The sequence below is a fragment of the Hydrogenophaga sp. 2FB genome, from assembly GCF_005503365.1.
Lineage (GTDB): Bacteria > Pseudomonadota > Gammaproteobacteria > Burkholderiales > Burkholderiaceae_C > Hydrogenophaga.
Map to the genome: position 1 here is coordinate 1 of NZ_SCML01000045.1, position 51,328 is coordinate 51,328.

The 51,328-nt window shown below is 65.7% G+C and carries 48 protein-coding genes; 29 read left to right on the plus strand and 19 right to left on the minus strand.

The window, feature by feature from the left end; genetic code table 11:
* The 26 genes from FFS09_RS22245 to FFS09_RS22370 all read left to right on the plus strand — a co-directional run.
* Positions 1-3,560, plus strand: a 3,560-nt coding sequence (locus FFS09_RS22245; protein WP_137921106.1) for an ATP-binding protein, incomplete at its 5' end; no start/stop codon positions are given.
* Entirely contained in the window at positions 3,544-4,563 is a 1,020-nt protein-coding gene (locus FFS09_RS22250; protein WP_137921107.1) for a response regulator transcription factor, read from the plus strand. The genes FFS09_RS22245 and FFS09_RS22250, both read left to right, overlap by 17 nt.
* Before the next feature lie 46 nt (positions 4,564-4,609).
* Positions 4,610-5,941, plus strand: a complete 1,332-nt coding sequence (locus FFS09_RS22255; RefSeq protein WP_137921109.1) for a cache domain-containing protein — start codon at positions 4,610-4,612, stop codon at positions 5,939-5,941.
* 94 nt (positions 5,942-6,035) lie between these two features.
* The gene (locus tag FFS09_RS22260) at positions 6,036-6,671 is read left to right on the plus strand and encodes a response regulator (protein WP_137921110.1); all 636 of its coding nucleotides are present in this window, start codon (positions 6,036-6,038) and stop codon (positions 6,669-6,671) included.
* A gap of 239 nt (positions 6,672-6,910) precedes the next feature.
* Positions 6,911-7,417, plus strand: a complete 507-nt coding sequence (locus FFS09_RS22265; protein WP_137921111.1) for a TRAP transporter small permease — start codon at positions 6,911-6,913, stop codon at positions 7,415-7,417.
* Positions 7,407-8,708 (plus strand): TRAP transporter large permease, encoded by a 1,302-nt coding sequence (locus tag FFS09_RS22270; protein ID WP_137921112.1) that lies wholly within the window; start codon positions 7,407-7,409, stop codon positions 8,706-8,708. The genes FFS09_RS22265 and FFS09_RS22270 overlap by 11 nt, the downstream gene beginning before the upstream one ends.
* A 31-nt stretch (positions 8,709-8,739) precedes the next feature.
* A complete protein-coding gene (locus FFS09_RS22275; protein WP_252374475.1) occupies positions 8,740-9,786 on the plus strand; it encodes a TRAP transporter substrate-binding protein in 1,047 nt (348 codons plus the stop codon).
* Between the two features lie 146 nt (positions 9,787-9,932).
* Complete coding sequence (locus tag FFS09_RS22280; RefSeq protein ID WP_137921113.1) at positions 9,933-12,005, plus strand: carbon starvation CstA family protein; 2,073 nt, start codon at positions 9,933-9,935, stop codon at positions 12,003-12,005.
* A gap of 22 nt (positions 12,006-12,027) precedes the next feature.
* Positions 12,028-12,222: a YbdD/YjiX family protein gene (locus FFS09_RS22285; RefSeq protein ID WP_137921163.1), complete on the plus strand. Its 195-nt coding sequence runs from the start codon at positions 12,028-12,030 to the stop codon at positions 12,220-12,222.
* A 580-nt stretch (positions 12,223-12,802) separates the two neighbouring features.
* Positions 12,803-13,516, plus strand: a complete 714-nt coding sequence (locus tag FFS09_RS22290; protein WP_137921114.1) for a hypothetical protein — start codon at positions 12,803-12,805, stop codon at positions 13,514-13,516.
* Between the two features lie 70 nt (positions 13,517-13,586).
* The gene (locus FFS09_RS31235) at positions 13,587-14,141 is read left to right on the plus strand and encodes a hypothetical protein (RefSeq protein ID WP_252374476.1); all 555 of its coding nucleotides are present in this window, start codon (positions 13,587-13,589) and stop codon (positions 14,139-14,141) included.
* Between the two features lie 14 nt (positions 14,142-14,155).
* Complete coding sequence (locus FFS09_RS22300) at positions 14,156-14,920, plus strand: hypothetical protein (protein ID WP_137921115.1); 765 nt, start codon at positions 14,156-14,158, stop codon at positions 14,918-14,920.
* Between the two features lie 4 nt (positions 14,921-14,924).
* A complete protein-coding gene (locus FFS09_RS22305) occupies positions 14,925-15,455 on the plus strand; it encodes a GTP-binding protein (protein ID WP_137921117.1) in 531 nt (176 codons plus the stop codon).
* A gap of 20 nt (positions 15,456-15,475) precedes the next feature.
* Positions 15,476-15,871: a roadblock/LC7 domain-containing protein gene (locus tag FFS09_RS22310; RefSeq protein WP_137921119.1), complete on the plus strand. Its 396-nt coding sequence runs from the start codon at positions 15,476-15,478 to the stop codon at positions 15,869-15,871.
* Positions 15,868-16,236: a hypothetical protein gene (locus FFS09_RS22315; protein WP_137921120.1), complete on the plus strand. Its 369-nt coding sequence runs from the start codon at positions 15,868-15,870 to the stop codon at positions 16,234-16,236. The genes FFS09_RS22310 and FFS09_RS22315 overlap by 4 nt, the downstream gene beginning before the upstream one ends.
* A gap of 84 nt (positions 16,237-16,320) precedes the next feature.
* Positions 16,321-16,680, plus strand: a complete 360-nt coding sequence (locus FFS09_RS22320; protein ID WP_137921121.1) for a hypothetical protein — start codon at positions 16,321-16,323, stop codon at positions 16,678-16,680.
* Between the two features lie 103 nt (positions 16,681-16,783).
* Entirely contained in the window at positions 16,784-17,767 is a 984-nt protein-coding gene (locus FFS09_RS22325) for a helix-turn-helix domain-containing protein (protein ID WP_137921123.1), read from the plus strand.
* Positions 17,768-17,873: 106 nt separating this feature from the next.
* Positions 17,874-18,485: a CesT family type III secretion system chaperone gene (locus FFS09_RS22330; RefSeq protein WP_171020138.1), complete on the plus strand. Its 612-nt coding sequence runs from the start codon at positions 17,874-17,876 to the stop codon at positions 18,483-18,485.
* A gap of 154 nt (positions 18,486-18,639) precedes the next feature.
* A complete protein-coding gene (locus tag FFS09_RS22335) occupies positions 18,640-19,092 on the plus strand; it encodes a hypothetical protein (protein WP_137921127.1) in 453 nt (150 codons plus the stop codon).
* A 23-nt stretch (positions 19,093-19,115) separates the two neighbouring features.
* The gene (locus FFS09_RS22340; protein ID WP_137921128.1) at positions 19,116-19,496 is read left to right on the plus strand and encodes a hypothetical protein; all 381 of its coding nucleotides are present in this window, start codon (positions 19,116-19,118) and stop codon (positions 19,494-19,496) included.
* Positions 19,497-19,663: 167 nt separating this feature from the next.
* The gene (gene urtA, locus FFS09_RS22345; protein WP_137921130.1) at positions 19,664-20,962 is read left to right on the plus strand and encodes an urea ABC transporter substrate-binding protein; all 1,299 of its coding nucleotides are present in this window, start codon (positions 19,664-19,666) and stop codon (positions 20,960-20,962) included.
* 113 nt (positions 20,963-21,075) lie between these two features.
* Positions 21,076-22,677: an urea ABC transporter permease subunit UrtB gene (gene urtB, locus FFS09_RS22350; RefSeq protein ID WP_502703752.1), complete on the plus strand. Its 1,602-nt coding sequence runs from the start codon at positions 21,076-21,078 to the stop codon at positions 22,675-22,677.
* On the plus strand, positions 22,674-23,807 hold the full coding sequence (gene urtC / locus FFS09_RS22355; RefSeq protein ID WP_137921132.1) for an urea ABC transporter permease subunit UrtC: 1,134 nt from the start codon (positions 22,674-22,676) through the stop codon (positions 23,805-23,807). Before urtB ends, urtC begins: the two co-directional genes overlap by 4 nt.
* The gene (gene urtD / locus FFS09_RS22360) at positions 23,804-24,679 is read left to right on the plus strand and encodes an urea ABC transporter ATP-binding protein UrtD (protein WP_137921134.1); all 876 of its coding nucleotides are present in this window, start codon (positions 23,804-23,806) and stop codon (positions 24,677-24,679) included. Before urtC ends, urtD begins: the two co-directional genes overlap by 4 nt.
* Before the next feature lie 531 nt (positions 24,680-25,210).
* On the plus strand, positions 25,211-25,903 hold the full coding sequence (urtE, locus tag FFS09_RS22365; RefSeq protein WP_137921165.1) for an urea ABC transporter ATP-binding subunit UrtE: 693 nt from the start codon (positions 25,211-25,213) through the stop codon (positions 25,901-25,903).
* A 144-nt stretch (positions 25,904-26,047) separates the two neighbouring features.
* Positions 26,048-26,248, plus strand: a complete 201-nt coding sequence (locus tag FFS09_RS22370) for a hypothetical protein (RefSeq protein ID WP_137921136.1) — start codon at positions 26,048-26,050, stop codon at positions 26,246-26,248.
* A gap of 30 nt (positions 26,249-26,278) precedes the next feature.
* Here the strand turns inward: FFS09_RS22370 and FFS09_RS22375 are convergent, their stop codons facing one another.
* The 3 genes from FFS09_RS22375 to FFS09_RS22385 are packed head-to-tail and all read right to left on the minus strand — an operon-like array spanning position 26,279 to position 31,097.
* Positions 26,279-27,280 carry a Bug family tripartite tricarboxylate transporter substrate binding protein gene (locus FFS09_RS22375; protein WP_137921138.1) on the minus strand — a complete coding sequence of 334 codons (1,002 nt, stop codon included), beginning with the start codon at positions 27,278-27,280 and terminating at the stop codon, positions 26,279-26,281.
* Between the two features lie 29 nt (positions 27,281-27,309).
* On the minus strand, positions 27,310-28,935 hold the full coding sequence (locus tag FFS09_RS22380; RefSeq protein WP_137921140.1) for an indolepyruvate oxidoreductase subunit beta family protein: 1,626 nt from the start codon (positions 28,933-28,935) through the stop codon (positions 27,310-27,312).
* Positions 28,932-31,097 carry a thiamine pyrophosphate-dependent enzyme gene (locus FFS09_RS22385; protein WP_137921142.1) on the minus strand — a complete coding sequence of 722 codons (2,166 nt, stop codon included), beginning with the start codon at positions 31,095-31,097 and terminating at the stop codon, positions 28,932-28,934. Before FFS09_RS22385 ends, FFS09_RS22380 begins: the two co-directional genes overlap by 4 nt.
* 117 nt (positions 31,098-31,214) lie before the next feature.
* Here FFS09_RS22385 and FFS09_RS22390 point away from each other — a divergent pair, with 117 nt between their 5' ends.
* The gene (locus tag FFS09_RS22390) at positions 31,215-32,123 is read left to right on the plus strand and encodes a LysR family transcriptional regulator (protein ID WP_171020139.1); all 909 of its coding nucleotides are present in this window, start codon (positions 31,215-31,217) and stop codon (positions 32,121-32,123) included.
* Position 32,124: 1 nt separating this feature from the next.
* Here the strand turns inward: FFS09_RS22390 and FFS09_RS22395 are convergent, their stop codons facing one another.
* From FFS09_RS22395 to FFS09_RS22410, 4 genes are all read right to left on the minus strand, one after another.
* Positions 32,125-33,840, minus strand: a complete 1,716-nt coding sequence (locus tag FFS09_RS22395; RefSeq protein WP_252374477.1) for a response regulator — start codon at positions 33,838-33,840, stop codon at positions 32,125-32,127.
* 73 nt (positions 33,841-33,913) lie between these two features.
* A complete protein-coding gene (locus FFS09_RS22400) occupies positions 33,914-34,747 on the minus strand; it encodes an urease accessory protein UreD (protein WP_137921143.1) in 834 nt (277 codons plus the stop codon).
* Between the two features lie 25 nt (positions 34,748-34,772).
* Positions 34,773-35,261, minus strand: a complete 489-nt coding sequence (locus FFS09_RS22405; protein ID WP_137921145.1) for a nucleoside deaminase — start codon at positions 35,259-35,261, stop codon at positions 34,773-34,775.
* Positions 35,258-36,289 carry an ABC transporter substrate-binding protein gene (locus FFS09_RS22410; protein ID WP_137921147.1) on the minus strand — a complete coding sequence of 344 codons (1,032 nt, stop codon included), beginning with the start codon at positions 36,287-36,289 and terminating at the stop codon, positions 35,258-35,260. Before FFS09_RS22410 ends, FFS09_RS22405 begins: the two co-directional genes overlap by 4 nt.
* A 292-nt stretch (positions 36,290-36,581) precedes the next feature.
* Here FFS09_RS22410 and FFS09_RS22415 point away from each other — a divergent pair, with 292 nt between their 5' ends.
* Positions 36,582-37,601 (plus strand): aromatic ring-hydroxylating dioxygenase subunit alpha, encoded by a 1,020-nt coding sequence (locus tag FFS09_RS22415; protein WP_137921149.1) that lies wholly within the window; start codon positions 36,582-36,584, stop codon positions 37,599-37,601.
* Positions 37,602-37,687: 86 nt separating this feature from the next.
* On the opposite strand, the gene FFS09_RS30925 is transcribed toward FFS09_RS22415, so the two are convergent.
* From FFS09_RS30925 to FFS09_RS22465, 11 genes are all read right to left on the minus strand, one after another.
* The gene (locus FFS09_RS30925) at positions 37,688-37,828 is read right to left on the minus strand and encodes a hypothetical protein (RefSeq protein WP_212745143.1); all 141 of its coding nucleotides are present in this window, start codon (positions 37,826-37,828) and stop codon (positions 37,688-37,690) included.
* 107 nt (positions 37,829-37,935) lie between these two features.
* A complete protein-coding gene (locus tag FFS09_RS22420) occupies positions 37,936-38,412 on the minus strand; it encodes a nucleoside deaminase (RefSeq protein WP_137921151.1) in 477 nt (158 codons plus the stop codon).
* On the minus strand, positions 38,409-39,176 hold the full coding sequence (locus FFS09_RS22425; protein WP_137921152.1) for an ABC transporter permease: 768 nt from the start codon (positions 39,174-39,176) through the stop codon (positions 38,409-38,411). The genes FFS09_RS22420 and FFS09_RS22425 overlap by 4 nt, the downstream gene beginning before the upstream one ends.
* 17 nt (positions 39,177-39,193) lie before the next feature.
* Complete coding sequence (locus FFS09_RS22430; protein WP_137921153.1) at positions 39,194-40,033, minus strand: ABC transporter ATP-binding protein; 840 nt, start codon at positions 40,031-40,033, stop codon at positions 39,194-39,196.
* Between the two features lie 77 nt (positions 40,034-40,110).
* Positions 40,111-41,145, minus strand: a complete 1,035-nt coding sequence (locus FFS09_RS22435; RefSeq protein ID WP_137921154.1) for an ABC transporter substrate-binding protein — start codon at positions 41,143-41,145, stop codon at positions 40,111-40,113.
* A 237-nt stretch (positions 41,146-41,382) separates the two neighbouring features.
* Entirely contained in the window at positions 41,383-42,867 is a 1,485-nt protein-coding gene (locus tag FFS09_RS22440; RefSeq protein WP_137921155.1) for a nucleobase:cation symporter-2 family protein, read from the minus strand.
* Positions 42,868-43,359: 492 nt separating this feature from the next.
* Positions 43,360-45,657: an NADP-dependent malic enzyme gene (locus tag FFS09_RS22445; RefSeq protein WP_137921156.1), complete on the minus strand. Its 2,298-nt coding sequence runs from the start codon at positions 45,655-45,657 to the stop codon at positions 43,360-43,362.
* 88 nt (positions 45,658-45,745) lie between these two features.
* Positions 45,746-46,993, minus strand: a complete 1,248-nt coding sequence (locus FFS09_RS22450) for an ArgE/DapE family deacylase (RefSeq protein WP_137921157.1) — start codon at positions 46,991-46,993, stop codon at positions 45,746-45,748.
* A gap of 5 nt (positions 46,994-46,998) precedes the next feature.
* Positions 46,999-48,795: a 2-oxo-4-hydroxy-4-carboxy-5-ureidoimidazoline decarboxylase gene (uraD, locus tag FFS09_RS22455; RefSeq protein WP_137921158.1), complete on the minus strand. Its 1,797-nt coding sequence runs from the start codon at positions 48,793-48,795 to the stop codon at positions 46,999-47,001.
* Between the two features lie 23 nt (positions 48,796-48,818).
* Positions 48,819-49,769, minus strand: a complete 951-nt coding sequence (gene puuE / locus FFS09_RS22460; RefSeq protein ID WP_137921159.1) for an allantoinase PuuE — start codon at positions 49,767-49,769, stop codon at positions 48,819-48,821.
* On the minus strand, positions 49,766-50,440 hold the full coding sequence (locus FFS09_RS22465) for a GntR family transcriptional regulator (protein ID WP_137921160.1): 675 nt from the start codon (positions 50,438-50,440) through the stop codon (positions 49,766-49,768). Before FFS09_RS22465 ends, puuE begins: the two co-directional genes overlap by 4 nt.
* Positions 50,441-50,507: 67 nt before the next feature.
* On the opposite strand from FFS09_RS22465, the gene uraH reads away from it, so the two are divergent.
* Positions 50,508-50,861, plus strand: a complete 354-nt coding sequence (gene uraH, locus FFS09_RS22470; RefSeq protein WP_137921161.1) for a hydroxyisourate hydrolase — start codon at positions 50,508-50,510, stop codon at positions 50,859-50,861.
* Between the two features lie 56 nt (positions 50,862-50,917).
* On the opposite strand, the gene FFS09_RS22475 is transcribed toward uraH, so the two are convergent.
* Positions 50,918-51,328: hypothetical protein (locus FFS09_RS22475; RefSeq protein ID WP_354595890.1), on the minus strand; the 411-nt coding region annotated here is incomplete at its 5' end.

The following is a 51,328-nucleotide window of genomic DNA, read 5'->3' on the forward strand; positions in this document are numbered from 1 at the left end:
ATCCGCCACCCCCGCCCGCGGAAGCCCCGCAGCGCATCATCAAGGTGCGCCGCGACTACAACAGCTGGGTCGGCAGCGAGACCATGGAGGACTATGCGCTGCGCTACACGCCCCAGCGCTTTCGCAAGTGGAGCGAATGGCGCGTGGCCAACACGGCCTTCGGCGCGGCCTCGTTCCTCATCCTCGAAGCCGTGGGCGCGACGCTGCTGGTGCAGTACGGCTTCGTCAACGCCGCGCTGGCGATCCTCTGCACCGGCCTCATCATCTTTCTGGCCGGCCTGCCCATCAGCGTCTATGCCGCGCGCCATGGGGTGGACATGGACCTGCTCACGCGCGGCGCGGGCTTTGGCTACATCGGCTCCACGATCACGTCGCTGATCTACGCCTCCTTCACCTTCATCTTCTTCGCGCTCGAAGCCGCCGTGATGGCGTACGCGCTCGAACTCGCGCTCGACATCCCGCCCGCCTGGGGCTACCTGATCTGCGCGCTGGTGGTCATTCCGCTGGTGACGCACGGCGTCTCGGTCATCAGCCGCTTCCAGGTCTGGACCCAGCCACTGTGGATCGTGATGATGGTGGTGCCCTTTGGTGCGGTGGCGTGGATGGCCCCCGAAACATTCACCAACGTGGTGCGGTATGGGGGCGAATCGGGTGCGGGCGCGGTGTTCGATTGGCACTTGTTTGGTGCGGCGCTCACGGTGGGCATCGCCCTCATCACGCAGATGGGCGAGCAGGCCGACTACCTTCGTTTTATGCCGGCGAAAGAACCCGGCAAAGCCTTGCGTTGGTGGGCGGGTGTGCTGGCCGGTGGTCCGGGCTGGGTGGTGTTGGGGGTCGTCAAGATGCTGGGCGGCGCGTTGCTGGCGTACCTGGCCATCAGCCACATGGTGCCGCCCGATCGCGCGGTGGACCCGAACCAGATGTACCTCGCGGCCTACGAGTACGTGTTCTCCGACTACGGCTGGGCGGTGGCGGCCACGGCGCTGTTCGTGGTGGTCTCGCAGCTCAAGATCAATGTCACCAACGCGTATGCCGGTTCGCTGGCCTGGAGCAATTTCTTCTCGCGCATCACGCACAGCCACCCTGGGCGTGTGGTGTGGGTGGTGTTCAACACGCTCATTGCGTTCATGCTGATGGAGATGAACGTGTTCCAGGCGCTGGGCGAGGTGCTGGGGCTGTACTCCAACATCGCCATCGCCTGGATCATGGCGGTGGTGGCGGACCTGGTGATCAACAAGCCGCTGGGCTGGTCGCCCAAGGGCATCGAGTTCAAGCGGGCGTATCTGTACGACATCAACCCGGTGGGCGTGGGGGCCATGGGTCTGGCGTCGGTGTTGTCGATCGTGGCGCACATGGGTTTGCTGGGGTCCCTGGCGCAGGCGTTTTCCGCGGTGATCGCGATGGTGACGGCCTTGGTGGCGGCGCCGGGGATTGCCTGGGTGACGAAGGGGCGTTACTACATTGCGCGGTCGGCGGAGGGGCGTTGTGATCCTGCTCCTTCCCCCTCTGGGGGAAGGTTGGGATGGGGGCCGCGCGCCGACCAAGCCACTGCATGCGAGCCCCCACCCCCGCCCTCCCCCAGAGGGGTAGGGGGTAAGGCACTTCTCTCGTTGCAACGGTGCGTCATCTGTGAACGCGATTACGAAGGTCCGGACATGGCCCACTGCCCGGCCTACCAGGGAAGCATCTGCTCGCTCTGCTGCACGCTGGACGCGCGTTGCGGTGACCTCTGCAAACCGCACGCCCGCCTCTCCGAACAATGGATGGCGGCGCTGCGCCGCGTGATGCCGCGCCGCGTGTGGCCGTACCTGGAAGCGGGCCTGGCGCACTACCTCCTGCTCATGCTGGTGGTGGCGCCCGTGCTGGCCGCGGTGCTCGGCCTGCTCTACCGGCAAGAGGTGGAAGGGCTGCAGGAAGGACTGGGCGTCGCGGCCAACACCTCGTTGCTGGACGCCGCGCTGCGCTCGGGCTTCGTGCGGGTGTATGCCGTGTTGCTGCTGATCGCGGCGACCGTGGCCTGGTGGTTGGTGCTGGCACACAAGAGCCGCGAGGTGGCGCAGGAAGAGTCCAACCGGCAGACGCGTTTGCTGATGCAGGAAATCGAATCGCACCAGCGCACCGACGAAGCCCTGCAGCAGGCGCGCCACGCGGCCGAGCAGGCCAACCAGGCCAAGACGCGGTACATCAGCACCATCAGCCACGAGCTGCGCACACCCCTCAACAGCATCCTCGGCTACGCGCAATTGCTGCAGGAAGACACCGGCGTGGCGCCGCACCGCGCGCAGGCCGTGCGCGTCATCAACCGGGGCGGCGAGCACCTGCTCTCCTTGATCGAGGGCACGCTGGACATCGCGCGCATCGAGTCCGGCAAGCTCGCGCTCGAGGTGCGTCCCATGGCCTTTGCCGATGCCATGCGGGAGATGGCCAGCATGTTCGAATTGCAGGCGGCGGCCAAGGGCTTGCGCTTCGTGTTCGACAGCGGAACGCGTCTGCCCGACACCGTGCGCGCCGACGAGAAGCGCTTGCGCCAGATCCTCATCAACCTGCTGGGCAACGCGGTGAAGTTCACCCGCAGCGGCGAGGTGCGCCTGCGCGTGTCGCATGCGCGCGAGATGGCGCAGTTCGACGTGCACGACACGGGGCCGGGCATGGGTGCTGAAGACCTGGAGCGCGTGTTCGAGCCGTTCGCGCGCGGGCAGGGCGAAGCCAGCGCGGCCGGACCTTCCACCGGCACCGGCCTGGGCCTGACGATTGCGAAGATGCTCACCGACCTCATGGGCGGCGAGATGACGGTGCGCAGCACACCGGGCGAGGGCTCGGTGTTCACCGTGCGCCTGTTCCTGCCCGAGCTGCGTGGCACCGTGTTGCCCCGCCCGACGCCATTGCCGCAGCACGCGGGCTACACCGGCCCGCGCCGGCGTGTGCTGGTGGTCGACAACGAAGAGGCCGACCGCGAACTGCTCGCGCGCTGGCTCGCGCCGCTGGGCTTCGAAGTCTTGCTCGCCAACAGCGGGCTCGACGCACTGGCCTTGCTCGACGATCTGCAACCCGACGAGCCGGGCGCGCCGCACGCCATCTTCATGGACCTGGCCATGCCCGGCATCGACGGTTGGGAAACCCTGCGCCGCCTGCGCGCGCGCGGCTGGGGCGCGGTGCCACTGGCCATCGTGTCGGCCAATGCGTTCGACAAGGGCCTGGACAACGACCTGGGCCACCAGCCGCAGGACTTCTTCGTCAAACCCGTGCGGCGCGACGACCTGCTGACCTGGCTCGGCCAGCGGCTTTCGTTGGCGTGGATCGCCGACGGCGCGCCCACAAACGCCGGCGAGCCCCCACCGATTGCGCGCAGCGAGCCCGCCAGCCGCGAAGAACTCGAACCCCTGCTCGAACTCGTGCGCCTCGGTTACTACAAGGGCATCGTGCAATGGCTCGACGACTGGGTGCAGCGCCGCCCCGAGCAGGCCGCGTTCGCGCAGGGCTTGCGCGCACTGGCGCGCGAGTTCCGCTTTGACACCATCGAACAACACCTGCTGCAGCCACACCATGCCGCCACCCGTTGAACCACCGATGACCACCGCGCCGACCGCGCTGCCCGTGTCCGACGCGCTGGTGATCCTCATCGTCGACGACGTGCCCGACAACGTCGCGCCGCTGCACGACGCGCTCGATGAAGCCGGCTACACCGTGCTGGTGGCGCTCGATGGCGAGAGCGCGATCCGCCGTGCCACGCAGGCCTTGCCCGACGTGGTGCTGCTCGACGCGGTGATGCCCGGCATCGACGGCTTCGAGGTCGCGCGCCGCCTCAAGGCACAGCCGGCCACCGCGCACATCCCGATCATCTTCATGACGGGCCTTACCGACACCGAGCACCTGGTCGCCGCGCTCGACGCCGGCGGCGCCGACTACGTGACCAAGCCGATCAAGCCGCGCGAAGTCATGGCGCGCATGGGTGTGCACCTGCGCACCGCGCGCCACGTGCGCCAGGGCGCGGTGGAGCGCAGCCAGGCGCGCAACGCGCTCGATGCGTTCGGCTACGCCACCATCACCGTGCGCGAGCGCGACGGCCGCCTGATGTGGCAGACCCCGCTGGCGCGCGACCTGCTGCGCCACCACTGCGGCACCGAAGCGCCCGCCACGCCGCCGGCCGTGCTGCAGTGGCTGCGCCGCCACCTGGGCGACGCGCGCGAACAGCGCGAACCGCCGCGCCTCACGCTGGAGAACGGTCCGCGCCGCCTCACCTTCCGCCTGCACCAGTGCGTGGGCGACGAGCCCAATGGCGAAGGCGGCGACTGGCTCATCGTGATGCAGGAAACCTCGGACGCGAGCGTGCTCTCCGGCCTGGCCGGCGCGTTCGGTCTCACCGCGCGCGAGGCCGAGGTGCTGTACTGGGTGGTCAAGGGCAAGATCAACCGCGACATCGGCGACATCCTGGGCGCCAGTCCGGCCACGGTGAAGAAACACCTGGAGCGCATCTTCGCCAAACTGGGCGTGGAAACGCGCACCGCCGCAGCCGGCATGGCGATGAACCGCATTCGGCTGCTGCAGCCGCAGCACGGCGACTGAGCGCACCGGTTCGGGGGAGAATGGCGCACGCCGCCCTTACTCTTCCATGCGACTGCGAACCAAGATCCTCCTGCTGGCCATCCTGCCCCTGCTGGCCTCTCTGGTGCTCATCGCGCTGGCCGTGCAGCACCAGGAGCGCGATCTCGCGAGGCGCGAGTACGCCATGGTCGAGCGCACCTACCTGGAAGCGCGGCGCGCCGAGCTGCACAACTACGTCGCCCTGGCCGCCAGCACCGTGCAACCGCTGTACGACCGGGGAGGCAACGATCCGGCCGACCGCGAACAGGCGCTGCGCCTGCTGGCCTCGCTGGACTATGGCCCCGACGGCTACTTCTTCGTCTACGACCTGGAGGGCCGTGTGCTGATGCACTCGCGCCAGCCCGAGCTGGTGGGGCAGAACCTGTGGGAGCTGCGCGACCCGCAAGGCCGCCCGACGATCCAGCGGCTGATCGCGCAGGCGCGCGCCGGCGGTGGCTTCGTGGATTACTTCTGGCGCCAGCCGTCCAGCGGCCAGGACACGCCCAAGCTGGGCTACGTGATCGCCCTGGAGCGCTGGGGCTGGATGATGGGCACGGGGCTGTACCTCGATGGCATCCAGGCCACGCTGGCGCGCATCGAGGGCGAGGCCAACCGCAATGTCGCGACCACCTTGCTGTGGATCGCGGGCATCGCGGTGTTTGGCATCGCGCTCATCAGCGCCAGTGGCCTGGCGCTGAACCTGAGCGAACACCGCGTGGCCGAGAACAAGCTGCGGCTGCTGGCGCGGCAGGTGCAGCAGTCGCAGGAAGACGAACGCGCCCGCCTGGCGCGCGAGCTGCACGACGGCGTCAGCCAGACGCTGGTGTCGACCAAGTTGCTGATCGAAACCGCCACCGATGTCGATGCCGACGCGGGTGGCCCGCTGGCGAAGGCGCTCGAGCGCCTCAACCAGAGCCTGGTGGAGATCCGCCGCATCTCGCACCGCCTGCGCCCGGCGCTGCTGGACAACCTCGGCCTGCCGGCCGCGCTGCAGCACCTGGGTCGGGAGTTCGAGGACGCCAGTGGCTTGCCGGTGGTGGTCCGCATCGAAGGCGCCGAGCGCGAATTGCCCGACGAGGTGAAGACCGCGCTGTTCCGCGTGGCGCAGGAGAGCCTGACCAATGTGGCCAAACACGCGCGGGCACAGCATGTCGAACTGGGGCTCGCTTTCGAGCCGCGCGGCGGTGTGCGCATGAGCATCACCGACGACGGCCAGGGTTTCGACAGCCCGGCGGTGCATGTGCACCCCGAGCGCGGCATCGGCCTGCGCAACATGCGCGAGCGCCTGGCCGCCATCGGCGGGCGCTTGCAGATCCACGCCGAGCCGGGACACGGCACCCAGATTGAAGCCAGGGTATGAAGAGACACCCCCGCCGCGCTTCGCGCGACCCCCTCAAGGGGGCGGCGCCAGCGGCCCGGCAAAACCGGTTCCGCGGCACCTTTGGAGAAATGCAATGCCTCACGCGCCGGATCTGATCCGCATCTTTCTGGTCGACGACCACCCCATGGTGCGCGAAGGCTTGCGCGCGCGCCTCTCCAGCGTGGCGCATCTGCAGGTGGTCGGCGAGGCCGGTGATGCTGCCGAGGCCATGCGCCTGCTGGACGAGAACGCGCCCGACGTGGTGCTGCAGGACGTGGGCCTGAAAGAGGGCAACGGCATCGACCTGGTGCAGGCAATGCTGGCGCGTTGGCCCGCGTTGTGCATCCTCATGTTCAGCATGTACGACAACCCCGAGTACGTGCAGCGCGCCCTGCAGGCCGGGGCGCGCGGCTATGTGCTGAAGGACGCGCCGGCCAGCGAGATCGTGGCCGCCATCGAGGCCGTGGTGGCCGGCGGCGCCTTCCTCAGCCCCGGCGTGTCGCGCAGGCTGTTTCGCCAGCAGCCGCCACGCCCGCTGCTGTCGCCGCGCGAGAGCCAGATTCTGAGTGCACTGGGCCGTGGTGAATCCAGCAAACAGATCGCCAAGGCGCTGGCCCTCAGCGTGCGCACGGTCGAGACCCACCGCCAGAGCATCAAGCGCAAGCTCGGCCTGGAGGGGCAGGCCGAGCTCATCAAGTACGCCGTGGAGCACACCCGCGAAGCACCTTGATCGGGTGCACGGCGGTCGTTGTCGCCAGAGCGTGCCGCCCATTCATGCCATCGATATCAAACATCGCCACCTTCGATAGGTGGATGGGGTGCGCGGACCTACATTGATGCGCCGCACCACGCTGTCTGGCTGCGGACGCCCGGATTCGAACCGAATCCCCCTGGGCGGGCCCGACTACAACACCGGAGACATGGAATGAAAAACGCCCCCCACGAGCCTGGGTCCAGCGAGGCTTTCGCATGAAGCGACTGCTCTCCATCATCGAGACCCTTGCCGCGCTGATGCTCTTGTTCATTGCGCTATTGACGGCCGCGAACGTCCTGGTTCGCTACTGTTTCGATGGGCAGATCCCGGACTGGTTTGACGGCACGCAGATGTTGCTCGGCATTGCCATCTTCTGGGGCATCGCGCTGGCCACCTACTACGGCAACCACATCGGCGTGGATCTTCTCTGGGAGGCTTTGGGTCCACGTGGCAAGCGCGTGGTCGATCTGATCTCCACCGCCGTGGTCGTGGCCTTTCTTTTTCCCTTGGCCTGGATGGTCTGGGTCAAAGTCGGTGGGACGGGCAGCCAGGGCACGATGGACTTGCGGCTGCCGTTGGCCTGGTTCTACAGCGTGGCGGCCGTTGGCGCGTCCGTCGCGGCGGTTCTCGGCCTTGTGCGTCTTGTGCAGTTGGCGCTGGGCACCGAAGCCAGGCTCGACGCGGACGACGGCATGACGGGCGAGGTGCACCATGGATCGTGATCTGGTGGCACTGCTGGGCTTTGTGGGCATGTTCGCCCTCATGGCGATCCGAGTGCCCATTGGCATCGCCATGGGCATCGCAGGCGTCGCCGGGTTTGCCGCCCTCACGGGCAGCACCCCCGGCCTCAATCTCCTGGCCAATGTGCCGCTGTCGGTTCTGACCGACTACAACCTGATCGTGATTCCGATGTTCATCCTCATGGGGGCGTTCGCCTCGCATTCGGGCATGAGCGGGGAGCTCTTTGCGGCAGGGCGCGCGTGGCTGCACCACAAGCGCGGGGGTCTCGCCCTGGCTTCGCTCGCCGCGTGTGGGGGCTTCTCCGCCATCAACGGGTCTTCTGTCGCGACCGCCGCCACCATGACACAGGTCGCACTGCCCGAGATGAGGCGCGCCGGGTACGAGCCCGGGATTTCAGCGGGCCTCATCGCGGCCGGGGGAACGCTCGGGATCATGATTCCGCCGTCCGTCATCATGGTGCTGTACGGCATCATGACCGAGACCGACATCACGCAGCTCTTCGCCGCCGGCGTGATCCCGGGCCTGATGGCCATCGTTTTCTACGCCATCGTCATTGCGGTGCTGGCCCGCTGGCGGCCTGAGTGGATGCCCAGGGGCGAGCTGCACAGCTGGACCGAACGGATGTCGGCGCTTCGCCCCCTCTGGGCGGTGGTCCTCCTGTTCGTGGGGGTGCTTGGCGGGATCTATGGTGGCCTCTTCACCGTGCAGGAAGCTGCAGGTGTTGGCGCAACCGGCACCTTGTTGATCGGCATTCTGCGTGGGCGCTTGCGCTGGCCGGAAATCAAGGCCGCGCTCATCAGCGCACTGCGCGTGTCCTCCGCCATCATGACCATCGTGGTCGGCGCGTACCTATTCGGCTATTTCCTGACCATCACGCAATTCACGCAGAACGCCGTCGAGTTTCTGGTGGGCTTGCCGGTGGGGCCCTACGGCGTGCTCGCACTGGTGATGGTCGGCTACCTGATTCTGGGTGCGGTGATGGACGAGCTGGCCATGATCCTGCTGACGGTGCCGATCGTCTTCCCGGCCATGATCCACCTGGGATTCGATCCCGTCTGGTTCGGGGTGATCGTGGTGATGGCCGTCACCTTCGGAATGATTTGCCCTCCCGTGGGGATGAACGTCTTCGTGATCAATTCCATCGCGCGCGACATCTCCCTGGGACGCATCTATCGGGGGACCATGCCCTTCATCGCCGTGGACGTCGTTCGGCTGATCGTCCTTTGCGCGTTCCCTTCGCTGTCGCTCTGGTTGCCAAGCCTTCTTGCGTAGTCCGTTTTTTTCACCACAAAAAGGAGACATCATGCCCCGTACGAATATCCAGAAACGCTTCAAGCTGCGTGGCTGCGCCATTGCACTGGGCGCCGCCTGCATGGCCCTTGCCACTCAGGTGCAAGCGCAAGACAAGCCCGTCGAGCTGCGCTTCGGTCACTGGCTTCCGGCCAGCCATTCGCTTTCAAAAACGGGGTTCGAGCCCTGGGCCAAGTCCGTTGAAGCGGCGTCGCAGGGCACCATCAAGGTGACGCTGTACCCCGCGCAACAACTCGGGAAGGCGCCGGACCACTACGACATGGCCCGTGACGGCATTGCCGACATGGCATGGGTGAGCCCGGGGTACCAGGCCGGTCGTTTCCCCGCCTTCGCCGCCGCCGAACTTCCCTTCATCAGCGGCAAGCCCGGTCCCGGTTCCGCAGCGCTGGACGCCTGGTATCGAAAGTACGCCGAGAACGAGATGAAGGGTGTGAAGCTGTGCTTCGCCCACCAGCACATCGGCACCTTGCACTCCAAGAAGCCCATCACCGATCCTTCGCAGATCCGCGGCATGAAAATCCGTCCCGCCAACGGGACGGTGGCCTCCTTCGTGACCCATCTGGGCGGCACCAATGTGAACGTGTCGGCGCCCGAGTCGCGCGATGCCCTCGAAAAAGGCATTGCCGATGCCATCACCTTCCCATGGGACTCGACGATCAGCTTTGGCGTCGACAAGGCCGTGAAGTTCCACAACGACATGCGCCTGTACCCCGCGACGTTCGTCTGGATCATGAACCCGGCCTGGTATGCCAAGTTGGGCCCGACACAGAAGAAGGTCATCGACAGCCATTGCAACACCGAGTGGGCTGGCAAGGTCGGCGCCGCGTGGGGCGACTTCGAAGACTCGGGCCAGGCCAAGCTGGAGAAGTCGCCTGGTCACACCATCGTGAAGCTGACGCCCGAGCAGATGGGCGCCTGGCACAAGGCGGCGCAACCCCTGTACACCCGTTGGGCTCAGGACGTCGCGCGCGCGGGTGGCAATGCGGATCAGATCCTCGGCGAACTCAAGCGCGAGATCGAAACCCGCAAAGCGAACTAGGGCCAACCACCCCCAGGCTTTTTCTCCTACGTGTTACCACGCGGTTCAACGCGCGGTGACACGGATGCGCGAGCGCCTCCCGCTGCAGATACTCCCCGCTGCCCAGCGGCCCGATCGGCGAGGCCGCGGCACAAGAGGAGACAAACATGTCTGGACTGGGTCGCCACCTGGGGTGGTTTTTCGTGGCCGTGCTGGGCGCCTTCGCGCTCGCGGCCGTGGCGCTGGGGCGCGGTGAAGCCGTCAGCGCGTTGTGGGTGGTGGTCGCCGCCGTCTGCGTCTACCTGATCGCCTACCGCTACTACAGCCTGTTCCTGGCCACCAAGGTGTTCGGCCTGGACGGCACGCGCATGACGCCGGCCTGGCGGCACAACGACGGCCTGGACTACGTGCCCACGCACAAGTACGTGCTGTACGGCCACCACTTCGCCGCCATTGCCGGCGCCGGCCCGCTTGTGGGCCCGGTGCTCGCGGCGCAAATGGGTTACCTGCCCGGCCTGCTGTGGATCCTGGCCGGCGTGGTGTTCGCCGGTGCGGTGCAGGACTTCATCGTGCTGTTCATCTCCACGCGCCGCGACGGCCGCTCGCTGGGCGACCTGATCAAGCAGGAACTCGGCATGGTGCCGGGTGTGATCGCGCTGTTCGGCGCCTTCATGATCATGATCATCATCCTCGCCGTGCTGGCGCTGATCGTGGTCAAGGCCCTGGCCGAATCGCCCTGGGGCACCTTCACCGTGGCGGCCACCATTCCGGTGGCGCTGTTCATGGGCGTGTACCTGCGCTACATCCGTCCGGGCCGCATCGGCGAGGTCTCCATCATCGGCTTCGTGCTGTTGATGCTGGCCATCGTGGGTGGCCAGTGGGTGCATGAGAGCCCGACCTGGGCGCCGCTGTTCACCTACGACGGCAAGGCGCTGACCTGGATGCTGATCGGCTACGGCTTCGTCGCCGCCTCCATCCCCGTGTGGCTGCTGCTCGCGCCGCGCGACTACCTCTCCACCTTCCTCAAGATCGGCACCATCGTCGCGCTGGCGCTGGGCATCGTGATCGTCGCGCCCCCGCTGCAGATGCCGGCCATCACGCAGTTCGCGGCCGGCAACGGCCCGGTGTGGTCGGGTGACCTGTTCCCCTTCCTGTTCATCACCATCGCCTGCGGCGCGGTGTCGGGCTTCCACGCGCTGATCTCCTCGGGCACCACGCCCAAGATGCTGGACAACGAAGTCAACGCGCGCTTCATCGGCTACGGCGGCATGCTGGCCGAGTCCTTCGTCGCCGTGATGGCGCTGGTGGCGGCTTCGTGCATCGAGCCCGGCATCTACTTCGCGATGAACAGCCCGGCCGCGCTGGTGGGCAGCACGCCCGAAGCCGTGGCGCAGACGCTGTCCACCTGGGGCTTCGTGATCACGCCCGAGATGCTGGTGCAGACCGCGAAGGATGTGGGCGAGAACACGATCCTGGCGCGCGCCGGTGGCGCACCCACGCTGGCCGTGGGCATGGCGCACATCCTGCACCAGGTGGTGGGTGGCCAGACCATGATGGCCTTCTGGTACCACTTCGCCATCCTGTTCGAAGCGCTGTTCATCCTGACGGCGGTGGACGCCGGCACGCGCGCCGGCCGCTTCATGCTGCAAGACCTGATGGGCACCTTCGTGCCCGCGCTCAAGCGCACCGACTCGCTGCCCGCCAACCTGATCGCCACCGGCCTGTGCGTGGCGGCCTGGGGCTACTTCCTGTACCAGGGTGTGGTCGATCCGCTGGGCGGCATCAACACGCTATGGCCGCTGTTCGGCATCGCCAACCAGATGCTCGCCGCCGTGGCGCTGATGCTGGGCACCGTGGTGCTGTTCAAGATGAAGAAGGACCGCTACGCCTGGGTGACGATCGTGCCCGCGGTGGTGCTGCTGGTTTGCACGCTGGCGGCGGGCTGGCTCAAGATCTTCTCCAGCGATGTGAAGGTCGGCTTCCTGTCCAACGCCAACCGCTATGCCGACGCGATCCAGCAAGGCGTGTTGATCGCGCCCGCGAAGACGACCGAGGCCATGTCGCGCATCGTGTTCAACAACCGCCTGGACGCCGCGTTGTGCGCGCTGTTCATGTTCGTGGTGCTCAGCGTGCTGTTCTACAGCGTGAAGAGCATCCTCAAGGCGCGCGCCGAGCGCAAGCCGACGGTGAGCGAAACCCCGTACGAAGCGCTGCCCGCCGGCGCGAGCGTCGGTGGCTGATGGCGCCGCCACCAGCGGCGGCCTGCTCGAAGACCTCGGGCGCGCCGGCCGCTACATGGCGCAGAGCTTCCGCCTCATGGTCGGCGTGCCCGACTACGGCGGCTACGTGGCCCACATGCGGGCCACGCATCCGGACCAGGAACCGATGAACTACGAAGCGTTCTTCCGCGAGCGGCAAGCGGCGCGGTATGGCTCGAGCATGGGGAAGTGCTGCTGAGCTGAGGTTCTTCTCGCGGTCGGGGCATCTGTGCCCGACCGCTGCCATGGTCTGGTGGCATTGACACCAGGTACGGCCACGCCGGGCAAAGCCGGGCCGCCACCGATATCCAGACCACATGCCGCGCGCACAGTGCGCAAACACCGAATGACGCCCAGCCCGAGTCCATGCGGCCCGGCGCCGGGCTGTGCCTCATTCCAATCTCTCCCAAGCCAGTTTCAAGGGTGAGCACGCAGCAGCGGCCGCTCAATGGAGGCAGCGTGCCTGCCAATTGATCGTGGCGCAAACGGCGTTTGTGCAAAGCAACACGAAATCAAAAGGGACATCTATCTCTTTTCTTCATTGGCTATATCCATCCTTCACAACGCCCTCTTTTAGTGTCCGTTTGGTCTACATCTGAGGAACAATTCGGCCTGTCGACGGCGAGCGAGATGGCCTAATTGATTTGCCAGATCTGTCTATCAAAGTCGTTAATGAATTCTTAGCAAATTTTTTAATGAATTTTTAACAATTGCACAACGTTGTCTTTTCTTCATTTGAAGAGATAGATGGCGGTTGCGCATATTCAGAAGGATCTGGCATGAAAAAAATCTTGAATTTCTCGGTGATCTCCTCGGTGCTGGCCGGTGTTTTGACGGCGGTCACCACGGCGCATGCGCAAGTGCCCGTAAACGCCGCGGACATCAACACCAGCAGCGTGGTGCAAAGCGCTGTGCGCGCCGTCACGAACGCATCGGGCCCCGGCTCCAGCGTGTCGCGAACCGGTATGTCTCAAATCGCGGTCGGTACCACCAGCTCGTATGCCTATCAAGCCGACGCGCTCGACTGGGGCTACGCCAGTGCATACGGCACGGTGAACACCATCGTCAACGCCGCCGATGCCCGAAACGTGTCGGTGGGCAATGCCGCGGGGCGCGCGGATGCCAGCGGCGATATGACCTCCGGTGCCACCGCGGCTTCGGCGTATGGCAAGCCTTCCGTGGACGTGGCATCCGGCACGGTGGCCGGCATCAGCAACTCGACCGTGGTCACCCAGATTCATTCGTTGAGCAATGGCAATGCCCTGTCGAGTGGGCCGTCGCTGGCCACCTTCGTGGGTGTCAGCGATGCCAACGCGGGGCCCTGGGGTTGCACAGTGCTCCAGGACGGGTCGAACGCTGCCTATGCCGGATCGGGTGGGGTGGTGGGGCCGCAAGTCAACGGCGTGTCATCCGTGGTCGCGACGGCCAACGCCATGCCCTTCACCAGCACCACCTGCAGCAGCGGTGGCGGCGGCGGTGGCGGCAACAACTGATCGCATATCGAAAACACGCTGGCCCGTCCAACGCACACGGGCCGCACCTCAACGCCTTTCAAGATTTCCCATGAAAAAGATACTTGTGACCTCGGTCATTCTTCTGACTTCGCTGTCCGTGTTTGCGCAATCCTCCAGCACCGGCACTGGCACCAGCACGGTCACCGCTGAGACCAACGCGGATGCGCAGTCCAACAACGCGGGCAACCAGCAGAACATCACCTTCAACTCGGGCGCGGCCGCGATTCCCGAGAAGAGCATTGTCGAGTACAGCGGCACCTACACGCTCAAGAACACGCCCAGCGTGAGTGGCCCCAACCTGACCACCAGCAACGACACGTGCATGGGGTCCAGCAGCGGCTCGGTCAACGCGGCGGGCATCGGCTTCGGTTTCGGATCCACCTGGTCGGATGAGAACTGCAAACGCCTGAAGATGAGCCGAGAGCTCTGGAACAAGGGCTTCCGTGCGGCTTCGCTCGCGATCGACTGCATGACGCCCGAAGCGCGCGAGGCATTGGAGATGACCGGCACCAAGTGCCCGCAGTCGATGACGGAAGAGGAGCGCCGGGTGGCGTTCGCCGAGACGGCCAAGCCCGACGCCGCCGCACAGAAATCCGGTCGGTAAGACGGCCCACTGCCATGAACTTCCTGAAACTGGGTTTGGTCGGACTGTCTTCGGCCGAGGAAGCGCTCGTCGCAACGCTTTTTCGTCTGCACGGGGTGGATCCGTCCTTCATCTGGACCTTGGCCTCGGAGGCGCCTTTTGATGCGCTGCTGGTGGACACCCGCAGCTATGAGGCGGCCCTTGCCGGATGGAAGGGGCGGAAAACGCATCTCATGCGCCTGGGGCCATTGGTGGGCGACGTCGATGGCGTTTTGATGAGACCCATCCGCTCCGACCTTCTGATGCGTTGGCTCAATTCGATCGAGGTCGAGATATTGCACGGCGGGCAAGACCCGTTCGCGTCCACCGTGTCTGCATCGGCATTCCACGGTGTGCACTGGAAGGTGTCGTCGTTTTTCGGGATGGGAAAAGAGGATGCCTTGCATGCGTTCAAGGTCGGTGGCTGCGCGTTCAAGCTTCGCCGCTGGCCCACGCCGGACTTGCTCAAGGGGGACGTGCACCGCATCCGCATGGCGACCATGCTCTCCCGACGCCATCTCAAACTCGCTGAACTCTCCTCTCTCTGCCGGATGCCAGAGGTGAAGTGTGAGGAGTTCGTCGAGGAGCTGTACAAGTCCCAGCTCCTGGATGAGGCCACGAGCAAGGCTGTCGACGTGGAAGCGGCACCGCTGGTGAAGCAGCCACTGGTCGACGTGCCGACCCTGCGGGATGAACCCAAAGCCAGAGGGCTGGGACGTTCATTGATCGCGAGCATTCGCAAACGTTTTGGAATCCTGTGATCCCATGAAAGAACACAAGATCATTCTCACCGGGACCATGGGCGCGGGCAAGACCACAGCCATCGCGGCCGTGAGCGAGATTCCGCCCATCATGACCGATGTGACCAACAACGATCACACCGTCGACAAGGCATTGACCACCGTGGGCTTTGACTACGGCTTGCTCACCCTCGACAACGGCGACCGGATTCGACTGTTCGGCACGCCGGGCCAGGCGCGCTTCCGGTTTGTCTGGTCGGTGATCGCCAAAAACGCGTTGGGTCTGATCATCCTCATCGACAACTCGCGGCCCGATCCTCTGGCCGATCTGGCGGTCTATCTGGACGGATTTTCTACCGAGCTGGCGACGATGCCTTGCGTGGTGGGGGTGGGGCGAACAGAGACCCATTTTTATCCCGGCGTCGAGCAAATCGCCGCGGCGCTGGAGCGCGCGGGCCGCGTGTTCCCGGTACTGCCGGTGGATGTGCGTCGCAGCGAAGACGTCGTGCTTCTGATTGACGTGCTGCTGTCCCAACTGGAAGCAGACCTGCTGTGACCCGAACCCCATTGCCCCACATGAAACCGAACGAACTTCTTTCATCACTCGCCACCCATCAGGCCAACCGAAAAGCACAGGACGCGCTCGATGCGGGCTTGGGTGTGCAGGCCGTCGTGCTCGCCACGGTGGATGGTTTTGCCGTCGCCTCGGCGATGTCCGGCGCCGCCGATTCGGCTCGCATCGCGGCGTTGGCCAGTTCAATTGCCAGCATTGGCTCGGTGGCCACCCAGGAGGCGGGCCTGGGTCGGTGCACCAACCTGGTCTTGAACACCGAGCAGGGATTTGCGGTGGTGCGCCAGTTCATTCTGGAGAGCAAGGAGCTCGTGCTGATCCTGGTGGCCGACGGGTCCAGCCTGTTGGCCCAGGTGATGTACCAGGCCAATCAGTTTGAAAGAGAACTGGTCATGGAATGAAAACGCTGCAACTTCAAGAGGCTCTGCGAGCCATGGCCGGCCAGCATGGCTTCCTGGCCGCGGCGCTGGTGGAGCTGGATGGCGGCATGGTCTGGCACGCGGAAGGCGCGCCCGACCTGTGCGATGCGGTGGTCTCCGCCGCCTCCGACTACTGGCGCTTGTACCGCCGCTCCCAACCGGTGTTTGAAAAGCTCGGCAACCTGCACGTCGCGATGCTCTTTCACCGCGATGGACGCATCACCGTGAGTGCGTGTGGTCCCGGCATGTTGCTGGTGATCGTGACCGATCCGCGGCAACAGGACATTGACTGGGAACAGTGGAAAACGGCGCATGCCCGGCTCGAGAAGCTGGTAAGCGCCTTCTGATCAAACGTGTGACCGCCTGAAATTCCGTGCAGCAAATCGGTCGCACACACACTTCAAACTGCACGGCTACCAAGGAAAATTCAAATGGCTACGATCAAACAAACCCTAGACGAAATCATGACGGTCGACGGCGCCCTGTGCACCGCGGTGGTCGACAGCACCAGCGGCATGATGCTGGGCAGCGCCGGCACAGGCGTGGACCTGGAAGTGGCCGCCGCTGGCAACACCGAAGTGGTGCGCGCCAAGAACAAGACCATGCGCGCCCTCGGCCTGAACGACGTGATCGAAGACATTCTGATCACGCTGGGCAAGCAGTACCACATTCTTCGCCCCTCATCGCGCAAGGAAGGCGTGTATCTCTACGTGGTGCTCGACAAAGCCCGCTCCAACCTGGCCATGGCGCGCCGCAAGGTGCAGGACGTCGACAAGGAAATGACCTTCTGACCGGACGGACTGGTTGCCACACGTCACCCAGCGGGGAAATTCGCTGGCTGGCGGCGGCGTATTGCTCTAGTCTTTCAAGCCGAAGCCACGACATCGAACCGCCATGGAACCGAAGTCATTTTCGATCGACCTCAGTGCGGTTCACCGCAGCATGTCGGCAGGCAAGGCGCTGACGGGGCGCGAGGTTCTGGATCCTCACGTGGACGCGTATCTGACGGGCGATCACTTCTATCGGCGTGTCGACGAGTTCACGCTCTTGCACGTCATGGACTATGAGGCACTGCAACCCTATCAGCTGACCATCCGGCGGGCCGATCTGGTGTGCATTCAAATCACCATTGCGGGTACGTACGTCCGGTGGACGCCGGACAGACCGCACACCGTGCAGTCGGCCACGACGCACATCACGAACGCGCCCGTGTCAGTGTCCTCCATGAAGCCGGGCCAGAAGCTTCGCGGCATCTGGATCGCCTGCGACCGCAAGAGCTTCCTGCAGCGCTATGCCTTGCAGACGGACCAGGTGCCCGAGCCTTACCGGCCGATCTTTGCATCCGCGGCGGGCATGTCCAATGCGCTGACGCTTCCGACCATGGCGTCCAACATCATGGCCGTCGAACAAATACTGGCTTGCCGATGGGGCGAGCCTCTCAACAGCCTCTATGTCAATGCGAAGGCGGTCGAGATCATCTGCAACCTTGTCGCGCAGATCCAGACCAGTACCTCCGCGGCGTCGAACCGGTTCCCCGAGGCCGATCTGAAAAGGTCGGAAGCGGTGGCGGCGGCCGCCGAGATTTACCGACGCGATTTCCGAAACCCACCCACCGTCGACAAACTTGCCTTCCGCGTCGGGCTCAACCGCAACGAACTCACCGAGGGATTTCGTGGCCAGTTCGGCGTGACACCCCGTGTGTACAGCCTGTCACTGCGGATGAAAGAGGCGCAGAACCTGCTGCAGGGTGGGGCGCTTTCCATCAGTGAGGTAGCCCGAAGGGTTGGCTACGCCAGCTACGGCAGCTTTGCCCGCGCCTACGCGGCATTCCATGGCGCACCGCCGTCTGCCACGCCGCCGCTGGAAGACGAACCTTGAGCGCCAGACGCGCGACCCTCGCACCACGTGGTGCGCATGGGCGCAGAACCCGAACAGGCGACATGTCGCTGCGCGCTTCCCGATATCAACTGCAAGAAGGATGAAGATGAACGATCCGTTCGACACGCTGATGGCCGAATTGAAGGACTTGGTAGAGGTGGTGGAAATCGTGGAGGACGGCGCCAGCGACGGCTCTCCACCTGGCGCGAGTTTCTGGTTTGATGGATCGGAATTTGCCCTCGTGTATGTGTGCGAACCAGCGGAACGGCTGACCGTCTACAGCAAGTTCGGGGAGTTGCCGCCCGATGCGCCCGCGGGCGACTACACGCGACTGCTGGAGACCAATCTGCTGCTCGCCCGTTCGAGCGGCGGAGCGTTCGGCGCGTTCGGCGTGTTCGGCGCGATCGGCACGACGCGTGAGGTGGTCTACGCCTTTCATGTGCCCATGCGAGGTATGTCGGCCATGCTGTTGCTTGATGCGCTGCGACACACGGCAGACGAGGCCAAGGCATGGCGGCTCGCCAACCGTCCGATGCGTGGCGAAACGCCCCGCACGCCACCGGCGCCACTGCGTCATGTGCCCGAAGACCCGAGCCGTGAGCGGGGATTGCTTCCCAGCCGGGCGACGTGCGCGCGTGCGCTTCCCCGCGACGGTGTTCCGCACGGATCGGACGGGATGGGCTGGATGAGCACCATGCTCGATCGCTACGCCTTGTAGCGCCAGGAAAGCCTTCTGCCGAGACCTGCGAAACGAATCCGCAGCTAGGTGGAGTCTGCTGAAGGCGGATTCCAAACCGGAACAGGAACCCGTGATCGGTTACTGAAGATGTGTCCCGGTTGCTTCGGACGCCCAGACGCGAACACCGCAGCTGATGGCCAGCGTGCACGCCCAGGACGCGGTAGCGGCGAATCAATCGTCTTGGGACAGTGGGCTGTGGGTCACGGCCGGTGACGCCTTTATGGCGGCCTGGGACAGTTTGGAAGGCGTCATCAAGCGGCGCGACGCTTCGGTTGATCCGGCAGATGTCGGTGCCCCGCGTGTCGAGAGCAAGCCGCAACTGCCCGCAGTGGCACCACGGGCCACGCTCTGGGAGCTCGAGAATCGCCTCAGTCGAGATTTCATCATCACCAAGAGCAAGGCCTTGATCGACTACCAGCGCAAGGGCGGCAACGATGGCACGGGGCTGGTGGTCATTTTTGGAGACACTGCTCACGCCGATGAAGCCGTCCAGGCGCTTCTGGACAAGGCCGTCAAGGACAACGCGCGTCCGGACCTCGACGATCGAGGCTTGTTCGAGTCGGTGGGCGGAACCGACAGACAGTAGGGGCCACGGACGTCTCCAGGGAGATGCGCAAGCTCGCGACGGATCCCGCGGTGGTGAGTCATTCCGACGGCATGTACCGAATGTCTGAGCTGCTGGACCGCCACATCGCCTTGTACCAGGAAAAGCTTCGATCGAAACCCCAAGAGTACGCCGAGCTTGTGCGACGCCACCAACAGCGGGTCGAGTACAGCGGAAAATTCCACGCCGCGATCCATGCGGCGAATCCGGCGCGCGATGAAAGCTACTGGACGCAGCTCCGTCAAGCTGTGGTCGAGGGCTGCAATTGTTTCAGCACCATCGGAAGCGGGCACACGGATGTGTTGAAGCCGCGTGTGCAAGCCGAGGCGGTGGTGAAAATGATGCATTGCGATGTCAAGGTGCGGACCGCCAAGACGGCGCAATGAGGGCTTGATCGGCCGAGGCTCTGCCGATCGCATACGCCACCCGGCGTACATACGCCACCCAGCGTCTTCCCTAGCATCCAGTTGTCCGCTGTGCCACGCCCGAAGAGGGCAGCCGGCGGCGCCAAACACCCCATCACGGGACCACTGGAACACTGGAGAGAAGCGCCATGTCGACGAAACCCCAAAACGCCCGCCGATTCACCCTCAAGACCCTCTCCGCCGCGGCGATGGTCGCCACGCTCGGCGGCCTCTCGGCCCTGCCGGCCCACGCGCAGTCGACCATCAAGGTCGGCGTGTTGCACAGCCTCTCCGGCACCATGGCCATTTCGGAAACCGTGCTCAAGGACACGGTGCTCATGGCCATCGACGAGATCAACGCCAAGGGCGGCGTGCTCGGCAAGAAACTGGAGCCTGTGGTGGTCGACCCCGCTTCCAACTGGCCGCTGTTCGCCGAGAAGACCAAGCAGTTGCTGACGCAGGACAAGGTCGCCGTGATCTTCGGTTGCTGGACCTCGGTGTCGCGCAAGTCGGTGCTGCCGGTGGTGGAAGAGGCCAACGGCCTGTTGTTCTACCCGGTGCAGTACGAAGGCGAAGAGCTGAGCAAGAACGTGTTCTACACCGGCGCCGCGCCCAACCAGCAGGCCATCCCTGCCGTGGAATACCTGATGAGCAAGGACGGCGGCTCGGCCAAGCGCTGGGTGCTGCTGGGCACCGACTATGTGTACCCGCGCACCACCAACAAGATCCTGCGCGCGTTCCTCAAGGCCAAGGGCGTGAAGGACGAGGACATCATGGAGGAGTACACCCCCTTCGGCCATGCCGACTACCAGACCATCATCGCCAACATCAAGAAGTTCTCCTCGGCCGGCAAGAAGACGGCCGTGGTCTCCACCATCAACGGCGACTCCAACGTGCCGTTCTACAAGGAACTGGGCAACGCCGGTCTGTCCGCCAAGGACGTGCCGGTGGTGGCCTTCTCGGTGGGTGAGGAAGAACTGCGCGGCGTGGACACCAAGCCGCTCGTGGGCCACCTCGCGGCATGGAACTACTTCATGAGCATCAAGAGCCCGGCCAACACCGAGTTCACCAAGAAGTGGGCCGCCTACGCCAAGGCCAAGAACATCCCCGGCCACAAGGACAAGCCGCTGACCAACGACCCGATGGAAGCGACCTACATCGGCATCAACATGTGGGCGCAGGCGGTGGCCAAGGCCAAGTCGACCGATACCGACAAGGTCATCGCCGCCATGGCCGGCCAGACCTTCAAGGCGCCGGGTGGCTTCACCAGCACCATGGACAAGGAAAACCACCACCTGCACAAGCCGGTGTTCATCGGCGAAGTGAAGGCCGATGGCCAGTTCAACGTGGTGTGGAAGACGCCGGGCCCGGTGGTCGCCGATCCGTGGAGCGACTACATCGCCGAGAACAAGGGCAAGAAGAATGTGCCCGACTTGAAGGTCAAGTGACCCATGGGCACCCGCGGGCATCCATGGGGATGCCCGCGGCGTGCGGCCTTGCTGCCCCGGCGCGCGCGTGCCGGCCGGGGCGCCTTGAATCTTCGACCTGAAAGACGGACCCCATGCGTCCCTTCCCCTTTGAATGGCTGATGCGGCTGTTGTTGGCCATGTGCCTCGCGGCAAGTGCCCCCGTCCACGCGCTCACCCCGACCGACGCGCTCGCGCTGGTGGATGGCGACACCGACACCCGCATCGATACCTTGAACCGGCTTGCCGCCGAGCCCGACGACAAGGCCGCTGCGCTCATCCAGGCAATGGCCGATGAGGCTGTGCGCTTACAGGCTGCGCGCGTGCTCATCGTCGAGGGCGATGGCGCTATCGATGCCGTGACGGGCGAGAAGCTCGCGGCGCTGCCCGACGACGCCAGCGACATCATGGTCAACAACCGCCTGCGCAGCGCGATGGAGAACGCGCTGGCGGGCATGGAACTGCTCGGCGCTGCGCCCGAGCGCCAGCGCGAAGCGGCGGGAACGCTGCAGCGCACGGCGTTCGAAGAGCCCGACATCAGCCAGCTCGCGCTGATCGACAAGGCGCTTGCCGGTGAGCTCGACGCGCGCGCGCGCCAGAGCCTGGAGTTGGCCCAAGCGGCGGTGCTGCTGGCCAGTGAAGACCCGGCGCAACGCCTCTCGGCCGCCGAGAAGCTCGGCGAGGCCAAGCAACCCGTCGTGCGCCCGCTGCTGTTGGCACAGATGGAGAAGGAAGAAGATCCGAGGGTGAAGGCCGTGTTGAAGGCCTCGCTCTCCGATCTGGACACCCGCCTGGCCATCGGCAGTGCACTCGGTGAGGCCTTCACCGGCATCAGCCTGGGCAGCATCCTGCTGCTGGCCGCACTCGGCCTGGCGATCACCTATGGCCTCATGGGTGTGATCAACATGGCGCACGGCGAGCTGATCATGATCGGCGCTTACGCCACCTGGCTGGTGCAGAGTTTCTTCCGCACGTCGTTGCCCGACTATTTCGACTGGTACCTGCTGGTCGCCATGCCGGTGGCGTTCCTCGCCTCGGGCCTTGTCGGCGCGGCGATGGAGCGCACCGTGATCCGTTTCCTCTACGGCCGCCCGCTGGAAACACTGCTGGCCACCTGGGGCATCAGCCTGGTGCTGATGCAGGCGGTGCGCAGCCTGTTCGGCGCGCAGAACGTGGGCGTGGAAAACCCGTCGTGGATGAGCGGTGGCATCACGCTGTTGGGCAATCTGAACCTGCCCTGGAACCGCATCATCATCATTGGCTTTGCGCTGGCGGTGCTGCTGGGCGTGACGCTGCTGATCGGCAAGACGCGCCTGGGCCTGTTCGTGCGCGGCGTCACGCAGAACCGGCCGATCGCGTCCTGCATGGGCGTGAACACCGCGCGCATCGACACCTATGCATTCGCGCTCGGCTCCGGCATCGCCGGCCTGGCGGGCTGTGCGTTGAGCCAGATCGGCAACGTCGGCCCCGACCTCGGGCAGAACTACATCGTGGACTCGTTCATGGTGGTTGTGCTCGGTGGCGTGGGCCAGCTCGCCGGCACGGTGTACGCCGCGCTGGGGCTGGGCATGTTGAACAAGTTCATCGAAGGCTGGGCCGGTGCGGTGCTGGCCAAGATCGCGGTGCTGGTGTTCATCATCGTGTTCATTCAAAAGAGGCCCCAAGGCATCTTCGCCATGAAAGGACGCGAGGCATGAGCCAGACGCCCATCCCCATGCCCGTGGTGTTGCCCAGCCACGGCCCGCTGCTCACACGCGCCGGCTGGAGCGCTTTCGTGGTCGCGCTGCTGGTCGTCTGCGCCGTGGCGCCGCTGCTCAACCTGTTCGTGCCCGAAGGCAGCGCCTTCCACCTGAGCGACTACATGGTCGGCCTGCTCGGCAAGATCATGTGCTACGCCATCTGCGCGCTGGCGATGGACCTGATCTGGGGCTATACCGGCATCCTGAGCCTGGGCCACGGGCTGTTCTTCGCGCTCGGTGGTTACGTGATGGGCATGTACCTCATGCGCCAGATCGGCACCGACGGCAACTACAAGAGCGAGCTGCCCGACTTCATGGTGTTCCTGGACTGGAAGGAACTGCCATGGCACTGGGCGCTGAGCGACAGCTTCATCGCCACGCTGTTGCTGGTGGTGCTGGTGCCGGGCCTGGTGGCCTTCGTGTTCGGCTACTTCGCGTTCCGCTCGCGCATCAAGGGCGTGTACTTCTCCATCATCACGCAGGCGCTCACCTTCGCCGCGTTGCTGCTGTTCTTCCGCAATGAGACCGGTTTTGGCGGCAACAACGGCTTCACCGATTTCAAGCGCATCCTCGGCATGCCGCTCGCCACGCAGAACATGCGCATGACCTTGTTCGTGATCACGGGCCTCACGCTGCTGGGTTGTTACCTGTTCGCGCGCTGGCTGGTGAAGAGCAAGTTCGGCCGCGTGCTGCAGGCGGTGCGCGATGCCGAGAGCCGCGTGATGTTCTGCGGCTACAACCCGCTGCCCTACAAGCTCACCATCTGGACCATCTCGGCCGTGATGTGCGGCGTGGCCGGTGCCTTGTACGTGCCGCAGGTCGGCATCATCAACCCGGGTGAGATGAGCACGGCCAACAGCATCGAGATCGCGATCTGGGCGGCGGTGGGCGGGCGCGCGACCTTGATCGGGCCGATCATCGGCGCCTTCATCGTCAACGGTGCGAAGAGTTGGCTCACCGTGACGTTCCCCGAATACTGGTTGTATGTGTTGGGCGCGCTGTTCATCGTCGTCACGCTCTACATGCCGCAGGGCGTGGTGGGGCTGGTGAAGAAGCTGCGGCCCGCCAAGGAAGGGGAGAAGGCATGACGCCCGACCTGATGGAAGAGGGTGCAAAACGCGCCGAGCGTGTGGCCGCGTTGGCTGCGGGTGCGGCGACCGAATCCGGTGGCCGCCAGGCGGGCTTCTCGCGCCCGGTGGTGCACGGGGAGGTGGACACCACGCACGGCCGCATCCTGTACCTCGAAGACGTCCACGTGAGCTTCGATGGCTTCAAGGCCATCAACGGTCTCAGCCTGGACATCGCACCCGGCGAGCTGCGCTGCATCATCGGCCCGAACGGCGCGGGCAAGACCACGATGATGGACATCATCACCGGCAAGACGCGGCCGGATTCGGGCCAGGTGTTCTTTGGCAGCACGATCGACTTGCTGCGCTACCGCGAGGCGGAGATTGCGGCCATGGGCATCGGGCGCAAGTTCCAGAAGCCCACCGTGTTCGAGCATTTGAGCGTGTTCGAGAACCTGGAGCTGGCGTTGGCGACGGACAAACGGGTACGCCGGTCCATGGTGTTCACGCTCACCGGGGAAGAGAAGGATCGCTTGGGTGAGGTGCTGGAGACGATCCATCTTTCCGACAGTGCGGGACGTTTGTCCGGGAACCTGAGCCATGGGCAGAAGCAGTGGCTGGAGATCGGGATGTTGCTGATGCAGGACCCGAAGCTGTTGCTGCTGGACGAGCCTGTGGCGGGGATGACCGATGAGGAAACGGAACGGACGGCGCAGTTGTTTCTGTCTTTGAAAGGCAAGCACTCGTTGGTGGTGGTGGAGCACGACATGAGCTTCATCCGCGCGATTTCCGAGAAGGTGACGGTGTTGTGCGATGGGTCTGTGCTGGCGGAGGGGACGCTCGATCAGGTGCAGGCCGATGAGCGGGTGATCGAGGTTTATCTTGGGCGCTGAGCTTTCTTCTTTGTCGTTGTGTTTTCTCATTCGTGGCTGGCCGGGTCTCGGCCCGGCGGCCGACTCACTTTCTTTTGCTTCGCCAAAAGAAAGTAAGCAAAGAAAAGGCGAGCCGAAGTCCGGGCCCCTGCGGGGTTCCTTGCGCTGCTCGGTGCGCGGGGAGAAGTTCGCAAACTCGCTTCGCTCAAACACGCGAACTTCTTTTTCCCCGCACCCCTGCGCTGCTCAGCCCGACCTGACGGCGGAAAGCGGGAGCGGACTTCCCTTCGTGCCGGCGGCCGTGCTTTGCACCCTGGTTCTCTGCGCTAGGGAAGCACAGCACCCATGCCTGAGGGGGAGTCCGATCCCGATCCCGCTTGTGCCGTGTGGCCGGGCTGAGCAGCGCAGGGGTGCGGGGAAAAGAAGTTCGCCGTGTTTGAGTCCGCGCAGCGGGCGAGTTTGGCGAAGCAAAGAAAAGTGCCTCGGCCGCCGGGCCGAGACCCGGCTCGCCACGAAAGAAAAAGCCCAACGACAGGGAGAAAAGAGATGAGCCTGCTAGAAGTCAAACAAGTCAACCAGTACTACGGCGGCAGCCACATCCTGCGCAATGTCAACCTGCAAGCCGAACTCGGCAAGGTCACCGTGGTGCTGGGCAGAAACGGCGTTGGCAAGACCACGCTGCTCAAATCCCTTATGGGCCTGGTGCCCATCAAGAGCGGCAGCATCGAACTCGAAGGCAAGCCCATCCACAAGGCCACCCCCTACGAGCGTGCCCGAATGGGCATCGGCTTCGTCCCTCAAGGACGAGAAATCTTCGCCCGCCTCACCGTGCAGGAAAACCTGCACATGGGCCTCGCCACCCAGAAGGGCGGCACCCCAGTTCCGGAAGAGCTGTTCGAACTCTTCCCGGTCCTCCAGCAGATGCTCCACCGAAGAGGCGGCGACCTCTCCGGCGGCCAGCAACAGCAACTCGCCATCGCCCGTGCCCTGGCCGCGGGCCCCAAGCTGCTCATCCTCGACGAACCCACCGAAGGCATCCAGCCCAACATCATCAAAGACATCGGAAAAGTCATCCGCATGCTGGCCGACAGGGGTACGATGGCCATCGTGCTGGTGGAGCAGTACTACGATTTCGCCGAAGCCCTGGCGGACCACTATGTGGTCATGGAACGCGGTGAGGTGATCGCCAGTGGCCCCGGCAGCGAGATGCAGAGCAAAGGCGTGCGCCAACTCGTCGCGATCTGAGTCCGAGGGCGCTCGCCGCTAACGGTAAGAATTGCCGAAAAAGCGGCCAGCCAGGCCCGCCAATACCTTTCAGCGCGGACCGGGCAGCGGGAGCGCCTTTTGCCGCTTGGGCGCATCACTGCTCACTTCAAGAGGAGATTCGCCATGTCCCACACCCAGCCCGCGCCCGATGATGCGCTTGCGGAGCATCCCACCACCTACTCAGACCCGGAGCTGCGCGTCTACACCGACGAAGAAGTCGAAGACATCTTCGAGTCCGTCGTGCACTACATGCCCCTCATGCTGCCCGCGATGGGTGCGTTGCAGATCTTCATGCTCGCCTTGATCGCCGTCTGGATGGCGTGACACCCGCAGGCGATCAAGGCGACCGTGCCGTCAGTCGGCGGTGATCTTCCGGTCGCGGATGATCGCGCCGAAGCGCGTTGAGTCGTCCATGCCGCGTTTGCCGAATTCGGCCGGTGTGAGCGGCAGCGCCTCGCCACCGAGTGCGGTGATGCGCTCCTTCACGCTCGCGGTGCCCAGGATCTTGTTGATTTCCGCGTTGAGCCTGGCGATCACCGCCGGCGGCGTGGCGGCCGGCGCGTAGAAGCCGAACACCGTGTCCGCGTCGAAGCCCTTGAGGCCGGCTTCGTCCAGCGTGGGCACGTCGGGGAACAGCGGCGAGCGCTTGAGGCTGCCCACGGCGAGCAGCTTGGTGCGCCCGGCCTTGGCATGCGCCAGGCCGATGCCGGGATCGAAGTAGTAGTCGATCTGTCCGCCCATCAAGTCGTTGAGCGCCGGGGCCGCGCCGCGGTAGGGCACGTGCACGGTGAACATGCCGGTCTGGGCCTTGAGCATTTCCCCCGCGAGGTGCGGCGAACTGCCGCTGCCGGCCGAGCCGTAGGTCAGCTTGCCCGGGTTGGCCTTGGCATGGGCCACCAGTTCCTGCACGTTCTTCGCTTCCAGCGTGGGCCGCGCCATCAGGTACACCAGCACGCGCGCGGCGGAGGCCACGGGGGTGAGGTCCTTCACCGGGTCGAAGCTCATGCGGGAGAGGTGCGGGTTGACCGAGACCATGCCGCCCGAACTCAACAACAAGGTGTAGCCATCGGCCGGCGACTTGGCCACCGCATCGCCGGCGATGTTGCCGTTGGCGCCGGCACGGTTCTCCACCACGATCGGTTGGCCCAAGGCGGTGGCCAGTGGCGTGGAGACCAGGCGCGCGATCTGGTCGGCCGCACCACCGGGCGGGAAGCCGACGATGACTTTGAGCGGCTTGTCGGGCCATGCCTGCGCGAGCGCAGCGCCCGCTGAGCCCAGCGTGAGCAGCGCGGCCACGGCGGCACCACCGGCCAGTCGCCAGCGGCGGGAAGACGGTTGTTGGGGATGGTGGTTCATGGTGTCTCCTTTGTTGTCAACGAAAAAAATCAGAGCGGCGTGGCGGCGGACTTCACCTTGAGCCGCGGGTTGTGTTGCCAGCGGATCGGCTGCGCCTTCACCGGGCGCGCGGGCGCGCCGTGTTGCTGCAAGGCCTGGTCGAGCGCCTTGCCGGCTTCGTCGCTCAGGGCCGCCGTGCGCGCGGCCGCCACGGCCTGGCAGCGTTGCGCGGCGCTGGCGGGCTCGGCCAAAGCGGGCAGGGCGAGGTGGTCGATGATGTGCAGCAGGTTGTCCTTGCCGCGTTCGTTGGTGCTGCCGTAGCCCTTGATGAGGCGGCCGCACAGCGCCACCTCATGCCCGAGGGGCCCGTGCACGGCGCTCAGGCGCGCCACCGCATCGACCCAGCGGTCGATCAGCGCCTGCTCGGTGTGGAAGCGGCTGCCCAGCGGGCGCAGGCGCCTGGTGGCGGCCAGGCCGCGCAGCGCGAGCATGCCCAGCACCGAATACGTGCCGATCTTCAGCGGCAAGGCCCACGGCGCTTTGCCCGCGGTCACGCGCTTGCGGTCCCAAGCCAGGACGCGCTTCGCGAGCGACTCGGGCAGCATGGCGGCGAACTCGGGTGCACCGGGTTTGAAGTGGTCGTAGACGCGCAACAGGTCGTCGTTGCCGGCCTTCACCTCGCCGCGCACGCGCGCCTGGCGGCTGGCGCGGCTCTTGAGGTCGGCGACCAGCACGATGTCGTCGAACGCCATCCACAGCGCGATCCAGCGCGCCATTTCAACGGTGGTGCGGTAGCCGTGCAGGTGCTGCGGATCGCCCGCTTTCTCGGCGGCCAGCACACGGCGCAGGCGCTCGGCGTACCGCTCGCCGTACGCGGCGTTCTGGTACTCGCAGACGCGCGCATGGCCGAGCGCCATGAGTTCGTGCGTCTCCAGCGGGAATTCGCGCCGCAGCGCCTCGGGCAGAACGGCTTTCTGCGGCGTGGGCGCCGGTTCGTCCGCCAGCACCCGATCGATGTAGGTGGACTGCGTGCGCTGTGCGTTCACCGCATCAAAAGCGAGCGCGAAGCCGCGCAGGCTGGCTTTGGCGCTGCCGCCGCTCTCGCCGATGAGGGCTTCATAGTCGCGGCGCGAGAAGGGCAGCAGGCCGCTGCCCGCGATCGCACCGAGCATCACCGCGCTCACCACGGTGCCGGCCTGTTTCGTGAGTGTGGCCATGTCGAGCACGTGGCGCGCGCGGCTGTGCGTGTTCACGAGGTTCAGCAGTTCCGCGTTGTCGCGCCGGCCATCGCCCATCACCATCTTCTCGCCGGTCGTGAGCGCGCGCGCGGACGAGGTGATGACCAGCGTGTGCTCGCTCGACGCCAGGCCGTTGGTGATCTGGCGCCCCGTCTCCAGCAGCTCCGACGACACCAGCGCGTCGAGCCGGCCGGGCAGGGGGTTCAGGCCGAACACCGGCCGGCGACCGCCGAGGTCGGCCAGGGGCACCGGAAAGACTTCGAGGTAATACGTGGTGGCGCCCGTGCGCTGCGCCACGCCGGGGATGGACGTGGCCTGTGCCGCGTAGCCGGCGTGGCGCGCGGTTTCCACCAGCCAGTCGGTGAGGATGCCGCCGCCCTCGCCGCCAAGGGCGCAGAGCAGCAGGGAGATGGGTTGTTGAGCGTGGGAAACAGTCATGCCGGTTGCAGCATGCGAACGATGCTGCCTCGAAGGGAATGGATCAGGCGTTCGTGCCAGCGTGGGTTCTGGACCACCTCGGCGCGGTAGAACGAAGGGCACAGCGTGGCCGCGTGCGCGTTCGCGCCGCACAGGCCGCAGCCCACGCAGCCGTCGATCACGGTGGCCACGGGGTCGACCTTGAGCGGGTCGGGGTTGTCCTTCAGCGTGAGCGTGGGGCAACCCGAGAGGCGGATGCAGGCGTGGTCGCCGTTGCACACGTCTTCGTCCACGCCGTACTTCACGCGCACCACGCGCTCGCCCTTCTTCAGCAGGCTGGCGATCCAGGGCTTGATGCGGCGCTGGCGTTCCAGCTGGCATTCGCCCTCGGCGATGATCACCTTCAGACCCTGAAACTCGGTGGTGAAAGCCTCGGTGAGCGTGGTGCGCACGTTGTCCACTTCGTAGGTGTGCACGGTGCGCAGCCATTGAACGCCCAGGCCCTTGAGTGTGGTTTCGATGGTCTGGTTGGTGTGCACCAGGCTCTGGTGTTTGTCGCGGGCCAGATCCTTGGCCTCGTCACCGGGGGTGGAGATGATGTCCTGCGTGCCGGTGGCCGAGGTGTAGCCGTTCTTGAAGATCAGCAGCACCGCATCGTCGCCGTTGAAGAGGGCCGACTGCACGCCGGTGAGCAGGCCGTTGTGCCAGAAGCCGCCGTCGCCCATCACCGACAGCACGCGCCGCTTCATCACCGGCGACACGCCGGCGCGGCTGGCCAGGCTCATGCCGTAGCCCAGGATGGAATGGCCGAACGAGAACGGCTCGAAGGTGGCCAGCGCGTGGCAGCCGATGTCGCCCGCGATGTGCACCGGGCCCACGTCCTGCTGCGCGAGCTTGAGCGCGGAAAACACCGGCCGCTCCGGGCAGCCCACACACATGCCGGGCGGGCGCGCGGGCAATGGCGCCTCCAGCTGCTGTGCGGCTTCCGTGCGGCGCGTCTGGTTGCCTTGCAGCCAGGCGCGCGCCGCATCGGTCACGGCCTGTGTGGCCGGGTCCCGCAGGTAGCGCTCGATGAACTTCGCCAGGCCGTTGGCCATCACCTCGGCGGTGTACTCGCCCGCGTTGGGCAGCATGTCCTTGCCGTGCAGCGGGGTCTGGATGTCGCGGCGGCGCAGCAGCGTGGCCAGCTCCTGCTCGATGTACTCGGGCTGGCCTTCTTCGAGCATGAGCACCGCGCGTTTGCCCACGCAGAAATCGGTGAGCTGTTGCGGCACCAGCGGGCTGGTGACGTTGAGCACCAGCATGGGAATGGCGGTCTGGCCGAAGGCGTCGGCCAGACCGAACTGCTGCAGCGCGCGGATCAGCGTGTTGTACAGGCCGCCTTGCACGATCAGGCCCAGGTCGCTGTGCTTGCCGTCGAAGTGTTCGTTGAGGTCGTTCTCCACGATGTAGCGCCGTGCCGCGGGAATGCGCTCGTCGCCTTTGAGCTTCTCATGGCGGAAGGTCACCGGGGGATGCGCCAGGCGGTTGTAGTCGAAGCTGGCGGGCTCCTCGATCAGGTTGTGCCGGGACAGCGCGGGCTTGACGTTGTCCTTGGCCGTGAAGCTGCCGCGCACGTGGCAGGCGCGGATGCGCAGCTCCATCAGCGCGGGCATGTTCGACGCTTCCGAGAGCCGGAAACCCTGTTCGACCATGTGCACCATGCGTTCGAGGTCGGGCCGCGGGTCGAGCAGCACCATGCTCGACTTGAGCGCGTAGGCGTGGGTGCGTTCCTGGATCACGCTGGCGCCTTCGCCGTAGTCCTCGCCCACGACCACCAGCACACCGCCCGTGACGCCGGGTGAGGCCAGGTTGGAGAGTGCATCGGCGGCGACGTTGGTGCCGACGATGGACTTCCAGGTGACCGCGCCGCGCAGCGGGTAATGGATGGACGCGCCCAGCATGGCCGCGGCCGAGGCTTCGTTGGAACAGGCCTCGACGTGCACGCCGAGTTCGTCCATGTAGGGCTTGGCCTGCACCATCACGTCCAGCAGGTGCGAGACCGGCGCGCCCTGGTAGCCGCCGACGTAGGCCACGCCCGATTGCAGCAGCGCCTTGGTGATGGCGAGGATGCCTTCGCCATGAAAGGTCTGCCCGTTGCCGAGCCGCAAAGACTCGATCTCTTTGCCAAATGAAACTTCCAAGGCTTGTGTCTCCTGCTCGCCGTGTTCGTGGGGAAGGGTGGTCGGCGAATCACAGGGAGTATGGGCACATGACGCCGGTTCATCAATAAAATGAAATCACTAAGCCATATTAGATTCATGCATATCAAAGACATCGACCTGAACCTGCTGCGCCTCTTCAACGAGGTTTACGCGGCCGGCAGCGTGAGCCGCGCCGCCGAGCGCCTGGGCCTCACGCAGCCGGCGGTGAGCCATGGCCTGACGCGCCTGCGTCTGCTCATCAAGGACCCCCTGTTCGTGCGCGCGCCGGGTGGCGTGAAGCCCACGCCCAAGGCCGTGGTGCTGGCCGAGGCGGTGCAGAAGGCGCTGGACACGCTGTCGCAGGCGATCAACGCGTCCAGCGACTTCGACCCCGCGAGCTCGCGCCGCCTGTTCCGCCTGCACATGAGCGACATCGGCGAGAGCCGCTTCCTGCCGGAGCTGATGGCCAGCCTGCACAAGCTGGCGCCCGGTGTGCGCGTGGCGAGCCGGCCGGTGGCGCACAGCGCGCTGGGCGATGCGCTGGACAGCGGCGTGATCGATTTCGCTTTCGGTTTCCTGCCGCAGGTGAAGGACACGCAGCGCACCGAGTTGCTGCGCGACCGTTACGTGGTGCTGATGCGCGCTGGGCACCCCATGCACGAAGGGCTGCAGCGCCTGCGCGGCAACGCGCAGTTGCGCGCCTTGCAGCAGCTCGATTTCGTGGCGGTGCGCTCGCACAGCGACACGCTGCGCATCCTCGCCCAGACCGGCCTGCAGGACCGCCTGCGCCTGACCACCGAGCACTTCATGGTGCTGCCCTCGATCGTGAGCGCGACCGACCTGTGCGTGGTGATGCCGGGCAACATCGCACGCGGCTTCGTGACGGCCGGTGGGTGCGTGACGGTGCAGCCGCCGTTCATGGACCGCGACTTCACCGTCTCGCTGCACTGGAGCCACCGCTTCGAGAGCGACCCGGACAACCGCTGGTTTCGCGAGCAGGTGTTGAACCTGTTCGCGGAGCGTTGAATCAGGAGGTCTGCAGCGTGTCGAGCAAGCCTTCGGACTTCGGCGGCTTGTAGCCGGCCGACAGCGACACGCCGCCCGGTGGCGTGAGCCCGCCGCCGCTGGTGTGTTCACCCAGGCGCGTGGCGGTCGCCGTGCTGCGGTAGAGCGCGCGCAGCGCTTGCGCGCGCTCCTGCAGCGCGGGGTAGCTGCTCATGCGCTCGCTGTAGCGTTGCAGCACTTGGTGGGCCGATTCGATCAATTTGGCGTTGCCGGTGCGCGCCCCTTCATCGAGCAACTGCGTCGCGGTGCCTTGCGGGTCGCCCTTGAGGCTGTGCGCCATGGCCTCCTGCGAGATCCGCAACACCTCGGCGTGGCCCGCGCGCACGCGTTCGGCGTGGGCGGTGCCGGCGGCGCAAGCCAGCAACTCGGTCATGGCGCGGCTGGTGCAGAAGCGCTGTGCCAGCCTGTCCACCATGCCTTCGGCGTCGTTCACCGGCAGCGAACGGGCGGCCAGCCGTTGCATGAGCGCGAGCAGGTTGCAGGCGGATTCGATATCGAAGTCAGGCGTGAGGGCGCTGTCGGCCAGGCGGCGCACGTCGTCGATCGCGCGAGCGGTGTTTTTCTGCTGCAGCGCGAGCAGGCTTTCGGCCATGCCCAGCAGGCGGTGCGCCCGAGCGGGTGAGGAACTGCGGTCGCGCAGGCGGGTGAGCTGGTCCACCGTGCGCTGCAGGCCGCGCGCGTCGTTGTTGTCGAGTCGGGCGAAGGCCAGCAGCAACAGGGCTTGCGCGTCGTACATCTTGGAGTCCAGGCCCAGGCGCGTGGCGCGGTCGAGCAGCTCCACGCCTTCGCTGCGTTCGCCGGTGTAGTAGGCCAGCATGCCGTGCTTGAGAAGGCGGCTGATGGAGGTGGGCGTGAGCTGCGTGGCCATCTGGTAAGTGGTCAACGCGTTCTGGAAGTTGCCGAGCTCGAACTGCGCGCGGCCCATCACGTCATACGCATCGGCGTACGCGTCGTCGTCGCGGATCAGGCTCTCCAGTGTCGTCACGGCCTTGGCGGGTTGGCCACTTTCGAGCTGCGCGCGCGCCACGCCCAGGCGGGCCCACGGCAAGGTCTTGGCCTCGATCACGGCCTGGTACAGCGTTTGTGCTTCCTCCACGCGGCCGCCGCGCAGCATCAGTTCGGCGCCGATGCGCGCCGCATAGAGCCAGTAGGTCTGGCGCGATTCGAAGCGCGCCTGGCAGAGCGCGGCGGCGTGTTCGAAGTCCTGCGCGTCGATGGCGGTGAAGATGTCCTGCAGCGACTGCTTGCGCGCGCGCGCCTGCACGATGCGGTCGGCCAGGCGGGCGGCGGTGTGCGGTTTGAGCAGGTAGGCGTCCAGCGCCGACTCGGCGGCCTCGGCCACGCGCGCGTAGGTCGCTTCGGCCGTGAGCATCACGAAGACGGTGTGAAACGGCAGCAGCTGGTTGCGGCGCAGGTCGTCGAGCAGGTCCTGGCCCGAGCCGGACTCGCGTTCGAAGTTCTGCTCGCAGATGACCACGTCGAAGTTGTTCATCTCCAGCTTGAGGCGCGCTTCGGACAGGCGCGAGCACTGCACGACCGTGCCCACACCGAGCTCGCGCAATTGCGAGACGAGGATGGAGCGCGATTGCAGGTTGCCTTCGATCACGAGCGCGTGGGCGTCGTGGAAGTGGTGGGGGGCAGAAGGCATGAGCAGACGGAGCAAGGGCAATGTCTGCATTCTGTGAATTCCACCGAATGCCGATGCCCGAATGAGCCAGGCATTTCCACGCCTTTTCCGGCGCGGGAGAGGCCTAAACTTTCCAGATGCGCGGCGGCACGCTCGGCAGGCCCCACGCTTCGGTGCGCAACGCGGCCCAGACGCGCTGGAACAATGCCATCAGCGGCTCCACCAGGGGGGCGACGGCGCGCAGCACCAGCATCTGCGGGTTGGGGCAGGTGGCGCCGGCCTGCACGCCCTCGTGGCCGGCGTCGAGCACATCGCGCACCGTTTGCAGCAAGGCTTCGCGGCGTTCGCGCGTAAGGGGGGTGCCGCACGCCAGCCACAGCGTGCCCAACGCGCGCTGGCCGTTCAAGCCCAACGGCGATTCGAGCAGGCGGGTGTCGGCGGCATCGATGCGGGAGCGCTCCAGCCACAGGCCCGGCATCTCCAGATGTTGCGTGAGGCTGCCGCGGTCGAACGGTTGCCCGGCGGTGGGCAGGCCCAGCGCGCACACGTCCCAGGCGATCAGCTCGGCGTCTTCGGCCACGTGGGTGCGCAGGATGTTGTGGGCCTGGCAGCCGGGGTAGGCGATGGCTTCGAGTGGCAACCACTCCAGCCGCGCGCCGGGTGCGAGCGTGAGCGTGACCTGCTGCGTGGCGGTCGGACCGTCCGAGCGGTAGAAGCGCGTGGCGCCGGGCGTGGAGATCAGGGCATGCGTATCCGCACCGGCGTGCACGGTCACGTCCAGCACGTCGCCACCGACCAGTCCACCGGGCGGGTGGACGATGACGTTGTGGCAGATGCCCTCACCCTCGGGGTACAGGCTCTTGAGGATGCGCAGCGGGCCGGTATGGGCGTGCTGCAGCACGGTGCGCTGGCTTGCATCGCGGCGGTAGTGGAGGTCGAGGTGGGCGTGCCAGGGCATGCGGGGAGTTTACGGGCCGGATGGGTCAGACCTTCCAGAAACCGCGGTGTGGCTCGCTCGCTTCGTCCACCATCGCCGGTCCGATGCACTCGATGGCATGCGGCGAGGCATTGAACACGTCGCGGCACGACAGTTCGGCATCGCGTTGCTCGGCGTGTTCGCCGCGGAACACGCGCAGGCGCACCGCGTCGATGCCGTACACCACGCGCCCGATGTTGCTCCAGAAGATCGCGCCCGCGCACATCACGCAGGGCTCGGCCGACGAATAGAGCGTGGCGCGCGAGAGCGTCTCTCGGTCCACCACGGGGCTGAGTTGGCGCACCGCGTTGGTCTCGGCGTGGCCCGTGCAGTCGCCGGTTTCGCTGGTGTTGCACCAGGCTTCGGCGAGCACGCGACCGTCGTCGGACACCACCACCGCGCCGAATGGGCGGTTGCCGCGCTCGCGCGCCACCTGCGCCCAACCGATGGCCTGGCGGAGGTAGGTGCCGTCGCGCTCGCTCAACAGCGTTGTCATGCCTTCACCGTGCGGTCGGTCCGGGTGGGCAGCATGGCGCGGTTGAACAGGCCTTCCACGCCCGGACGCACCTTGAGGCCGTACACGTCGACGACTTCATCCACCTGTTGCTCCAGCGTGCGCTTGAACACGTCACCCAGGCCGTGGCTGCGCGTGTCGGCCGCGGCAATGTAGCGCTGCGTGATGCGCCAGCGCTCCAGCTCCACCGCTTCGTTCAGGATGGGTTCGCGCAGCTTGGTGGCGGCGATGGCCGCGGCGGGATCGGCCATGCTCTCTTGGATGGCGCGGTTGGTGGCGCGCAGGAAGCCGGCCACGGCGGCGGGGTTCTGTGTGGTCATGGCGTTGCTAGCGAGGATGGCGTTGCCATACAGGTTCACGCCGGCGCTGGTGTATTCCAGGATGGCGAGTTCGTCGAGCTTCATGCGCGCGAACAGCGAGACGGCCGAGTCGTGGAAGTAGGTCGCGCCGTCCACGTCGCCGCGCACGACGACGTTGTCGCGCGAGGCGAAGTCGGTGGTGGACCACTGGAAGAAGTTGTCTTTCACGCCCAACTTGCGCGCCACCAGGGGCCAGGCTCGGCGCGTGGATTCGACGGCGGCCGCCGCGATCTTCTTGCCTTCGAGGCTGCGGAAGTCGGTGGTGATGCCGCGGTCCTTGCGGCCGATGATGGCGAATGGTGCGCGGTTGTAGTACTGGTACACCGCCTGCACCAAAGGCGTGCCGGATTGCGTGGCCTGGAATTCGATCAAGGAGCTGATGTCGCCCAGGCCCATCTGGTAAACGCCGCTGGCGATGCGCGTGATGGAGGCGACGGAACCCGCCCCGACGTCGATGCTCACGTCCAGGCCTTCGTCCTTGTAGTAGCCGCGGCTTTGCGCGAGAAAAAAGGGCGCGGTCTGGCCGGTGATGCGGAAGTCCAGCGTGAACTTGATGGGCGTGGGTTTGGGCGCGCCCTGGCCCCAGACGGAGGGGGCGGCGAGTGCCGACGCGGCGGCAGCTGAAGAGGCGAGGAAATGACGGCGTTGCATGGCAAGGCTCCGGTGGAATGGACCTGTTTCAACCCCCAGCAGCCGCGTGGCCATGGGAGACGTACAAGAGCAATTTCCGGGCGGGTGGCGTGGCACTCGCTGAACGCTTCTACTCTGCGCAGGGCCCGTACGCACGAGCCGTGCCAGCGCACAGTCTTCAAAACGGTGCGTGGCCGTGGCCTGCCTTTTGCTAGCATTCAGGCTCAGAGTAGAAGCGTTCAACTCCGCGCCATGCGGGGCGGGAAATTGCTCTTGAGATCCCTCAAGCCATTTCTTTCAGGAGCGCCTTCCCATGCTGGTCACCCAACAGCCCGTCTTCCGCCGTTACTGGCACGCCGTCATGCCGCTGACGATGCTGGCAGACGGCCCCAAGCCTTTCACCCTGCTCGGTGAAAACATCGTTCTCTTTCTCGACGAGCACGGCGAACCCGCCGCGTTGAAGGACCGTTGTTGCCACCGCACCGCGAAGCTCAGCAAGGGTTGGTGCAAGGGCGGCAACATCCAGTGTGGTTACCACGGCTGGGTCTACAACCGCAGCGGTCGCGTGGTGATGATTCCGCAGTACCCGCCGGATCGCGAGATTCCGAAGGACTACGGTACCAAGGCCTACCACTGCACGGCGCGCTACGGTTACGCCTGGGTGGCACTGGAAGACCCGGTGGCGGACATTCCGTTGATCCCCGAGTTCGCGGCCGAAGGCTGGCGCACGATCTTCCAGTTCTACGAGACCTGGAACACAAGCCCGGTGCGCGCGCTGGAAAACTCCTTCGACAACTCGCACTTCAGCTTCGTGCACCGCGCCACCTTCGGGGTGGCGGCATCACCGGCACCGAGCAAGTACGAACTGGTGGAGAACGACACTGGCTTTTACGCCGAGACGGTGATCGACGCCGCGAACCCGGAGCGCTTCCAGCGCATCAGCGGCGTGAAGGACGCGATCACGCAGCGGCACATGCGCAACGCCTACTACCAGCCGTTTTCACGGCGGCTGGACATCGAGTACCCCAGTGGCATTCGCCACATCATCATCAACGCGTTCACGCCCATTGACGACGGCCGCATGCAGTTGTGCCAATGGCTGTTTCGCAACGACACGGAAGCGGATTGCCCGGCGCAGATGTTGATCGACTTCGACGACGAGATCACGCGGGAAGACAAGGACATTCTGGAGTCGACCGACCCGGATGCGGTGGTGGATCTGCGTCGGCGGGGGGTGGAGTATTCGATGGACTCTGACCGGCCGGGGATTCTGATTCGTCGGAAGTTGATGGGTTTGTTGACGGGTGCTGATGAGGTGGAGGTGCATCGCTGAGTTCCTGGCCTGTACCTCGCTGGCGCATGGGCGTGCGGCGCTCTGCTCCGCGACTGTCCCCCGGCGGCGGGAGGCCGCCTCCTCCTTTACGTCGCTGCGCAGAACGCCACCCACCCATGCGCAGAGGAAACGGTGGCGCCGCAACGGTTGAAAACAACTAGGTTGTCGGTGGCCATGAGGCGAAACTCATCCACTGCTTGAGCACCAACGAGGTCATTGGTGATCATGGGGTACGGCGCAGCGGGGTAAAGGAGGAGACGGCTCCAGCCGTCGGGGGACACCCGCGGAGCCGTACCCCGTGGTCGCCGATGACCGGAGCCCCTCGGAGAAGACCTCAGCGAGCAGCCCAGAACCCTTGATGCGGCTCCAGCATCTCGGCTTCGAGCTCAGGCACCGGGCCCATCACCTCAATCGACTTCTGCCCCCGCGAAAGCACCTCACGGCAGGGCAATGACAAGGTGGGGTTCTCTTCGTGGCTGCCGGTCAGCGCGAGCAAGGCCTCTTCGCTGGCCCCGTAGACCACGCGCCCGATGTTGGCCCAGTAAATCGTGCCGGTGCACATGGCACACGGCTCGAAGGTGGTGACCAACGTGCAGCGCGCGAGGTATTCACCGGGATAGTTGTCGGCCGCCATGCGAGCCAGCGTCGACTCCGCGTGGTTTACCGTATTGATGTTGCCTTGCTCGGCCAACACGGTCTCGCCATCGGGTGCGACCAGCAGCGCGCCAAACGGGTGGCGTCCCATGCTGGCAGCACGCCGCGCGACGTCGTTGGCGCGGCGCAGGTGCTTCGTGACCAGTTCGGGGCTCATGTGCCCTGCGAACCGCGGTGTGCCCAACCCGTGGTGTGCTTCTCGACGTAGCTGAAGAGTTCGTACATCGCCATCGCCATCACGCCCACCACCAGCAGACCGCTGAAGGCCAGGCCCATCTGCATCGACGAACCGGCCGAGATCAGCAGGTAGCCGATGCCTTCGTTCGATGCCGTCATCTCGGACACGGTGGTGCCCACGAAGGCCAGCGTGATCGCGACCTTGAGCGAGCCGAAGAAGTAGGGCAGGGAGCGCGGCAGGCCGACCTTCATCAACACGTCCCATCGCTTGGCGCCCAGCACGCGCAACACGTCTTCCAGCTCGGGCTCCAGCGTGGCCAGGCCGGTGGCGATGTTCACCATGATGGGGAAGAACGAGATCAGGAAGGCCGTGAGGATGGCCGGACCCGCGCCGATGCCGAACCACACCACCAGGATCGGCACGAAGGCCGCCTTGGGCAGCGCGTTGAAGGCCGTCATGAGCGGGTAGACCGCGGCGTACGCCAGGCGCGAGCTGCCGATCAGAAAACCCAGCAGCACGCCGACCACAATGGCGATGCCGAAGCCGGCCATGGTGACCCAGTAGGTGCGCCAGGCATGGCCCAGGATGGTGACCTTGTGCTCCAGCGTCTGTTCCCAGATGCGCGAGGGGCTGGGGAAGATGAATTCGGACACGCCGAAGCCGCGCGTGATGAGTTCCCAGAGGACGACGATGCCGACCAGCAGGATGAACGGCGACCAGCGTTCCAGTTGTTTGTTGTGCATGGTGTGTTGATGCTCGCTTATTGGTGGATCACGGTACCGGCCTTGCGCATCGCTCCGATGTGGCCGCGCAGTTCCAGGACGGTGTCGGAGAACTCCTTGGTGTAGGTCACCTCGAGTTCGCGCGTGCGCGGGATCGCGATCTCGCGTTGCACCACGAAGCGGCCCGGGCTCTTGCTCATGCAATACACCGTGTCGGCGAGAAAGACCGATTCGCGCAGATCGTGCGTGACCAGGATGACGTTGAAGCGCTGCGCCTCCCACAGGTCGCGCAGCGTGCACCAGAGCTCTTCGCGCGTGAACGCATCGAGCGCGCCGAAGGGCTCGTCGAGCAGCAGCATCTTGGGCTCATGGATCAGCGCGCGGCAGATGCTGGCGCGTTGCTGCATGCCGCCCGAGAGTTCCCAGGGAAACTTTTTCTCCATGCCACCCAGGCCCACGCTGGCCAGCAGCTTCTTCGCGCGCTCCTCAAATTCCTTGCGCCGGTCCTTGAACTGGCTGCGGTAGGGCTCGACGATTTCCAGCGGTAGCAGCACGTTGTCCAGCGTCGTGCGCCAGGGCAGCAGCGAGGGTGCCTGAAACGCCATGCCCGAAATCTTCAGCGGTCCGGTGACGGGCTGGCCATCGATGCGGATCTTGCCCCGGCTGGGCATCTTCAGCCCGGTGGCGAGTTTCATGAAAGTGGACTTGCCACAACCCGAGGGGCCGACGATGGCGATGAATTCACCGCGCTGGACCTTGAGGTTGATGTCTTCCACCGCGAAGACGTTCTGGGCGAGCAACTCGTCGTTGTAGGCCAGCCAGACCTGGTCGAAGTCGACGAAGGGCTGGCCGCTGGTGTCTCTGGGGGCTTCTTGCATGGGGTCGATGGTCCTGAAAAAAAGCCAGCCGCCCTGGGGTGGCTGGCTTGGGGCCAGTGGCCGGTCTGGGCGCGTTCTTACTTCTTCGCCGGCGGCAGCACGTTGAGGTCGGCGGCCGAGGGCAGCATGGTGCCGTTCCAGATCGCGGCGGGGTCGACACGGGTCTTGGTGCCGTAGGCGTCCGACACCTGGGATGCCATCAGCGAGAGTCGGGCCGGATTGATCTGACCGAAGCCTTCCTTGCGTGCGTCGGGGCTCGCGACCACGGAGTCGATGGCCAGCGCCAGGCGGCGGGTCTCCAGCGGCACGTTGATGATGCCGTCGCGCGCCTTCACCGTCTCGATGGTGGCGGCCGGGTTGGCCATGACTTCCTTGGCGCCCTTGGCGAAGGCGGTCAGGAAGGCTTTCACGGCGGCGGGGTTTTCCTTGATGAGCTTGGGCGACGCGATGATGGCGTTGCCGTACAGCTTCACGCCATAGTCCGCGAAGGGCAGGATCACCACGTCTTCGGTTTTCACACCGCGCGCTTCCAGGTTGAGCAGCGAGGTGAAGGAGAAGCCGGTGATGGCGTCGATGTCGCCGCGCACCAGCATGGTTTCGCGCAGCGGCGGGTCCATCGAGGTCCAGGCCACGTTGCCGATGTTGTTGGCCTTCTGGAACACCGGGAAACCTTTGCGGCCGGCGTCAAACACGGGCGCGCCCAGCTTTTTGCCCGAGAGGTCGGCCGGTTTGGTGATGCCGCTTTTCTTCAGTGCGAGCACGGCGGCCGGCGTGTTGTTGTAGCCCATCATCACGGCCACCGGCTTGTTGGGTGCGTCCGGGTTGTTGGCGTGGAATTCCATAAGCGCGGCCACGTCGGCAAAGCCCATGTCGTACGTGCCCGAGGCCACGCGGGTCACGGTGCCACCCGAGCCGTTGCCGGCGTCGATGGTCACGTCCAGGCCAGCGGCCTTGTAGTAGCCCTTGGCAGCGGATTGCAGGAACAACGCGGCAGGACCTTCGAAACGCCAGTCGAGTTGGAACTTGATGGGCGTCTGCGCATGGGCGCTGCTGCCGAAGGCGGCGGCCGCGAGGATGGCAGCGGTGGTCTTGATGAAGTGGCGCTTGCTCATAGGTTCTCCTGTGATGGCTGGGTTTGCAGGGTGCGAGGCCCCCGACGTGCCAGGATGGTCAGCAATAAAGGTGCCAACAGGCACCCCACGTCAAAAAAGGCGCCGAGGCGCCTTTTGAGCACAGAATGTGTATACAGATTCTTGTGCGTTCGGGTTTTCACGTCATCAAGACTAACCCTGAAACGGTGCGCCCCACATCGGGGCTTGCACCATGTTGGGCCTGGTGGCCCCTGGCGCTCAGTGCGCCTCGGCGTGCCTGGCGGCTTCGACGGATGCGGCGGTGTCGCCCCGGCCGCCATTGAAGTACAGGTTGAGCGCGACGGCGCTGAGGGAGGCCAGCAGGATGCCCGACTCGATCAGCGGGTGGATGGCGTGCGGCATCCACTGTTTGAAGTTGGGTGCCACCAGCGGGATCATGCCGAAGCCGATGGAGACGGCGACGATGAAGAGGTTGTTGCGGTTGCCCTTGTAGTCCACGCCAGCCAGGATGCGGATGCCGGTGGCCGCGACCATGCCGAACATCACCAGGCCCGCGCCGCCGAGCACGAAGGTGGGCAGCGACTCGACCAGCGCGGCCATCTTGGGCAGCAGGCCGAGCACGATGAGGATGATGCCGCCGGCCACGCAGACGAAGCGGCTCTTGACGCCGGTGACGCCGACCAGGCCCACGTTCTGCGAGAAGCTGGTGTAGGGGAAGGTGTTGAAGATGCCGCCGAGAAGCGTGCCCAGGCCGTCGGTGCGCAGGCCGGCGGTGAGGGCCTTCTGGTCGATCTTGCGCTCGGTCATGTCAGCCAGCGCGAGGAACATGCCGGTGGATTCGATCATGACGACGATCATCACCAGGCTCATGGTGAGGATGAGGATGGGGTCGAAGACCGGGGTGGCGATCTCGAACGGCAGCACGAGGTCGAACCAGTTGGCCTTGCCGACCTTGTCGAAGTTCATGAGGCCGGTGGCGGTGGCGATCACGCCGCCGATGACGATGCCCAGCAGCACCGAGATGTTGGCGATGAAGCCCTTGGCGTACTTCGCGATCAGCAGGATGGCGGCGAGCACGATGGCGGCGATGACGATGTGCGCGCCCTGCGCGTAGGCCGGGTTGGGCACGCTGCCCACGATGGCCATGCCCTTGGGCACGTCGGGCAATGCGCCGCTGGCGGCGGCCTGTCTGGCGGCGTCGAGCCATTGCAGGTGTTCGGGGTTGGGGATGCTGGGCGCGGTCGGGCCGAAGGGGTTGCCGAAGATCCAGTTGATGCCGATGCGCATGAGGCTGATGCCGATCACCGCGATGATGGTGCCGGTGACCACGGGCGGGAAGAAGCGCAGCATGCGGCTCACGATGGGCGCGATCAGGATGGAGACCACGCCCGCGCCGATGATGGAGCCGAAGATCAGGCCCGCGCCCTGCACACCGGGGTTGCTGTTGGCCATGGCCACCATGGGCGCGACGGAGGCGAAGGTCACGCCCATCATCACCGGCAGCTTGATGCCGAACCATTGTGTGGCGCCCAGCGCCTGGATCAGCGTGACCAGGCCGCAGCAGAACAGGTCGGCCGAGATCAGCATGGCCACCTGCTCGGGGCTGAGCTTGAGCGCGCGCCCGACGATCAGTGGCACCGCAACCGCGCCGGCGTACATCACCAGCACGTGTTGCAGGCCGAGCGCGGTGAGCTTGCCGGCGGGCAGGACTTCATCGCATGGATGGGTGGTGGACGTGGCCATCGGAACTCCTTCAGGGGGCGTGAACGGGGTTAATGCATGCAGAAACTGTATACAAATTATGTTTACGATCGTATGGGGCGAGGCCTAGGGGAAACCCGATTTCTGACCAGTGGTTTTGTCTTGTGTCTTTGCCCTTTCCCTCAGGCTCCGGTCATCGGTGGCCACGGGGCACGGCTCCGCGGGTGTCCTCCGACGGCTGGAGCCGTCTCCCCCTTTACCCCGCTACGCCGTACCCCATGGCCACCGATGACCTCCTTGCGCACAGAAAGTGTTCGTGCCACCGTTCCTTCTGGCGCGGGGGCGGGTGGCGTTCTGCGCAGCGGGGTAAAGGAGGAGCCGGCTCCAGCCGGCGGGGGACACCCGCGGAGCAGAACGCCACCCGTCCACGTGCCCGCGAGGTGCAGACGAGAAGTGCAGGCCAGAAGCACAAACGAAAAATGCAGGCCAAAAAAAAGGACGCCGAAGCGTCCCTTTGTGGTGATGCGAGAGCGGTCAGCTCTTGGCCACCGCACCGTGCGAACTGGCAGCGGCCAGCGCGGTCATGTTCAGCACACGCCGCACGGTGGCGGCCGGCGTGAGGATGTGCACCGTGCCGGCCGCGCCCATCAGGATCGGGCCCACGGTGACGCCGCCGCTGGCGGTGGTCTTCATCACGTTGTAAAGGATGTTGGCCGCGTCCAGGTTGGGGCAGATCAACAGATTGGCCGAGCCGGTGAGGGTGGTGTCGGCGAGGTAGGCGGCGCGGATCTCGGGTTGCAGCGCGGCGTCGCCGTGCAGTTCACCGTCGCATTCGATCTCGGGGTGCGCGGCCACGAACAGGTCGCGCGCCTGCGCCATCTTGCGCGCGGAAGGCCGTTTGCTCGAACCGTAGCTCGAATGGGAGAGGAAGGCCACCTTGGCCGGCAGGCCGAAGCGCTGCACCTCCTGCGCGGCCATCCAGGCGATCTCGGCCAGCTCTTCGGCGCTGGGCTCTTCGTTGACGTAGGTGTCGGCGATGAACACCGGCCCGCGGTTGGTCATGAGCGCGTTGACCGAGGCGTACAGGCTGGCACCTTTGCGGCGGCCCAGCACGTTGTCGATGCGGTCGAGGTGCGTCATGTAGCCACCGACCAGACCACAGATCAACGCATCCGCATCGCCCAGCGAGAGCATGAGCGAGCCGATGATGGTGTTGGAGCGGCGCACGGCGGCCTTGGCCACTTCGGGCGTGGCGCCATGGCGGCCCATGACGTGGTGGTAGTGCTCCCAGTACTGGCGGAAGCGTGGGTCGTCTTCGGGGTTGACGTTCTCCACGTCCACGCCGAGCTTCATGCGCAGGCCCGCCTTGGCGATGCGCGCTTCGATCACCGCCGGGCGGCCGATCAGGATGGGCGTGGCGAGCTGGTCGTCGATCGCCATCTGCGCCGCGCGCAGCGCGCGCTCGTCTTCACCGTCCGAGTAGGCCACGCGCGCCTTCTTGGGCTGGGCCTTGGCCGCGTTGAAGATCGGCTGCATCAGGATGCCGGTCTGGTAGACGAAGCGGCCGAGCTGCTGGCGGTACGCGTCCATGTCGGTGATGGGGCGCGTGGCCACGCCGGAATCGGCCGCCGCTTGCGCCACGGCCGGCGCGATGCGAAGAATGAGGCGCGAGTCGAAGGGCTTGGGGATCAGGTAGTCCGGGCCGAAGCTCAGGTCCTGGCCGGCATAGGCGCTGGCCACTTCCTCGCTGGTCTCGCTCTTCACCAGGTCGGCGATCTGGCGCACGCAAGCCAGCTTCATTTCTTCGGTGATGCGCGTTGCGCCGCAGTCGAGCGCGCCGCGGAAGATGTACGGGAAGCACAGGACGTTGTTGACCTGGTTCGGGTAATCGCTGCGACCGGTGGCGATGATGCAGTCGGGCCGCACCGCCTTGGCCAGTTCGGGCCGGATTTCCGGCTCGGGGTTGGCCAGCGCCAGCACGATGGGCTTGGCCGCCATGGTCTTCATCATCTCGGCGGTGAGCACGCCGGGTGCCGAGCAGCCGAGGAACACGTCGGCGCCGTCGACCGCGTCGGCCAGCGTGCGCTTGTTGGTCTGGTGCGCATAGCGCGCCTTCGATTCGTCATAGCCGCCGGGCCGGCCTTCGTACACCACGCCCTTAGAGTCGCAGACGTAGATGTTCTCGCGCTTCACGCCCAGGCCGACCATCACGTCCAGGCAGGCGATGGCGGCAGCACCCGCGCCGCTCACCGCGAGCTTGACCGCGCCGATGTCCTTGCCCACCAGCTCCAGGCCGTTGAGCAGGGCGGCGGCCGAGATGATGGCGGTGCCGTGCTGGTCGTCGTGGAACACCGGAATGCCCATGCGCTCGCGCAGCTTCTTCTCGATGTAGAAGCACTCGGGCGCCTTGATGTCTTCGAGGTTGATGCCGCCCAGCGTGGGCTCGAGCGCGGCGATGATCTCGACCAGCTTGTCCGGGTCCTTCTCGTCCAGTTCGATGTCGAACACGTCGATGCCGGCGAACTTCTTGAACAGGCAGCCCTTGCCTTCCATCACCGGCTTGGCGGCCAGCGGGCCGATGTCGCCCAGGCCGAGCACGGCGGTGCCGTTGGTGATCACGCCGACCAGGTTGCCGCGCGAGGTGTACTCGGCCGCCAGGGCCGGGTCGGCCTCGATGGCCAGGCACGGGTAGGCCACGCCAGGGGAGTAGGCCAGCGACAGATCGCGCTGGTTGGACAAAGGCTTGGTGGGGGTGACGGCAATCTTGCCGCGGGAGGGCGTGCGGTGGTATTCGAACGCGGCGTCGCGCAGGGCTTGTTCAGCAGGGGTCATGTTGTCTCCAGGAGGCGTGAATGCGCAGCCATTGTGTCACGCGCCGCACGCCGCCACGCCGTCCTGGGCGTGGTGTTTCAGGGATGATTCAGGTCGGCTGCAGCAGGTCGAACAGCGTGCGCGCAACCACCTTGGTGGCGCGCTTGAGGTCGTCGAGCTGCAGGTGCTCGTCGGCGCGCTTGGCGTTCGATTCGCGCACCGTGCGGGGGCCCGCGCCGTAGATCACGCCGGGGATGCCGCGCTCGACGTACAGGCGCACGTCGGTGTAGAGCGGCGTGCCCACGGCCGGAATCGCTTCGCCGAACACGGCCTGGCCGTGCTTCTGGATCGCCTTCACCAGCGGCTGGTTGCCGGGCAGCGGCTTCATGGCGCGCGCGAGCAGGATGCGGCGCACGTCGACCTTGAGGTCCTTGCCGCCGCGCGGTGGCTTGAAGCTGGCCGCGGCCTGCTCGATGGTGCTGCGCAATGCGGCTTCCACCTCGGCGGGGTCCTCTTCGGGGATCATGCGCCGGTCGACCTTGAGCACCACCTTGCCGGGGATCACGTTGGTGTTGGTGCCACCGCTGATCTGGCCGACGTTGAGGTAGGGGTGGGTGATGCCTTCGACGCTGGACGTGACCTGGAGGTAGTCCGCGTTGAGCTGGTACAGCGCGTTGAGGATGTGCGTGGCGCCTTGCAGCGCGTCGGTGCCGCTGTCGGGAATGGCGGCGTGCGCCATGTCGCCGTGCACCGTCACTTCGAGTTGCAGGCAGCCGTTGTGCGCCACCACCACCTGGTAGCTGAAGCCGGCGGCGATCATCAGGTCGGGCTTGGTGAGGCCTTTGTTCAGCAGCCAGTCGGGGCCGACTTCGCCGCCGTACTCCTCGTCGTAGGTCACGTGCAGCTCCACGCCGCCCGCGAGCTTTGCGTTCAAGGATTCGAGCGCGCGGATGGCGAAGGTGAAGCTGGCGATGTCGCACTTGCTCACCGCCGTGGCGCGGCCGTAGATCTTGCCCTCCACGATCTCGCCGCCGTAGGGGTCGTGCGTCCAGCCTTCGCCGGGCGGCACCACGTCACCGTGGGCGTTGAGGGCGATGGTGCGGCCCGCGCCGTAGGGGCGGCGCACGATCAGGTTGGTGATGGTCTCCAGGCCGGCGGCTTGCACCTCGTCGGCTGGCACGGCGTGCTTTTCGGCGTTGAGGCCCATGGCCGCGAGCAATTCGGCCGTGCGCTCGGCGTGCGGTGCGTTGTTGCCGGGCGGCGTGTCGGTGGGCACGCGCACGAGTTCTTGCAGGAAGCGCACTTCCTCGTCGAAGTGGGCGTCGATCCAGGCGTCGAGTTGTTGGTCGGTGGTCATGTGCTTCAGTTCTTGTGTTCAGTGGCGAGTTGGTCGAGCAGGTGCGAGAAGGCGTTCACACAGAGTTCCATGTCGTCGTTGGTGGTGGACTCCAGCGGGTTGTGGCTGATGCCGCTGTTGAGGCCGCGCACGAACAGCATGGCCTGTGGCATCACCTCGTGCAGCTTCATCGCGTCGTGGCCCGCGCCGCTGGGCATGCGGTGCAGCGGCACGCCCAGGGCATTCACCGCGTTCTCCCAGCGGGCCTGCCATTCGGGTGCGCTGGGCGCGGCGGCCGCGCGCATGGTCTCTTCGGTTTTCAGGCCAATGCCGCGGCGCTCGCAGATGGCGCGCAAGCGCGCGAGGATGTCTTGCTCCAGCGCATCGCGCTGCGCATTGCTGGGCGCGCGCAGGTCGAGCGAAAACAGGCAGCGCCCGGGCACCACGTTGATCGAACCACCGGGCACTTGCAGCATGCCGATGGTGGCCACCGAATCCCCGTCGGCCATGGCGCGTTGCTCGGCGTAGAGCGCGAGTTCGGCCACGGCGCTGGCGGCGTCGCGCCGTCGGTCCATGGGCGTGGTGCCGGCGTGGCTCGCCATGCCGATGGCTTCGCACAGGTAACGGACGCTGGCGTTGATGGAGGTGACCACGCCGAGCGGCAGGTCCATCTCGTTGAGCACCGGCCCTTGTTCGATGTGCACTTCGACAAAGCCGAGGTACTTCGATGGGTCCCGTTTCAAGGTGTCGATCGCGTCCAGCGAGGCAGGCAGGCCGGCGTGCTGCATGGCCTGGCGCATGGAGACGCCGTCGGCATCCTGCTGGTCGAGCCACCCGGGGTTGAAGTGGCCGGTGAGCGCGCCCGAGCCGAGGAAGGTCGCTTTGTAGCGCTGGCCTTCTTCTTCGGCAAAGCCCACGACCTCGAAGTCGAAGGGCAGGCGCTCGCCCGCCGCATGCAACTGCTGCACGCAGGCCATGGGCACGAAAATGCCCAGGCGCCCGTCGTACTTCCCGCCGTTTCTCACCGTGTCGTAGTGGCTTCCGGTGAGCAGTGTCTTTGCTCCCTGTCCCTCTGGCAGGGGGCCAGCGCGGTATCGGCCCACGACGTTCCCCACCGCATCCACGCCCACCTCATCAAACCCGCATTCGCGCATGCGCGCCACCAGATCGGCCGCGCAAGCCCGGTGCGCATCGGTCAGATACGTCACCGTCAACTGCCCCTGCTCGGCAAACCCCGGATCGCTGTGGCGTGACAAATCTTCGTGCCAGTCCCAGACAGCGTTGCCCACCGTGGGCTCAAAGCCGAACTTGTCGTTGAGCCGGATCTCCGCGATGCGGTGGATGTTGCGCAGGCACTCCGCGCGTTCGAAGTCCACCGGGTTGCCCAGACGGCGTTCGAAGGTGGCGATGATCTCGCGCTTGGCCAGGCCCAGGCCGCGCGGGCCTCGCACCGCGAGGATGAAGGGAAAACCGAACTTCGCGTTGTATTGCGCGTTGAGTTGCTGGATGTGCGCGAACTCGTCCGGCGTGCAATTCGTCAGGCCCGCCTTGGTCTGCTCGTGGGTCGATTCGGCCGTGAGCGAGTTGCTCACCATGGCCTTGCCCGCGAGTTCCGGGTGAGCGCGGATGAGGGCGAGTTGCGCGTCCACGCCGGCCTTTTCGAGCACCGTCACCATCGCATGCTTGAGCGCGGCCAGCGAGGCGAACGGGCGTTGCGCCAAGGCCTGCTCTGCGATCCACAGCGAATGCTCGTAGAGACCATCGAGCATCTGCGTGGCCTCGGGCAGCGACGCACGGTTGAGTTGTTCCAGGGTGATGGGCATGGCGGCGGCCTCGGGCGGCGTGTTCAGGTGGAGGACAGGGGGTGCGCGGTTTTCCAGTGGCGCGCGATGTCGATGCGCCGCGCCACCCACACCTGCTCGTGCTGCTGGATGTGGTCCAGGAAACGCTGCAGCGCGGTGATGCGCCCGGGCCGCCCGAGCAGGCGGCAGTGCATGCCGATGCTCATCATCTTGGGGCGGTCCAGGCCGTTGGGATCGCCTTCGGCGTAGAGCGCGTCGAAGGTGTCCTTCAGGTACTGGAAGAACGGATCGGCGTGCGAATAGCCCTGCGGCAGCGCGAAGCGCATGTCGTTGCAGTCCAGCGTGTAGGGCACGATGAGCTGGTGCGCGTCACTGCCGTCGGTCTTGCGCACTTTCATCCAGAAGGGCAGGTCGTCGCCGTAGTAGTCGCTGTCGTATTCGAAGCCGCCGAAGTCGGCCACCAGTCGGCGCGTGTTGGGGCTGTCGCGCCCGGTGTACCAGCCCAGTGGGCGGCTGCCGGTGAGTTCCTCGATGAGCTGCATGGCCTGCGCCATGTGCGAGCGTTCGGTCGCTTCGTCCACGTTCTGGTAGTGGATCCACTTGAAGCCATGGCAGGCGATGTCGTGGCCCAGTTCCACGAACGCGGCGGTCACGTCGGGGCTGCGCTGCAGCGCGGTGGCGATGCCGAACACCGTGAGCGGCAGGCCGCGTTTTTCGAACTCGCGCAGGATTCGCCACACGCCGGCGCGCGAGCCGTACTCGTAGATGCCTTCCATGCTGATGTGGCGCGCGGGGTAGGCCGCGGGGTTGAACATTTCCGAGAGGAATTGTTCGGACGCGTCGTCGCCATGCAGCACGCTGTTTTCGCCACCTTCTTCGTAGTTCAGAACGAACTGCACGGCGATGCGCGCGCCGTTGGGCCAGCGGGCATGGGGAACGTCGCGGCCGTAGCCGGCCAGGTCGCGCGGGTAGTCGCGCGTGGAGTCGTAGGTCATGACAAGGCGAGGGAGATGTCGTTCAAGGGCAACTTGCGGTCGAACGTGAGGTTTTCCTCCACGTGCAGCAAGTGTTCGTTCATCAGGCGCACGGCCAGCTCTTCGTCGCGCGCGGTCAGCGCTCTGACGATCTCGGCGTGTTCTTCGCTGGAGTGTTCGGCGGCCTGGTTGCTCTGGTACATGAGCGTGATCAATGCGCAGCGCGAAATGAGTTCGCGCAAGAGCTCGGCCAGCACCTGGTTGCCCATGAGTTCGGCCATGCGCACGTGGAAGTCGCCCAGCAACTCTGTGCGGCCGGCCACGTCTTCGTTGGTGACGGCGAGCTTTTCCTGTGCCACGTGTTCGCGCAGGGCCTTGAGCTTGGCGTTGGTCACCGTTTTCGCGAAGGCGCGCGTCATCTCCACCTCGAGCATGCGGCGCACGGCAAACACCTGTTGTGCTTCCTGCACCGAGGGCGTGGCCACGAAGGCGCCGCGCGCAGGCTCCAGCCGGATCAACCGGTTCTGGGAGAGCTGGAACAAGGCCTGGCGAACCAGCGTGCGCGACACCCCGAAGTGATCGGCCAGTTTCTGCTCGGCCAGCTTGGTGCCCGGGTGCAGGCGGTGCTCCACGATGGCGCGTGTGAGCGACTCGACAATGTGCAGGGTGCTGGAGGTTTCCATGCGGGTCATCATATCCAGAAAAACAAAAAGTGTATACACTTTCGGTCGACCATCAATCACTGGAAGGAAGCGACCCATGGGCTTGAGCACACATGTTCTGGACACGATGCACGGGTGTCCCGCGGCGGGCATGGTGGTGGAACTGCACACCACCCATGGCGATCAGGCCACGCTGGTCAAGCGGTTCACGTTGAACGCGGATGGGCGCAACCCGGACGGGCCGCTGTACGACAACACCAACCTGAAGGTCGGCACCTACCGGCTGGTGTTTGACGTGAAGGGCTACTTCGCGGCCAAGGGTGTGGCCCTGCCCGAGCCCAACTTCCTCAACCGCGTGTCGCTCGATTTCGGCGTGGCCCACGCCGACCAGCACTACCACGTGCCGCTGCTGGTGAGTCCGTGGAGTTACTCGACGTACCGGGGCAGCTGAAGGCGCAACAAAAAACCCGCCGAGGCGGGTTTTTTGGGGGGGCGCGTCACATCACTTCACTTGTCGCGCTGACCCTCGGTCAGCGTGTCGAGCTGGAAGTGGCCGCTCTTGTCCCACAGCCAGACCTCGGTGTAGGTCACCCCGCCCATGCGCAGCGGCGCGGGGAAGGGAGCGGCCGCGCGCACGGTGCGCTCGATCTCGCGCATCACGTCGGGCACGTGGCTCGGTGCGCGCATCCAGCTGATGTTGCCCACATTGCCCCGGCTGTCCACGTAGACCTGCAACACGCCCACGGCGTGCATCAAGGGCGGCATTTTCCCTTTGTAGATGCGGTGGCCGTTCTGCCCGTAGATGTGGCGCGCGCCGTCCTTGCGGTAGTCGTGCGGCGAGACCGCGTGCGACACGAGGGCTGGTGGCGGCAGTTGGGCGGCGGGCGGTGGTGGTGCGGGCACAGGTGCGGGTGGTGG

What these genes read in the sequence shown, in the direction of transcription:
- uraD (WP_137921158.1), bottom strand. Translation starts at nt 48,795, where the DNA reads ATGCCCATCACCCTGGAACAACTCAACCGTGCGTCGCTGCCCGAGGCC.
- FFS09_RS22340 (WP_137921128.1), top strand. Translation starts at nt 19,116, where the DNA reads ATGCGCAAGCTCGCGACGGATCCCGCGGTGGTGAGTCATTCCGACGGC.
- urtB (WP_502703752.1), top strand. Translation starts at nt 21,076, where the DNA reads ATGCGTCCCTTCCCCTTTGAATGGCTGATGCGGCTGTTGTTGGCCATG.
- FFS09_RS22255 (WP_137921109.1), top strand. Translation starts at nt 4,610, where the DNA reads ATGCGACTGCGAACCAAGATCCTCCTGCTGGCCATCCTGCCCCTGCTG.
- FFS09_RS22250 (WP_137921107.1), top strand. Translation starts at nt 3,544, where the DNA reads ATGCCGCCACCCGTTGAACCACCGATGACCACCGCGCCGACCGCGCTG.
- FFS09_RS22290 (WP_137921114.1), top strand. Translation starts at nt 12,803, where the DNA reads ATGAAAAAAATCTTGAATTTCTCGGTGATCTCCTCGGTGCTGGCCGGT.
- FFS09_RS22435 (WP_137921154.1), bottom strand. Translation starts at nt 41,145, where the DNA reads ATGAGCAAGCGCCACTTCATCAAGACCACCGCTGCCATCCTCGCGGCC.
- puuE (WP_137921159.1), bottom strand. Translation starts at nt 49,769, where the DNA reads ATGACCTACGACTCCACGCGCGACTACCCGCGCGACCTGGCCGGCTAC.
- FFS09_RS22275 (WP_252374475.1), top strand. Translation starts at nt 8,740, where the DNA reads ATGCCCCGTACGAATATCCAGAAACGCTTCAAGCTGCGTGGCTGCGCC.
- FFS09_RS22315 (WP_137921120.1), top strand. Translation starts at nt 15,868, where the DNA reads ATGAAAACGCTGCAACTTCAAGAGGCTCTGCGAGCCATGGCCGGCCAG.
- urtA (WP_137921130.1), top strand. Translation starts at nt 19,664, where the DNA reads ATGTCGACGAAACCCCAAAACGCCCGCCGATTCACCCTCAAGACCCTC.
- FFS09_RS22415 (WP_137921149.1), top strand. Translation starts at nt 36,582, where the DNA reads ATGCTGGTCACCCAACAGCCCGTCTTCCGCCGTTACTGGCACGCCGTC.
- FFS09_RS22300 (WP_137921115.1), top strand. Translation starts at nt 14,156, where the DNA reads ATGAACTTCCTGAAACTGGGTTTGGTCGGACTGTCTTCGGCCGAGGAA.
- urtC (WP_137921132.1), top strand. Translation starts at nt 22,674, where the DNA reads ATGAGCCAGACGCCCATCCCCATGCCCGTGGTGTTGCCCAGCCACGGC.
- FFS09_RS22370 (WP_137921136.1), top strand. Translation starts at nt 26,048, where the DNA reads ATGTCCCACACCCAGCCCGCGCCCGATGATGCGCTTGCGGAGCATCCC.
- FFS09_RS30925 (WP_212745143.1), bottom strand. Translation starts at nt 37,828, where the DNA reads ATGATCACCAATGACCTCGTTGGTGCTCAAGCAGTGGATGAGTTTCGC.
- FFS09_RS22310 (WP_137921119.1), top strand. Translation starts at nt 15,476, where the DNA reads ATGAAACCGAACGAACTTCTTTCATCACTCGCCACCCATCAGGCCAAC.
- FFS09_RS22425 (WP_137921152.1), bottom strand. Translation starts at nt 39,176, where the DNA reads ATGCACAACAAACAACTGGAACGCTGGTCGCCGTTCATCCTGCTGGTC.
- FFS09_RS22445 (WP_137921156.1), bottom strand. Translation starts at nt 45,657, where the DNA reads ATGACCCCTGCTGAACAAGCCCTGCGCGACGCCGCGTTCGAATACCAC.
- FFS09_RS22380 (WP_137921140.1), bottom strand. Translation starts at nt 28,935, where the DNA reads ATGACTGTTTCCCACGCTCAACAACCCATCTCCCTGCTGCTCTGCGCC.
- FFS09_RS22265 (WP_137921111.1), top strand. Translation starts at nt 6,911, where the DNA reads ATGAAGCGACTGCTCTCCATCATCGAGACCCTTGCCGCGCTGATGCTC.
- FFS09_RS22305 (WP_137921117.1), top strand. Translation starts at nt 14,925, where the DNA reads ATGAAAGAACACAAGATCATTCTCACCGGGACCATGGGCGCGGGCAAG.
- FFS09_RS22405 (WP_137921145.1), bottom strand. Translation starts at nt 35,261, where the DNA reads ATGACAACGCTGTTGAGCGAGCGCGACGGCACCTACCTCCGCCAGGCC.
- FFS09_RS22325 (WP_137921123.1), top strand. Translation starts at nt 16,784, where the DNA reads ATGGAACCGAAGTCATTTTCGATCGACCTCAGTGCGGTTCACCGCAGC.
- FFS09_RS31235 (WP_252374476.1), top strand. Translation starts at nt 13,587, where the DNA reads ATGAAAAAGATACTTGTGACCTCGGTCATTCTTCTGACTTCGCTGTCC.
- FFS09_RS22375 (WP_137921138.1), bottom strand. Translation starts at nt 27,280, where the DNA reads ATGAACCACCATCCCCAACAACCGTCTTCCCGCCGCTGGCGACTGGCC.
- FFS09_RS22430 (WP_137921153.1), bottom strand. Translation starts at nt 40,033, where the DNA reads ATGCAAGAAGCCCCCAGAGACACCAGCGGCCAGCCCTTCGTCGACTTC.
- FFS09_RS22335 (WP_137921127.1), top strand. Translation starts at nt 18,640, where the DNA reads ATGGCCAGCGTGCACGCCCAGGACGCGGTAGCGGCGAATCAATCGTCT.
- FFS09_RS22330 (WP_171020138.1), top strand. Translation starts at nt 17,874, where the DNA reads ATGAACGATCCGTTCGACACGCTGATGGCCGAATTGAAGGACTTGGTA.
- urtD (WP_137921134.1), top strand. Translation starts at nt 23,804, where the DNA reads ATGACGCCCGACCTGATGGAAGAGGGTGCAAAACGCGCCGAGCGTGTG.
- FFS09_RS22390 (WP_171020139.1), top strand. Translation starts at nt 31,215, where the DNA reads ATGCATATCAAAGACATCGACCTGAACCTGCTGCGCCTCTTCAACGAG.
- FFS09_RS22440 (WP_137921155.1), bottom strand. Translation starts at nt 42,867, where the DNA reads ATGGCCACGTCCACCACCCATCCATGCGATGAAGTCCTGCCCGCCGGC.
- FFS09_RS22420 (WP_137921151.1), bottom strand. Translation starts at nt 38,412, where the DNA reads ATGAGCCCCGAACTGGTCACGAAGCACCTGCGCCGCGCCAACGACGTC.
- FFS09_RS22270 (WP_137921112.1), top strand. Translation starts at nt 7,407, where the DNA reads ATGGATCGTGATCTGGTGGCACTGCTGGGCTTTGTGGGCATGTTCGCC.
- FFS09_RS22395 (WP_252374477.1), bottom strand. Translation starts at nt 33,840, where the DNA reads ATGCAGACATTGCCCTTGCTCCGTCTGCTCATGCCTTCTGCCCCCCAC.
- FFS09_RS22320 (WP_137921121.1), top strand. Translation starts at nt 16,321, where the DNA reads ATGGCTACGATCAAACAAACCCTAGACGAAATCATGACGGTCGACGGC.
- FFS09_RS22410 (WP_137921147.1), bottom strand. Translation starts at nt 36,289, where the DNA reads ATGCAACGCCGTCATTTCCTCGCCTCTTCAGCTGCCGCCGCGTCGGCA.
- FFS09_RS22450 (WP_137921157.1), bottom strand. Translation starts at nt 46,993, where the DNA reads ATGACCACCGACCAACAACTCGACGCCTGGATCGACGCCCACTTCGAC.
- FFS09_RS22260 (WP_137921110.1), top strand. Translation starts at nt 6,036, where the DNA reads ATGCCTCACGCGCCGGATCTGATCCGCATCTTTCTGGTCGACGACCAC.
- uraH (WP_137921161.1), top strand. Translation starts at nt 50,508, where the DNA reads ATGGGCTTGAGCACACATGTTCTGGACACGATGCACGGGTGTCCCGCG.
- FFS09_RS22280 (WP_137921113.1), top strand. Translation starts at nt 9,933, where the DNA reads ATGTCTGGACTGGGTCGCCACCTGGGGTGGTTTTTCGTGGCCGTGCTG.
- FFS09_RS22400 (WP_137921143.1), bottom strand. Translation starts at nt 34,747, where the DNA reads ATGCCCTGGCACGCCCACCTCGACCTCCACTACCGCCGCGATGCAAGC.
- FFS09_RS22465 (WP_137921160.1), bottom strand. Translation starts at nt 50,440, where the DNA reads ATGACCCGCATGGAAACCTCCAGCACCCTGCACATTGTCGAGTCGCTC.